Annotated in this window: 57 protein-coding genes, 1 pseudogene and 1 riboswitch (2 of these 59 running past the window's edge); of the genes and pseudogenes, 11 read left to right on the forward strand and 47 right to left on the reverse strand. The window is 50.8% G+C overall.

Translation table 11 applies throughout. The annotated features are described in order from the left end of the window. The 14 genes from B0X71_RS17710 to B0X71_RS17770 all read right to left on the reverse strand — a co-directional run. Positions 1-813, reverse strand: partial view of an MBL fold metallo-hydrolase gene (locus B0X71_RS17710; RefSeq protein WP_232336735.1) — the 5' portion only. It extends 252 nt beyond the left edge of the window; 813 of the gene's 1,065 nt are visible here — the first part of the coding sequence; the start codon lies at positions 811-813; its stop codon lies beyond the left edge, outside the window. 184 nt (positions 814-997) lie between these two features. Then, positions 998-1,747 carry an HD domain-containing protein gene (locus tag B0X71_RS17715; RefSeq protein ID WP_232336736.1) on the reverse strand — a complete coding sequence of 250 codons (750 nt, stop codon included), beginning with the start codon at positions 1,745-1,747 and terminating at the stop codon, positions 998-1,000. A 582-nt stretch (positions 1,748-2,329) separates the two neighbouring features. Further along, positions 2,330-3,319 (reverse strand): ABC transporter substrate-binding protein, encoded by a 990-nt coding sequence (locus B0X71_RS17720; RefSeq protein ID WP_077590668.1) that lies wholly within the window; start codon positions 3,317-3,319, stop codon positions 2,330-2,332. A 140-nt stretch (positions 3,320-3,459) separates the two neighbouring features. Further along, positions 3,460-4,215: an ABC transporter permease gene (locus B0X71_RS17725; RefSeq protein ID WP_077590669.1), complete on the reverse strand. Its 756-nt coding sequence runs from the start codon at positions 4,213-4,215 to the stop codon at positions 3,460-3,462. Then, positions 4,199-4,987 carry an ABC transporter ATP-binding protein gene (locus B0X71_RS17730; protein WP_077590670.1) on the reverse strand — a complete coding sequence of 263 codons (789 nt, stop codon included), beginning with the start codon at positions 4,985-4,987 and terminating at the stop codon, positions 4,199-4,201. The genes B0X71_RS17725 and B0X71_RS17730 overlap by 17 nt, the downstream gene beginning before the upstream one ends. Positions 4,988-5,122: 135 nt before the next feature. After that, entirely contained in the window at positions 5,123-6,043 is a 921-nt protein-coding gene (cysK, locus tag B0X71_RS17735; protein WP_077590671.1) for a cysteine synthase A, read from the reverse strand. Positions 6,044-6,354: 311 nt separating this feature from the next. Continuing rightward, positions 6,355-7,824 (reverse strand): CoA-acylating methylmalonate-semialdehyde dehydrogenase, encoded by a 1,470-nt coding sequence (locus B0X71_RS17740; RefSeq protein ID WP_077590672.1) that lies wholly within the window; start codon positions 7,822-7,824, stop codon positions 6,355-6,357. 131 nt (positions 7,825-7,955) lie between these two features. Beyond that, positions 7,956-9,158, reverse strand: a complete 1,203-nt coding sequence (locus B0X71_RS17745) for an iron-containing alcohol dehydrogenase (protein WP_077590673.1) — start codon at positions 9,156-9,158, stop codon at positions 7,956-7,958. 165 nt (positions 9,159-9,323) lie between these two features. Further along, positions 9,324-10,925, reverse strand: a complete 1,602-nt coding sequence (locus B0X71_RS17750) for a metal ABC transporter solute-binding protein, Zn/Mn family (RefSeq protein ID WP_077590674.1) — start codon at positions 10,923-10,925, stop codon at positions 9,324-9,326. Between the two features lie 556 nt (positions 10,926-11,481). Then, the gene (locus B0X71_RS17755; protein WP_077590675.1) at positions 11,482-12,366 is read right to left on the reverse strand and encodes a serine/threonine-protein kinase; all 885 of its coding nucleotides are present in this window, start codon (positions 12,364-12,366) and stop codon (positions 11,482-11,484) included. A gap of 248 nt (positions 12,367-12,614) precedes the next feature. Then, positions 12,615-13,211: a trimeric intracellular cation channel family protein gene (locus B0X71_RS17760; protein ID WP_077590676.1), complete on the reverse strand. Its 597-nt coding sequence runs from the start codon at positions 13,209-13,211 to the stop codon at positions 12,615-12,617. 222 nt (positions 13,212-13,433) lie between these two features. Beyond that, positions 13,434-14,798 carry a TrkH family potassium uptake protein gene (locus tag B0X71_RS17765; protein ID WP_077590677.1) on the reverse strand — a complete coding sequence of 455 codons (1,365 nt, stop codon included), beginning with the start codon at positions 14,796-14,798 and terminating at the stop codon, positions 13,434-13,436. 41 nt (positions 14,799-14,839) lie between these two features. Beyond that, a complete protein-coding gene (locus B0X71_RS21080) occupies positions 14,840-15,007 on the reverse strand; it encodes a hypothetical protein (RefSeq protein ID WP_156889916.1) in 168 nt (55 codons plus the stop codon). 66 nt (positions 15,008-15,073) lie between these two features. Next, a riboswitch (cyclic di-AMP (ydaO/yuaA leader) is annotated at positions 15,074-15,218 on the reverse strand. A 77-nt stretch (positions 15,219-15,295) separates the two neighbouring features. After that, on the reverse strand, positions 15,296-16,312 hold the full coding sequence (locus B0X71_RS17770; protein WP_077590678.1) for an ion channel: 1,017 nt from the start codon (positions 16,310-16,312) through the stop codon (positions 15,296-15,298). 245 nt (positions 16,313-16,557) lie between these two features. Here B0X71_RS17770 and B0X71_RS17775 point away from each other — a divergent pair, with 245 nt between their 5' ends. After that, a complete protein-coding gene (locus B0X71_RS17775) occupies positions 16,558-17,484 on the forward strand; it encodes an alpha/beta fold hydrolase (protein ID WP_077590679.1) in 927 nt (308 codons plus the stop codon). A gap of 7 nt (positions 17,485-17,491) precedes the next feature. Beyond that, on the forward strand, positions 17,492-18,358 hold the full coding sequence (locus tag B0X71_RS17780) for an SDR family oxidoreductase (RefSeq protein ID WP_077590680.1): 867 nt from the start codon (positions 17,492-17,494) through the stop codon (positions 18,356-18,358). Here B0X71_RS17780 and B0X71_RS17785 read toward each other — a convergent pair. Beyond that, positions 18,336-18,551, reverse strand: coding sequence for a hypothetical protein (locus B0X71_RS17785; protein ID WP_077590681.1), 216 nt, complete (start codon positions 18,549-18,551; stop codon positions 18,336-18,338). The two genes, B0X71_RS17780 and B0X71_RS17785, sit on opposite strands and share 23 nt — an antisense overlap. On the opposite strand from B0X71_RS17785, the gene B0X71_RS17790 reads away from it, so the two are divergent. Then, positions 18,541-19,002: a universal stress protein gene (locus B0X71_RS17790; RefSeq protein WP_077590682.1), complete on the forward strand. Its 462-nt coding sequence runs from the start codon at positions 18,541-18,543 to the stop codon at positions 19,000-19,002. The two genes, B0X71_RS17785 and B0X71_RS17790, sit on opposite strands and share 11 nt — an antisense overlap. A 47-nt stretch (positions 19,003-19,049) precedes the next feature. Here the strand turns inward: B0X71_RS17790 and B0X71_RS17795 are convergent, their stop codons facing one another. From B0X71_RS17795 to B0X71_RS17820, 6 genes are all read right to left on the reverse strand, one after another. Next, the gene (locus B0X71_RS17795; RefSeq protein ID WP_077590683.1) at positions 19,050-19,385 is read right to left on the reverse strand and encodes a hypothetical protein; all 336 of its coding nucleotides are present in this window, start codon (positions 19,383-19,385) and stop codon (positions 19,050-19,052) included. A gap of 299 nt (positions 19,386-19,684) precedes the next feature. Next, positions 19,685-20,410: a Crp/Fnr family transcriptional regulator gene (locus tag B0X71_RS17800; protein ID WP_077590684.1), complete on the reverse strand. Its 726-nt coding sequence runs from the start codon at positions 20,408-20,410 to the stop codon at positions 19,685-19,687. Positions 20,411-20,633: 223 nt separating this feature from the next. Continuing rightward, a complete protein-coding gene (locus B0X71_RS17805) occupies positions 20,634-22,208 on the reverse strand; it encodes a YndJ family protein (protein WP_077590685.1) in 1,575 nt (524 codons plus the stop codon). Further along, complete coding sequence (locus B0X71_RS17810; protein ID WP_077590686.1) at positions 22,177-22,788, reverse strand: DUF4166 domain-containing protein; 612 nt, start codon at positions 22,786-22,788, stop codon at positions 22,177-22,179. The genes B0X71_RS17805 and B0X71_RS17810 overlap by 32 nt, the downstream gene beginning before the upstream one ends. Further along, on the reverse strand, positions 22,785-23,699 hold the full coding sequence (locus B0X71_RS17815; protein ID WP_077590687.1) for a DoxX-like family protein: 915 nt from the start codon (positions 23,697-23,699) through the stop codon (positions 22,785-22,787). Before B0X71_RS17815 ends, B0X71_RS17810 begins: the two co-directional genes overlap by 4 nt. 189 nt (positions 23,700-23,888) lie before the next feature. Continuing rightward, on the reverse strand, positions 23,889-24,323 hold the full coding sequence (locus B0X71_RS17820; protein ID WP_077590688.1) for a universal stress protein: 435 nt from the start codon (positions 24,321-24,323) through the stop codon (positions 23,889-23,891). A 342-nt stretch (positions 24,324-24,665) separates the two neighbouring features. Here B0X71_RS17820 and B0X71_RS17825 point away from each other — a divergent pair, with 342 nt between their 5' ends. Together B0X71_RS17825 and B0X71_RS17830 are read left to right on the forward strand one after the other, a co-directional pair. Beyond that, on the forward strand, positions 24,666-24,899 hold the full coding sequence (locus B0X71_RS17825) for a hypothetical protein (protein ID WP_077590689.1): 234 nt from the start codon (positions 24,666-24,668) through the stop codon (positions 24,897-24,899). A gap of 337 nt (positions 24,900-25,236) precedes the next feature. Then, the gene (locus tag B0X71_RS17830; protein ID WP_077590690.1) at positions 25,237-26,142 is read left to right on the forward strand and encodes a metallophosphoesterase; all 906 of its coding nucleotides are present in this window, start codon (positions 25,237-25,239) and stop codon (positions 26,140-26,142) included. Positions 26,143-26,341: 199 nt separating this feature from the next. Here the strand turns inward: B0X71_RS17830 and B0X71_RS21285 are convergent, their stop codons facing one another. Next, a complete protein-coding gene (locus tag B0X71_RS21285; protein ID WP_198038654.1) occupies positions 26,342-27,187 on the reverse strand; it encodes a hypothetical protein in 846 nt (281 codons plus the stop codon). 442 nt (positions 27,188-27,629) lie between these two features. Here B0X71_RS21285 and B0X71_RS17840 point away from each other — a divergent pair, with 442 nt between their 5' ends. Continuing rightward, positions 27,630-28,160: a DoxX family protein gene (locus B0X71_RS17840; protein WP_077590691.1), complete on the forward strand. Its 531-nt coding sequence runs from the start codon at positions 27,630-27,632 to the stop codon at positions 28,158-28,160. A gap of 93 nt (positions 28,161-28,253) precedes the next feature. Here the strand turns inward: B0X71_RS17840 and B0X71_RS17845 are convergent, their stop codons facing one another. From B0X71_RS17845 to B0X71_RS17860, 4 genes are all read right to left on the reverse strand, one after another. After that, the gene (locus B0X71_RS17845) at positions 28,254-28,772 is read right to left on the reverse strand and encodes a hypothetical protein (protein ID WP_077590692.1); all 519 of its coding nucleotides are present in this window, start codon (positions 28,770-28,772) and stop codon (positions 28,254-28,256) included. Positions 28,773-29,103: 331 nt separating this feature from the next. After that, positions 29,104-29,700: a nitroreductase family protein gene (locus B0X71_RS17850; RefSeq protein ID WP_077590693.1), complete on the reverse strand. Its 597-nt coding sequence runs from the start codon at positions 29,698-29,700 to the stop codon at positions 29,104-29,106. Positions 29,701-29,774: 74 nt separating this feature from the next. Beyond that, positions 29,775-30,725 (reverse strand): ribose-phosphate diphosphokinase, encoded by a 951-nt coding sequence (locus B0X71_RS17855; protein ID WP_077590694.1) that lies wholly within the window; start codon positions 30,723-30,725, stop codon positions 29,775-29,777. Between the two features lie 100 nt (positions 30,726-30,825). Then, a complete protein-coding gene (locus B0X71_RS17860) occupies positions 30,826-31,536 on the reverse strand; it encodes an aspartate/glutamate racemase family protein (RefSeq protein WP_077590695.1) in 711 nt (236 codons plus the stop codon). 277 nt (positions 31,537-31,813) lie between these two features. Between B0X71_RS17860 and B0X71_RS17865 the strand changes: the two genes are divergently transcribed. Genes B0X71_RS17865 through B0X71_RS17870 form a run of 3 tightly spaced genes read left to right on the forward strand, consistent with a single transcriptional unit; the run spans position 31,814 to position 34,889 of the window. Next, positions 31,814-33,445 carry an acetolactate synthase large subunit gene (locus tag B0X71_RS17865; protein ID WP_077590696.1) on the forward strand — a complete coding sequence of 544 codons (1,632 nt, stop codon included), beginning with the start codon at positions 31,814-31,816 and terminating at the stop codon, positions 33,443-33,445. A gap of 11 nt (positions 33,446-33,456) precedes the next feature. Continuing rightward, positions 33,457-33,741, forward strand: a complete 285-nt coding sequence (locus B0X71_RS21700) for a hypothetical protein (RefSeq protein ID WP_332309456.1) — start codon at positions 33,457-33,459, stop codon at positions 33,739-33,741. Further along, positions 33,633-34,889: an aldehyde dehydrogenase family protein gene (locus B0X71_RS17870; protein WP_332309457.1), complete on the forward strand. Its 1,257-nt coding sequence runs from the start codon at positions 33,633-33,635 to the stop codon at positions 34,887-34,889. The genes B0X71_RS21700 and B0X71_RS17870 overlap by 109 nt, the downstream gene beginning before the upstream one ends. A 52-nt stretch (positions 34,890-34,941) precedes the next feature. Here the strand turns inward: B0X71_RS17870 and B0X71_RS17875 are convergent, their stop codons facing one another. The 6 genes and pseudogenes from B0X71_RS17875 to B0X71_RS17890 form a co-directional block, all read right to left on the reverse strand. Beyond that, positions 34,942-35,571, reverse strand: coding sequence for a VOC family protein (locus B0X71_RS17875; RefSeq protein ID WP_077590697.1), 630 nt, complete (start codon positions 35,569-35,571; stop codon positions 34,942-34,944). Between the two features lie 146 nt (positions 35,572-35,717). Next, positions 35,718-35,825: pseudogene (locus B0X71_RS21460) on the reverse strand (ribose-phosphate pyrophosphokinase); the annotation flags it as partial. Between the two features lie 41 nt (positions 35,826-35,866). Next, positions 35,867-36,013 (reverse strand): hypothetical protein, encoded by a 147-nt coding sequence (locus B0X71_RS17880; RefSeq protein ID WP_156889917.1) that lies wholly within the window; start codon positions 36,011-36,013, stop codon positions 35,867-35,869. Between the two features lie 38 nt (positions 36,014-36,051). Continuing rightward, a complete protein-coding gene (locus B0X71_RS21090) occupies positions 36,052-36,219 on the reverse strand; it encodes a hypothetical protein (RefSeq protein ID WP_156889918.1) in 168 nt (55 codons plus the stop codon). Further along, positions 36,206-38,251: a CocE/NonD family hydrolase gene (locus tag B0X71_RS17885; RefSeq protein WP_077590699.1), complete on the reverse strand. Its 2,046-nt coding sequence runs from the start codon at positions 38,249-38,251 to the stop codon at positions 36,206-36,208. The genes B0X71_RS21090 and B0X71_RS17885 overlap by 14 nt, the downstream gene beginning before the upstream one ends. Continuing rightward, on the reverse strand, positions 38,251-39,786 hold the full coding sequence (locus B0X71_RS17890) for a BCCT family transporter (protein WP_077590700.1): 1,536 nt from the start codon (positions 39,784-39,786) through the stop codon (positions 38,251-38,253). Before B0X71_RS17890 ends, B0X71_RS17885 begins: the two co-directional genes overlap by 1 nt. 134 nt (positions 39,787-39,920) lie before the next feature. On the opposite strand from B0X71_RS17890, the gene B0X71_RS17895 reads away from it, so the two are divergent. After that, entirely contained in the window at positions 39,921-40,577 is a 657-nt protein-coding gene (locus B0X71_RS17895; protein ID WP_077590701.1) for a TetR/AcrR family transcriptional regulator, read from the forward strand. Positions 40,578-41,241: 664 nt separating this feature from the next. Here B0X71_RS17895 and B0X71_RS17900 read toward each other — a convergent pair. The 6 genes from B0X71_RS17900 to B0X71_RS17925 form a co-directional block, all read right to left on the reverse strand. Then, positions 41,242-42,192, reverse strand: coding sequence for a ribose-phosphate diphosphokinase (locus tag B0X71_RS17900; protein WP_077590702.1), 951 nt, complete (start codon positions 42,190-42,192; stop codon positions 41,242-41,244). A 38-nt stretch (positions 42,193-42,230) separates the two neighbouring features. Beyond that, a complete protein-coding gene (locus B0X71_RS17905; protein WP_077590703.1) occupies positions 42,231-43,658 on the reverse strand; it encodes a serine hydrolase in 1,428 nt (475 codons plus the stop codon). A 621-nt stretch (positions 43,659-44,279) separates the two neighbouring features. Continuing rightward, entirely contained in the window at positions 44,280-45,293 is a 1,014-nt protein-coding gene (locus B0X71_RS17910; RefSeq protein WP_077590704.1) for an ABC transporter ATP-binding protein, read from the reverse strand. Between the two features lie 11 nt (positions 45,294-45,304). Continuing rightward, entirely contained in the window at positions 45,305-46,318 is a 1,014-nt protein-coding gene (opp3C, locus tag B0X71_RS17915; RefSeq protein ID WP_077591070.1) for an oligopeptide ABC transporter permease, read from the reverse strand. A 56-nt stretch (positions 46,319-46,374) separates the two neighbouring features. After that, entirely contained in the window at positions 46,375-47,307 is a 933-nt protein-coding gene (locus B0X71_RS17920) for an ABC transporter permease (protein ID WP_077590705.1), read from the reverse strand. Positions 47,308-47,426: 119 nt separating this feature from the next. Beyond that, positions 47,427-49,082, reverse strand: a complete 1,656-nt coding sequence (locus B0X71_RS17925; RefSeq protein WP_077590706.1) for a peptide ABC transporter substrate-binding protein — start codon at positions 49,080-49,082, stop codon at positions 47,427-47,429. A 147-nt stretch (positions 49,083-49,229) separates the two neighbouring features. Between B0X71_RS17925 and B0X71_RS17930 the strand changes: the two genes are divergently transcribed. After that, positions 49,230-49,595, forward strand: coding sequence for a DUF3899 domain-containing protein (locus tag B0X71_RS17930; RefSeq protein WP_077590707.1), 366 nt, complete (start codon positions 49,230-49,232; stop codon positions 49,593-49,595). A gap of 72 nt (positions 49,596-49,667) precedes the next feature. Here the strand turns inward: B0X71_RS17930 and B0X71_RS17935 are convergent, their stop codons facing one another. The 9 genes from B0X71_RS17935 to B0X71_RS17975 all read right to left on the reverse strand — a co-directional run. Beyond that, positions 49,668-50,603 carry a dipeptidase gene (locus tag B0X71_RS17935; protein WP_077590708.1) on the reverse strand — a complete coding sequence of 312 codons (936 nt, stop codon included), beginning with the start codon at positions 50,601-50,603 and terminating at the stop codon, positions 49,668-49,670. Positions 50,604-50,615: 12 nt separating this feature from the next. Then, positions 50,616-51,317: a gamma-glutamyl-gamma-aminobutyrate hydrolase family protein gene (locus B0X71_RS17940; protein ID WP_077591071.1), complete on the reverse strand. Its 702-nt coding sequence runs from the start codon at positions 51,315-51,317 to the stop codon at positions 50,616-50,618. 22 nt (positions 51,318-51,339) lie between these two features. Further along, positions 51,340-51,654 carry a hypothetical protein gene (locus tag B0X71_RS17945; protein WP_077590709.1) on the reverse strand — a complete coding sequence of 105 codons (315 nt, stop codon included), beginning with the start codon at positions 51,652-51,654 and terminating at the stop codon, positions 51,340-51,342. Between the two features lie 6 nt (positions 51,655-51,660). Next, a complete protein-coding gene (locus B0X71_RS17950; protein WP_077590710.1) occupies positions 51,661-52,785 on the reverse strand; it encodes an aminotransferase in 1,125 nt (374 codons plus the stop codon). A gap of 27 nt (positions 52,786-52,812) precedes the next feature. Continuing rightward, the gene (locus tag B0X71_RS17955) at positions 52,813-53,799 is read right to left on the reverse strand and encodes an ornithine cyclodeaminase family protein (RefSeq protein ID WP_077590711.1); all 987 of its coding nucleotides are present in this window, start codon (positions 53,797-53,799) and stop codon (positions 52,813-52,815) included. Continuing rightward, positions 53,799-54,776 (reverse strand): threonine ammonia-lyase, encoded by a 978-nt coding sequence (locus B0X71_RS17960; RefSeq protein ID WP_198038655.1) that lies wholly within the window; start codon positions 54,774-54,776, stop codon positions 53,799-53,801. The genes B0X71_RS17955 and B0X71_RS17960 overlap by 1 nt, the downstream gene beginning before the upstream one ends. Positions 54,777-54,791: 15 nt before the next feature. Continuing rightward, entirely contained in the window at positions 54,792-55,958 is a 1,167-nt protein-coding gene (locus B0X71_RS17965; protein ID WP_077590712.1) for a M20 metallopeptidase family protein, read from the reverse strand. 207 nt (positions 55,959-56,165) lie between these two features. Then, positions 56,166-57,209, reverse strand: coding sequence for an aldose epimerase family protein (locus tag B0X71_RS17970; RefSeq protein WP_077591073.1), 1,044 nt, complete (start codon positions 57,207-57,209; stop codon positions 56,166-56,168). Between the two features lie 14 nt (positions 57,210-57,223). After that, on the reverse strand, positions 57,224-57,671 hold the final stretch of the coding sequence (locus B0X71_RS17975) for a Gfo/Idh/MocA family protein (RefSeq protein WP_077590713.1). It continues 566 nt past the right edge of the window; only the last 448 of its 1,014 coding nucleotides appear in the window; its start codon lies beyond the right edge, outside the window; its stop codon occupies positions 57,224-57,226.

The raw sequence follows: 57,671 nt of genomic DNA on the forward strand, positions 1-57,671 counted from the left end.
GGTCTGTACGATGATGGTGCCGTTCACGTCCGTGCCGAATACGTCCGCGCCTGTGTTCTCAGCCGACGCAATCACTTCGGCGTGCGGGTGGCCGTATGGATTGCCCGCACCGGCGCTGTAGATGACGACTTCCGGCGAGACGGCTTTCAGGAACGCCCTACTTGTGGATGTGTTTGAGCCATGGTGGCCGAGCTGGAGCACTTCTGCATCGAGATCCGCTCTGCTGTCAATCATCTCCTGCTCCTGCTGCACGCCGGCGTCTCCTGTGAAGATGAAACCCGTTTCCCCGTATGACAGTTTCAACGCAATCGATTCCGCGTTCGATTCACCCGTGATTTCTTCCGGATAGAGCACATCGATTTCAAGCGGCCCTAACTCGTATTCTTCACCGGCCCGCGGTTCGACGTATGCTGCGTCGGATGCGTCAATCGCTTCCAAGGCATTGATGAATGTGTCGGAAGTGCTGATGTTGCCGGACATCCAGACCTCGCTCACGTCGAACTGCTCAATTACTTCAGCGAGCTGGCCGATATGATCGGCATCAGGATGGGTACCGACCGCAATGTCGATTTGGCTGATGTCCTGCGCTTCCAGGTAATCGATGACGTCTATCGCGTTCCAGTCCCCGGCATCGATCAGCATCGTGTAATCACCGAATTCGAACAGTGTTGCGTCTGCTTGTCCAGCATCAATGTAATGGACCATCAGTTCCGGCGCACCGTCCCCAGCTGTCGTTTGTTCTTCTGTCGTGTTCGTCAATGTGCAGCCAGCGAGCATCAGTGATGCCGTTAACCATAACCCTGTTTTACTCAATGCCTCTACCTTCTTTCTTAAAGGCATTTTACCATATGCTGGGCACCCTGTTTATCGCCATTTCAGCATTGCCCGGTTAGGAAAGCTCTGCTTCAGGATTCAGCCTGGCTGCGCTTCATATATTTAAGCAATTTCTCATCCGTCCAGGCCAGGCGGTATTTTAGCTCTGCAAGGTACGACAAGTTTAGCTCCTCGTCCGGCACTGCCTGCCCCCGAACAATTCCCGGAGCAGGATGATTTCGTTGGGACCGGAATAGATGGCGGCGCTCTCTGCGACTTCATCGGCGAAGCGCAGGAGGCCCGCTTCCTCCAGTTCCTGCCGCTTCTCTTCGGATGGGTCACCCGCATAGCCGATCAGCAAGGCGATATCTTTTTTCTTCAGTTTTTTCTTGCCGGTGAACAGCCCGTACACCGTTTTCGACAGGTCTTTAACGAGTGGCACATCCTTCTTGTGGTTCTTCAGCCTGTTCACAATGCTCATGTAATACCACGACTGATCGCGCTTACCGCGGTTGAAGCGCAGCCACGCATCTCCCCCAATCACTTGCGCGTCCAATTCGATTGACCGGACATTATGCAGCTTGTCCGCCGTGATGAGTGCGAGTTCGTCTGCCGACCGGTTCTTGAGGTCCTCGACCGTATGTCTTTTCCGCTCTTCCCACGGCAGCGTCTTATCCGGTTCCGATGCCGCCTGTACGAGACGCAGCACTTCATCGCCAAATTGTTCGCCCACTTCCGCTTCAGTTGCCGATGTATCTTCAATTGTGTCGTGTAATAGACCGGCAGCAATGACTTCTTCCGAGGCTTTCGCTTCCTTCAATAAAAATGCAACGCAGACCGGATGCGTAATGTAAGGAATGAGCGTCCCTTTCCGGTGATGCCCTTCATGCTTGACGGCGGCAAACTGTAAGGCTTTCTCGATTAATTCACTCATCTAACCGCTCCTTTTTGGTGTCATAATTTTCAGACTCCTATGCCTTTATTCTACCAGTAATCACCTGTTTTTGGTATCCGGGAAACATATGGATTGCTCTTGGTTATCTTGGAAATAAATAAAGAAGAGCAGCAAGACTTTACTGTGATATGGCTGCGACTCTCCTTAATTTATGTATCCCTAATGTTATACTTCACTCACTGGAGTCGGAACAGCGAGAGCAATATGATAACGCATCATCCAAGTTTGCTACCTTTTAGCCCAAATCTGTTATAGTTCAATCAGTTTCTGTTCCACTTTCGCTGTTTTTGCATCCTCTGCCCCAAATTTGTTATCTTTCATCAATTCTGCTTACGTTAAAGTAAAGCGTCCCGTAAAGCAATAAACAGATAAATATTCAATTCCTTAAACTCGACATCCTCATTCTCTACTTTCTGTGGCTAACGTTCTTCATTGATCCCTTGAATCCACGCAAAAAACACCTCCAGTCTGCCGTCTTTACTGCATACGACAGTGGAGGTGTTTCTCTTTTTTTTCATTTCATTTGTTTACTTTATACATACTTGCCGGCTATTGGTTTTATTAATTCAAAAATTGAGTGTCTGCAAGCGTTGCAAAATCCGGCTGTTCTTTCAGGAACTTAAGGTCGAAAGAGGAATCGCCGAACGCCTGGATTTCTTCAGGAGCAAGTGCGGTATCGAAAACCATGTTCTCCCATGCTCCGTCAATCACTGATGGATCCAGCGCTTGGCCAGTGATTTCGTCGATTGCAGTGAGTGCGATTTCTTTCGCTTGTTCCGGATTTTCAGCGATGAAGGCATCCGCTTCCTCATGGGCATCCACAATGCTTTGGACCAGTTCCGGATTTTCTTCGATCAGTTCGCCTGATGTGACCAATACGGAAGACGGCAAAGTCGTACCGAATGAAATTTCGTCCGATGCGATAACGACATTAGCGCCTGTGTTCTGTTCCAGAACGGTCGCCCATGGTTCGGGAGCCACTGCAACGTCGACTTTCCCGCTGGCGAACATCGCTTCGTATTGCGCCGGTTTGCCGGTTTGGTGAATCATGTCGCCGCCGATGCGGTTGGAAGTGATGCCCGCTTCTTTCATGAACGTCTCAAACTGAACATCGTGCGTGCAGCCGACGCGCGGCGTGATGAATGTTTTTCCGGCAATATCTTCGACTGATTCAATGCCGCTGCCGTTTCTGGCCATTACGACCGTTCCGCCTGAGGCGCCGCCTGCGATCATGACGACGTCAGCGCCATTCGTGTAATTATTCATCGCCGGGCCGGGTCCTACTAACCCTCCGTCAATATCACCTGTTTTCAAAGCGGTCATGAAAGATGCCCCGTCAGCGAACGTAACGTATTCGACTTCCGTGCCTTCCGGCAGGTTTTTCTCATATAATTCTTTTTCTTTCGCAACCATTGCCGGTACGTGGTCAAGGTTCGGGAAATAGCCGATTGTGACGGTTGAAGCATCCTCTGTTGCAGCTTCCGGTGATCCGCAGGCCGCAAGAATTCCGGCTGAAGCGGTAAGGGCGATCAATGAAGTGAATTTTTTCATTCTGTCATTCCTCCTGGAGGGTTATAGTTATTTTGACTGCACAGAAGCTTATTCATCGGTACTTCCCACTGAATATTGTGATGATTCTCAGGTGAAACAGCGGGCATTGGCTGCCAGGGCGATTTTATCCTTACTGCCAATCACGCTTCCAGTCCCCAGCGTCTGAGAACCGATTTTTCGATGCGCTGGAAAATCAATTGATCGACCACCGCACCGACGACGCCGATGATGATGATGACGCCGATGACGAGCGACATATTGCCGAAATCGGATGCATACCGGAGCGTGTATCCGAGCCCCGGACCTGCGCTGAGCAATTCCCCGGCCATTAACGCCCGCCAGGCGAACGCCCAGGCAAGGCGTGCACCCGTCACCAGGTAAGGGACGGAGGCGGGGATGATCACTTTTATGAATAAATCGATGCCGTTTGACCCCATCGTCCGGGCTGCCCGGATGTAGAGCGGATTGACGTTTTTGATGCCGGTGCGGACATTCAGCGTCATGACGAATGTTCCGCCGAGAATCACCACAAATATGATGGCCCCCTCGCCCAGCCCGAACCACATGATTGCAAGGGGCAGCCAGACGATGCTCGGCACGCTTTGCAGCGCCAGCACCATGGCCCCGAGTGTGTCATCGGCTGTCTGCGAACGCGCCAGCAAGATGCCGACACCCGTGCCGATCAATAATGCCACCGCAAGGCCGATGATCAGCCGGCGGAAGCTTGCCGCCAAATCGTACACAAGCGTCATATCGGAAAAGCCGGCGACCAATGATTCAAAGACACTGACCGGTGAGGGCAGAATGATTTCTTGCCATAATTCAAGCCGTGAACCGAGTTCCCAGAACGCGATAAGAGCTGCAAAGAAGATGAGGCGTTTAACTATTGGCTTCATAGGCAAGTTCCTCATTGACAACCTTGTCGATTTCAGTCTTCAGCAAGGCCATGATCTTTTCTTCGAGCGCGGTCATCTCCTGCTTATGCGCTTCGCGCGGGCGGGGGATGTCCACCTTGATGTCCGTCAGAACCGTTCCCGGCCGCGTGCCCATGACAACGATGCGATCCGACAGCTTAATCGATTCGGAAATGCTGTGGGTGACAAAGACAATCGTCTTTTTTGTATCAATCCAGATTTTCTCCAATTGACCGTGGAGTCGGCTTCTTGTCTGTTCGTCCAATGCCCCAAACGGCTCGTCCATCAACAGCACCGCCGGGTCCATTGCGAGCGCGCGGGCGATTGATACCCGCTGCTGCATGCCGCCCGATAATTCATGCGGATAATGGTTGGCGTAATTGCTGAGCTGCACCATTGCCAGAAATCCCCGGGCCCTCTCCAGCCCCTCTTTTTTGGACAGTTCTTTCCGCAACGGGAACATGACATTCTCTGTAACGGTCATCCAAGGGAAAAGAGCGGCTTCCTGGAAAACCATCCCTCTGTCCTTGCCGGGTTTCCCGACTTTTTTAGCATCTACAATAATGTCGCCGGAAGTTGCCCCGGTCAAACCGGCAATCATTGAAAGCAATGTGGATTTACCGCATCCCGAGGGTCCCAGAATCGAGACGAATTCACCTTTTTGAATGGATAAGTTGATATCCTTCAGAATGGTATTCGGCTTTTGGTCCTGGTCCAAATAAACTTTATTAATATGCTTTACATCAATAAACATCCTAAAACATACCTTTCCTATCGGAATACAATATATAAAGTATAGTGGACTTCCAATGAATGTCAAGCTCCCTTTTTGTTGGGGTAAATAAAAAAGAAGAGGGAAAGTTTCCCCTCTTCTTTAAGTGATCATTTCCTATTCATCAAACAAATCCATGCTGAGATAGCGTTCGCCGGTATCAGGGGCGATGCACAGAACTTTCTTGCCTGCCCCAATGCGCTTGGCAATCTCGATGGCTGCGTAAATGGTCGCTCCCGCTGACGGGCCGACAAAAATCCCTTCTTCGCGGGCGACTCTTCTGAAAATATCAATGGCATCTTCGTCTTCGATCGCCATGATTTCATCGTAGACCCGGGTATTCAGGATATCCGGGATAAAGCCGGGGCTTGTGCCCACCAGTTTATGCGCTCCGGGTTTCCCGCCCGACAGAACGGGCGAACCTTTTGGCTCCACGACAGCGATATATAAGTCCGGCAAGTGTTCTTTCAAGGTTTCCCCGGTTCCTGTAATCGTTCCGCCGGTTCCTGCGGAAGCGATGAAGGCGTCCAATTCACCATCCATTTGATCGAGGATTTCCAGCGCGGTGGTTGTGCGGTGGATATTAGGATTCGCCTCATTTTCAAATTGCTGGGGGATAAAACTGTTCGGGATCTCTTCTTTTAATTCGAGCGCTTTTTTTATGGCTCCCGGCATTTTTTCATGAGCCGGCGTCAATACCACTTCAGCGCCAAATGCTTTCAACAGGTTAATGCGTTCCTGTGTCGCATTATCCGGAAGCACGAGAATCGAGCGATAGCCTTTGGCGGCCGCCACCATAGCAAGGCCGATCCCGGTATTCCCGCTGGTCGGTTCGATAATCGTAGATTGTTCTTCAATAAGGCCTTGCTCTTCAGCCGCTTTAATCATGTTGAAAGCGGCCCGGTCTTTTACGCTTTTCGACGGATTGAACATCTCAAGTTTGACATAAACATCCGCTGCGCCCTCCGGCACGATTCGATTCAGTTTGACGACCGGCGTGTTGCCGATCAGATCCGTTATGTTATCGACTGGTTTCATAAGGAAAACGACCTTTCTTTGTCTGACTATGCAATATAACTTCTATTGTAGATGGTTGAACAAATCAATTGCAACCTTCGTTCGCGGAGGCTTCGTTCACCATTTTTCACAGCAATCATTTCCCCGGCCGTTTGTTGAACTGTAGCCGCGCTCACTTCAATTCCGATTCGCCGTAAAATTCGTCTTTTAAGAATTCCCCTAAAATAAAAAGCAAAAAAGCTGTCACTGGCTAATTCCTGACCAGTCAGCGACAACGTTAATTTTTCGCCTTTAACCTTAAGAGTCAGAAGCAATTAAGAAGAGGACGCTGCTTAAACCCAACGAGTCGTGATCACTTTTTTGCGGGTATAGTATTCCACACCATCTTCGCCGTTAACGTGCAGATCGCCATAGAACGAATCTTTATAGCCGGAGAACGGGAAGAATGCCATCGGGGCAGGCACTCCGATATTTACTCCAAGCATACCCGCATCAATTGTTTCACGGAACTTCCGTACGCTGCCGCCATCTTTAGTAAAGATACAGGCACCATTCGCAAGTCTCGAAGTATTTGCTAATTCCACACCTTCTTCGAGATCTTTTACCCGGCTGACCGAAAGCACAGGAGCAAAAATTTCATCCTGCCAGATCTTCATTTCGCTCGTTACATTATCAAAAATGGTCGGACCGACAAAGTAGCCCTCTCTTTGTATATCTTCGTCTTTGCGACCATCACGGATCAATTTTGCGCCTTCCTGTTCTCCTGTTTCAATGTATTGCAATGTACGCTCTTTATGCTGTTCGCGGATGACCGGTCCCAAGAAGACATCTTCATCCAAACCATTGCCGATTTTCAGTTCATCTGATTTCTGCACAAGTATCTCCACAAATTCATCTGCAATCGATTCTTCCACAGCTACAACAGAACATGCCATACACCGCTCGCCTGCAGAACCGAATGCTGCTGCAATGATTTGAGTAGCCGCGTTGTCAAGATTGGCGTCATTCAGAACAATCGAGTGGTTTTTAGCTCCGGCAAGCGCCTGGACGCGTTTCAGATTATCTGTCCCTCTTTTATAGACGTACTCGGCTACCGGCTGTGAACCGACGAACGAGATTGCCGGAATTTTCTTGTGATCGAGGATTCCATTCACCACATCTTTCGCGCCGTGGACGATATTGAATACACCTTTCGGAAGTCCTGCTTCCTCAAATAACTCGGCCAGGCGGTTTGCCAGGATCGGTGTTCTTTCGGATGGCTTCAGCACGAATGTATTGCCGGTTGCAATCGCCATCGGGAACATCCAGCAAGGCACCATCATCGGGAAATTGAACGGCGTAATACCGCCGATCACACCAACCGGATAGCGATAGACGCCGGACTCGAGATCCGCCGCGATGGATGGGAGAGATGAGCCCATCATCAGTTTCGGCGCACCGGCGGCGAATTCCACACATTCGATGCCGCGCTGAACTTCACCATGCGCTTCTTTAAAATTTTTGCCGTTTTCGATCGTAATAAGTTCTGCCAGTTCATCCCAATGGTCGACAAGGAGCTGCTGGTACTTGAACAAGATGCGTGCACGCTTTGGCACCGCCACTTCTTTCCAGGTCTTGAAGGCTTCAGCCGCCACTTCCACTGCCCGGTCCAGGTCTTCTTTCGAAGAAAGAGGGACATGGGCGATCACTTCGCCCGTAGCGGGATTGATCACTTCTTCCGTATTGCCGGATGTTGCCTCCACCCATTCTCCGTTGACATAGTTCTTTAACGTCTTCACTTCTTGCGCTTTTGTCTGTGTCACTTCATAACCTCCCAGTAATTTTCAGCTGATTCCATTACAGTACAGGATCCTGGTAATTCATCACTAATATAAGACCGTTGATGCCAAAACTGCCGCTAATCTATTCCTTCATTCGTTAAACTGTCTGCCGTCTATGTTGCACTTGCTTCAGGCGAAAAGTCATAGCTGTAACAGATGTGATAAAGATCTTCGATTTCCTGCTGCGTCGGCACTCTCGGGTTGTTCCCGGGGCTGCCGCTGATCAGCGCATCCGCCGCCATTTTGCTGACAAGCCCGCTGAACTTCTCTCGTTCAATTCCCCACCCTCCCAGGTTCGGGATGTTCAACTTCAGACATAAATTCTTCACGGATGCCACAGCTACAGCGGCTGCCTGTTCGTCAGGATAATTTTGGGCTTCAGGATCAAAGATCTTTCCCAAGTCCGCAAGGCGTCCAAGCGCATGCTCTTTACTGAACTCAAGGACCGCCGGCAGCAGCATCGCATTGGAGAAGCCATGCGGGACATGGAATAACGCTCCGATCGGGCGGGACATACCGTGAACCAATGCCACCGAAGCGTTCGAAAATGCCAGCCCTGCCTGCATGGAACCAAGCGCCAGTTTTTCTCGGGCTTCAAGATTTTCTTTATTCTCATCTTCATACACGGTCAGCAGATTTCCGACGATCAGTTTCATGGCCGATAATGCCATGACATCGGTCATCGGATGGGCGAGCCGGGAGATGTACGCCTCAATTGCGTGACTCAGCGCATCTATGCCTGTGGCTGCAGTGACATGTTTAGGGGCGGAGAGTGCCAGCAGCGGATCGACAATCGCCACTTCCGGTAAGAAAGCCGGCTGCTTGATCATCATCTTGACATCGTTCGACGTATTGGTGATGATTGTGGCATCCGTCGCTTCTGAGCCCGTGCCGGCCGTGGTAGGAATTGCAATATGGGGAATCGGAGCTGAAGAAGCCATCTTCCTGCCTCCCATATAATCGCCGATATACCCGCCGTTTGTCGCAAGTACCGCTGCGGCTTTTGCGGTGTCGATGCAACTTCCTCCTCCGAGGGAAATGATCGTATCGCACTTTTCTTGCCGGAATACCTCCAAAGCTTCAGCAACGAAAACATCCGTAGGTTCCGTTTCCACTCCGAGGTACACCGCGCTTTCGAGGCCTTCTTCCCTAAGCAGCTGTATGCATGCGCTTACATTTCCGAGCTTATCCATCACCTGGTCACTGACAATCAGCACTTTCTTTCCTTTCCGTGCCGCCTCTTTTCCAGCCTCTTCAAACGAGCCTCTGCCATACTTAATCGTCTGAGGGGAACGAAAAACAGAATAACTTTCCACTATACACGCCTCCTTTTTCCACTTTCTCTTTTTTACTTTAATACAAAAAATTTAAAATTGTAAATCTATTTTAGAAAATGGAGTATATAAAAAAGGAGAAAGGCGTTGGCAGCGGAAGTTTCCTCTGCCCTTATTAAGCGTTGAATAAGCTATTTCCTTACTGAATCAATGCCCGATCATTTCCTCCGTGATTTCGCTTCCTTCCAGTTCCGACGGGTAGTACGTCGGCCAATTAGTGACTTCCTCTAATAACGCTTCCCGGTCATCACCCCAGTACAAATGGTAATGGTCGGAATCCGCCGGGAAGATGCTATGGTCGCTGAACTGGACGTATTCCGGCATTCCTTCCGCGCCTTCTTCCAGCTTGAAGATATAGCGGACGCCCCGGTTGCCCGCTTCGTATGTCAGCACTTCATATCCGTCGTAGCCGTAGGTCCCGGAACGCTCTTCCCCGTTTTCAAAAAACGTGAAGGTGTCACCCTCGATGATGATGCGTTCCACATCCGTCCGGTAGCCAATTTCGTAATACTCCTTATAGGCTTCGGCATCCATCTCATCGGACCCCTGGGCTTTATGGGCAAAAACCCGATCCAATGTGCCGTCCAGCAGGTATGGGTACACCGACTGCCAGTCCCCTTCCCAATCGGAAAGCGGCCGGTCCGCGATTTGGGTGTCTTCGAAATAACCTTCATAGATTTTCGTGGTTTCCTCGTCATGGCTATGGCCGTGATCATGGTCATGGCCGCTTTCTTCTTCTATCGCTTCAATGTCTTCTTCCGAAACCGTTGAAGGGACAGCGAGTGCTTTGGTCAATTGCGCCAGGTTCCGCTCCATAACCGCGAAATAGTTCTCACCCGCCGTCAGATCGTCTTCCGTCAGGGTTTCCAGATTGTCCAGGCGCAGCGCTTCCGCCCCGATTTCGTTCCGGACGAGATCCGTCAGTTTGGATGTGATGTTCTGTTCGAAAAACACATAATCCAGTCCGTACGTTTCTGCAGCTTCGACAATCGACTGCAGTTCCTTCTGTGAGGGCTCGTCCATAGAGCTCACACCGGCCACCGCGATTTGTTCAATCCCATAAGCCTTTTCCCAGTAGCCATAAGCGGCATGGGACACGATGATTTTATTGCCCGGCAGGCTTTCGAGCTGCGTGCGGAACTCCCCGTCCAGGTTCTCCAGCTGCCCTTTCAGTTCTTCGAAGTTCTGTTCGAATAGTTCCTGCTGTTCAGGCTGCAATTCGGCCAATAGATCTTTGATGTTCTCCGCTAACCGGATCGAACGGAGCGGATCCAGCCAGACATGAGGATCCTGCGTGCCGTGGTGGTGTGCAGCAGGCTCTTCTTCATCGCTATGTGCATCTTCTTCATGATTATGTACATGTTCCTTCAAGTCGATGCCTTGAGCCGCTTCCAGGATTTCGACGTCCTCTGCTTGCATGGACTCTGAAATTTCGGCTGCGTACGGTTCCAACCCGGCGCCATTGTAAATGAACGCATCCGCTTCGGCAAGCTCGACCATTTCCTGCATCGTCGGTTCATACGTGTGCGAGTCCGATCCCGCCGGCATAATTGATTTGACCGATGCATATTCCCCCGCGATTTGTTCAGCAAAGAATTGCAGCGGATATACTGTCGCATAGATTTTCAGTTCTTCTGCTGCCGCCTGTCCCGCCGTTTCAGTTGCCGCGCTTTCAGTCTCCTGCGTCTGGCAGGCACCCAGCACGACAGCCATAATCCCTATACTTAATACGTTAATCCATTTTTTCATTGTTCTTCCTCCTTCATAACCTTTCGTATCATATCGTAATGATTACGGTTTGTAAATAGTAATTATTACGCTTTATGAATCGTTTGTTCTTCTGTGAGGCGATATGAAGTGAACTGGAGAAAATGATGGAAGTGGCAAATGAGAGGTTGCTGTATTGATTAATCGATTTAAATCGATTTTTTTATTGATTTATTTTATCAATCCCTCTAAAAGTAAGCCGGGAAATTGCAGAGAAATGTCCGTATAGTTAACAGTTAACCAATTGCATTTTTGGATGAGGCGATTAAAAAAGCCAAAGGCATTCGCCTCTGGCTCCTTCATTTTGTTAATTAATTCACAGAATCAGTTAAAGCTGGCGACAGTAGTACCATTAGTTAACTCATCCTTATAGACATGCCAACCAGACGCCCCCCGCCAAGTGATCAACGTATCAAAAAAATCTGTCCGCATATTGCCATCAGTTCGGGATGACAAATTCCAAGCATTCGAAGCATCAACCAAAGCGATGTTTTTTAACAACAGCCGTTGTGCATGCTTATCCAGTGTGGAATGCGGCTTACGGCAAACGGCGCCACTTTTCTGCGGCCGTTTCCCAGGCAGCAGCAAATTCTTTCACCGTTGCATACCTGGCTCGTTTATCGGTTTCCACCGCCCGCATGGCCACTTGGTGGAGCGCCTGTCCCGCTTCCCATTCCGCCAGTGAGCGGTCGCGTCCGCCGCCGATCAGGCAAAATGCCGTCGCGCCCATATTGAACACATTCGTCCTGCCGTCGATTTCAGCGCCCAATTCGAATTCTTCAGGAGACATGAACCGCGAGGAACCCCAAAGCTTCCCCATCGGATTCACGAACGGCTTTTTCCGGTACAGGTCGATATCGCAGATTTTTGTACTGCCGGCTGCAAAATCGTACAAGATACTGCCATCATAGAAATCGACCGCCACAAATCCCTTCTGCTCTGCGTACACGTGGAATTCGAAAATATTTTCCAAGGCGGTCAGGCGCTCGTTGACAGGCAGACGCCTGAACCGGTGGAAGGGCGGCTCTGTCCCTTCTTTCATAAATGCGGATGAAAGCGATCCGCCGGCATACAGGTTTTCGCCATCAAACCAGTCAAACACGAGTGCATATCCTTCCGCTGTGCTGAACTGAGCGGTCAGCTGCACCAGATTCGGATGTGCCAACTCCTCATACAGCGGGACGGAAGCCTTCAGCCTTTCAATGGCATCCGCCGGGTCCCCCGGATAATTGATCGGTTTCACCCCTGCGTATTTGATGAATTTCCTTCCTTGTTCCGACTCAACCCCAAAACTGACGTTGCCCGAGTCTTGTTCCGCAAATACGCAAAACACTTCCCCCGCTTTCTGCAGCCAGCTGAAATCATGCCATTCTTTTAATTGAAAAGAGATGCGATTCATGCGAATTGTATATGGAGCTTTCATAAATGCCCTCCGGATTTCATGTCTGTCAGTCCTGTGTCCCAAGTGCTTGTCGTCACGGGAAATGACTCGGATTCCTCTGCGTTATTGCTTATTCCGCCCATGGATTTACGCCTTGTGCCAACTTTTTGATCCGGCGTCTCACATCGATCACTTTCTCGTAAAAAGTCATTTTCATCGTATGCTTGCCTCACCGGCAATCCATAACAATTTCATGCTGTTTCAGAAGTCAAATCTGCCTTCGCATCCATTTACACCTGCCGGAATGGCAGCCGCCATTTATATAAGGCAGATAAAATCCGCAATGCCGTGATCAGGACGAACAAGATCATAAGGCCTGCGTCGGTGCGGACGATCTCAAGCCCGATTGCAAGGCCCGCCAAGACTGCCCAAGCCGCATATACTTCCGCACGCAGCACGAGCGGCTTGCGGCCGGCGAGCACATCACGGATCATCCCGCCGCCGGAACCGGTCAATACGGCGGCCAGCACGACCGCCGGCAGCGGCATGTCCAGTTCAACCGCGTAAATTGCACCTTGGATGGCGAATGCGGCCAGACCGACTGCATCGAATAAGTTGCCCCAGCGCGTCCAGTGCCGCAGCAAATTATTCGGGAACAGAAATACCACCGTAATGGCGAGCAATGCGACCTGGAACAGCACTTCCTGCTCCCACAGCGCCGACACCGGAACGCCGATCAGCAAATTGCGGACAGCGCCGCCCCCGAACGCCGTCACCACACCCAATATGAATACGCCGAAAACATCGAATTTTTCCTCCATCGCGATGAACGCGCCCGAAATGGCGAACGCCACCGTGCCGATCATGCTGAGCAGTTCCCACGCCATCCGAACGCCTCCCCCGGCCAAAATCCTTCTATAGTATTGATTGTAGCAATACAAGCGGTTGAAATGACACACCTGAACAGCCTTTATTCATCTCCCCTTAGGTTATATATGCACAAAAACAGGCGGCTGGTGTGACTGAATACACCGGCCGGCTGTTTTGATTGTTCCTGTTATCCTTACCGCTTTGACAGCTCCCAACCATTCTGGACACAGCCGAACAACTCAGCCGATAATCACTTTTTCTTTCGGGAAATGGTATTTGTCTCTCGTTACTTTCCCCCGGACGATGAATAGGAAGGAGAAGATGCCGATCCGGCCGACGAACATCAGGAAGATGATGACGTATTTGCCGATCGGACTGAGATCCGCTGTGATGCCCATCGAGAGCCCGGTCGTCCCGAACGCGGAGAATACTTCGAATGCCACCGGCAGCAGCGGAAACGGTTCAGTGACCATGAGAATGACGATCGCCGTCATGCAGAGCATCACGGCTGTCGTGATGACGATGAATGAACGGATCACATCCTCCGTATCCACTTCCCGTCTGAACACTTTGATGCTGGATCGGCCGCGGGCAAAATTATAAATCGCCAGCAGCATGATCGCGAACGTCGTGGTCCGGATCCCCCCGCCCACACTGCTCGGCGAAGCGCCGATGAACATCAGCATGCAAAAGACAATCAGCGTCGGTTCGGTCAACTCGTTTACGTCCATGGTCGCCAGTCCGCCGTTGCGGGTCGTGACGGACTGGAACAGGCTGTAGAATAATTGCTTATGCCAAGCCATATCATCCAGGAACGCATCCTGCTCCAAAATCAGCATCAGTACAGTGCCGACCACAATCAGGCCGAAAAACGTGATGACTGTCAGCTGCGTGAACAAGGAAAAGCTATTGTTCGCCCGATCTGCATCCCACTCACCCTTCAGAAAATCCTGCGTTTCAATCAATACCGGGAAACCGATCGCCCCGAGGATTAACAGAACTATATTGACCGACTGGACAAAATAATCATCCGCAAACGGAATGAGCGACGCCCCGGTGATATCAAATCCGGCATTGGTGGTTGCACTGACGGCAGCAAAAAAACCTTGGAGCCATGCCTCTTGCCACGTATCGAAATAATTCAGGAAGTATGTGCTCAAAATGATTGTGCCGACCAGTTCGATCAGCAGGATGGTTTTCAAAATCCGCACCATCAATCTCACCAGCCCGGATAGCGCCGTGCGGTTCTGATCGATCTGGATCAGCTGCCGTTCCCGTAGACCGATGCGTTTGCCAAGCAAAATCCAGATGAATGTTCCGAGCGTCATGATGCCGATTCCGCCGAATTGCAATACGAATGCCAGCGCAAATGCACCGGCTGCATTAAACGTGTCGACTGTCGAGACAACTGTCAGGCCGGTCACACTGATGGCGCTGACCGCTGTGAACAGCAGATTGGTGAATGACAATTCCACGCCCTCATCATGAAAAAACGGCAAGCCCAATATGATCATGGAAATAATGGTGGCCGCTGCATAGAACACGACAATGAGCTGAACGGCCGAAAGGTAATTTGTTTTCAAAAACTTAGGGAAATTGAACATTTCTGGGTTCTCCTATCATAGATACGGAATTAATCTGCTGTTTACGAGGCGGTGATGGCCATCTTGCGCCTCTGACATTTTTTTCGTTTGATTGCCTGATATCTTTCATGGTGGCTTCTGCGCACCGTCCCGTGCTGCCGGGCCTGCTGTTCGCTGTTCTCTTCTTTCGCTTCTGTGTCTTTGGAACCCTCATCGCCTTCCTTTTCCATTACGGGTCCATTAAAAAAAGACCATGGCAAACAGCATGGTCTTACAGAAAATTTCAGACCTTTCCCTCATTCGTGTTGAAGCCGCTTACGGAGTTAGCTGTCGGATTCGGGATTGAGAGTATCCCGTCTTATCATGGTAAGATTCACCCCAAGACAGAGCAATTCTGTCGATTCTGGTTCCCCCGCTCATATGATTCAGCGAATTAAAGGCAATGGATTCAGTTGTCATATCCCTAAAAATACGCCTGTTCATAAATACTGTCAACAGCATTTTTGCGACTGCCCGCATTAATCAAGCTGCAGTTTCTCAAAGGTTTCCGGGTCGCAGATGATGTACAGGCGCGCATTGACCGGAATCTCTTCATCAAGTCGGCGGATAATACTGAAATCGTTCCGGTCGGCGACCAGATTCGCTCCTTGCCTTGCGAGTGCTTCCTGCGCTTCCCGGTACGTCTTCCAGGACGGAGAAGGCTTGATCTCCCACAGGTTATCGCCGTGGTTCTCACTTAACAGTTGCATGAATAATTGGCTGGAACCGTGATGCAGCAGCGTTTTTGCCATCAAATGCGGAAATGCCTCATTTGACAGAACGAGTTCATCCACGCGGGCATGTTCAAACATCGGAATGTGATTTTCATGGACTATTTCCGCAATGGTATAGATTGACCGCTGCTGATCAACGGAAAACTTCTCAATGGCTGATGCGATCAACAGCGTTTTTCCGTCTGCCAGTACCTCATCCTGATTGTCGGGTGCGAAAATCGAAACCGATTTGGCTTCTTTCACGCTGGCTTGCTGCAGGACAGCCGGTTCCGTCGGATTGCCTTGGATAAAATGGAACCGTTCATGTTCAAAAGGCGTTTCTTTCTGCAGATCAATCAGAACCACATCCACCTGCGTGTGTTTGATGAGCAAAATTTCTTCGACTGTCTTTCGGGCTTTTTGGGACCAGCCGACAATCACGTAATGGTTTTTTCCTTTATAATTCAGTTTCCCTTCCATTCTCCGCCTCCTGAAAATCGAGTACGCATCGACCACTTTACCGATGATAACACCGATCAAACCAATGCCAAAAATGTATAAAAATATGGCAAACAGCATTCCGGGCACCGTCACGGGCGAATAATCGCCGAAGCCGGTTGTCGTGACCGTTGTCATCACCCACCAGAAACCGATGAAGGGATTGAGGAAAATTCGGGGTTCCAGAAAATAGATGATGAACGCGCTGGCCGTATAAAAAGCGGCGGTAAATAGGACAAGCCGGCCTGTATTAATCTGGACGACTTTTTTCATAAGTTCAAACATTTCTTGCCCCCCAACCGCTAAACTGGTGTATTAGCTCCTGTTTTCAGTATGCGAGTCTAGCGGCGTTGCTGCAACCGTTTCCGTTGAATGTCTTTAAAATACCATTATGATATTTCTGCAGCCACCTTCGCACTTCCCGGCCCTTTCCCCCTGAATTCATGCTATTCTTACAGCAGAATTCACAGCGTTACCCCACCCGCCTGGACTTCCTAAACGCGGTGCAATTGAATGGAGGAATCAGTCAAATGAAAATCAATGGCAAAACCATCGCTTATTCCGAACACGGCCAACCGGGGCTTCCGGCGCTTGTATGCCTTCACGGCCTTGCCGGAAACAGCCGGTACAGTTTCGAGGAACTTGCAGCACATCTGAAAGACGACTTCCATCTTTATTTATTCGACAGTCCGGCACATGGCGGAACGGACGCATTGGATAACGCGACCGATTACCGCTTTTCGTCTCTTGCCGACTGGTTCGATGGGGTGTTCACCAAAACCGTGCCGGAGCCGTTTTATCTGTTGGGGCATTCATGGGGCGCGGACGCCGCCCTTCATTACACGGCGCAGCATCCGGAAAAAGTACGCGGACTGATCCTGCTCGACGGCGCGTTCACGTTTCCGCACAATCAGCCGGAAATGACTTATGCTGCTGCAATGGACGGCTGGCGGGATTACATGGACAGCGCTGTCTATCCGGATTGGGATGCGGTGATGAACGAATACCGGACGTATACGAAGCGTTGGAACAAGGACAAAGAGGCTTACGTAAAGTCATTGTTCAAGGAAAGGGATGGCGCCTATATACCAGTCGCGCCGAAATCCGCAGTACTGGCCATCATTGAAGCGTTTTTTGCAGAACCCTTCACAGACGCCTATCCGAAACTCCGGATGCCGGTGCTGTTGCTGCATGCGGAGGAACCGGCGGAACTCAGCGAAGCGAGAGCCCGCGGCACCGGGCAGATGCGGGAGTCGATCCGGGACGTCACCATCCGGCAGGTCGACGGTGCGGGGCATATGCTGATGTGGGATGCGCCGGAACAGACGGCGCGGGAAGTGACGGAATGGATTCGCGGAATCTGCAGAAAAATCCGCAGCTGGACGCCGGATGCAGGTTTCAGTTCCGGTGAACAGGATAAGGTAGTAAAGAACAAACTAATCAGTGGAAAGGACTGATCCTGACATGACGATTGCCATCACAGGCGCCACCGGACAGCTCGGAAGCGCCGTAATCAAGTACCTGCAGGAACAGAACAGCACGGAGAAAATCGTTGCCGTCGTCCGGGATATCGAAAAAGCCCGTGCGCAATTCGAAGGAACGGACGTCGAAGTCCGGTTCGGTGATTACGATGAGCCGGTCACGCTGCCGAACGCTTTTGAGGGCGCGGATAAACTGCTCCTCGTCTCAAGTCCGTCGTATGATGATCCGCTCCGGGTCGTCCAGCATGCCAACGCCGTCAAAGCGGCCCGCGACGCCGGCGTCGGCCATATTTTCTATACAAGCATCGCATTCGCCGATGAATCCAAGCTGTCACTCGCGCCGCTGCATGTCGCGACCGAATTCGCTATCCGGACGACCGGCATTCCGTACACCTTCATCCGGAATTCGCTGTACTCGGATGTGTTCATCAATCCGGACCTCTCAGCGAGTGTCAACAGCGGTGAGATTGTCACCAACACGGGTTCCGGCAAACTGAACACAGTCACCCGCGATGACCTTGCAAAAGGGACAGCCGCCGTACTGGCCGGCGAAGGACACGAAAATAAAACCTATAACTTCGTCTCCTCCACAACCTGGACATTCGATGAACTGGCGGATGTGCTGAGCCGCGTAAGCGGAAAAGACGTGAAGCACCGGAACGTCTCATTCGACGAGCAAATCGCCTATCTGCAGCAAGTTGGCCTTCCGGAAGGCATGGCTGTGTTCAGCGCCTCGATCTATGACAATGTCGCGAATGGGGAAACTGCCCGGACGTCAACCGATCTGAAGCAGTTCATCGGGGAAGAGACCTCCCTTGAAGAAACGGTCAGACAGAACCTGAACGCCTGATTTTTTCAGCAATCTGCAGGAAATCCCGCTGTGCAGCCCGCATGATTCCGGGCGAATCAGCGGGTTTTTCTTTGCCGTGTGACCGCTTCAAAAAAGCAGGGATTTTTCCGGCTGTGCAGGACTTCAGGCCGGCGCCGCCGAAATAACCCGATAACAGTAAATTAATTGAGGAGGAATGGAAGATGGCACTCACGTATGACCGCATCCTGGTGGCAGTCGATGGTTCGGACGAAGCGGAATGGGCATTCAAGAAAGCGATCGGGCTTGCCGAGCGGAATGACGCCTCACTGACTCTGGTCAACATCATTGATACACGCACACTTACCATTATCGGCAACTCCAATCCGGATTATGCTGAGCAGGTGCGCAAGTCGAGTCAGGAACTCCTGGACGGTTACAAAAAACAAGCGGAAGAGGCCGGGCTCCAGCACGTGAATACCGTTGCAGCCATCGGCCTTCCGAAGATCGCCATTTCCCGGGAAGTCGCCAAAAAAGTCGAGCCGGATCTTATTGTGTGCGGCGCCACCGGGATGGGGCCGATCCAGCACTTCCTGCTCGGCAGCGTGTCTGAACATATCGTGCGGACGAGCCGATGTGATGTGCTCGTCGTCCGGACAGAAGAACACGCAGCAGCGAATGCCTGAGTTTAGCGCAATAAAAAACACCGCAGCCGCGGTGTTTTTTCGTTCCTTCAGCCAAACGGCCGGAATCTGTTTGCTTCATACAGCGGCGTCAGAAAATAAAGTTCCTCATGGCATAAGCCGGTCAGCCATTCCATTTCGGCGAACACCTCCGCTGAAATGCGGTACGTGTATTCCCCTCTCGGCATCCTTTGCAGCTGCCGGGAAGCGTGCTCCCATTTCACTTCGTCAATCTCTGCCCACACGTTCTGCACACCTTGTGCAGTATGTACCGCCAGTCGTGCAAATAATGTGATGAACAGCTGCCCTTCTTCTATGTGAGTGTCTTTCACCTTGGTGAACCAATAATTCGGTGCTGCGATAGTTACTGGCTGGTTCTGCCGCATCGTCCATCCCCTTCCCGCTGATCAGCCGGACAGCGATGCTGCCCGGCTCTGCCCGGTGCTGTGGTCCGGACGCACAAAAATCATTGTCGTCATTTAGACGTTTCCTGTTCAAGCCGGTTCCGCTTTTTGCAGGCTATCCGTCTATTATTCATTAGTACGATGAATTTATCAGATAGTTTCAAGAATTTCTGTGAGATCTATCACAAAAACCCGCCCGGAAAATTTCAGCCACAATAAACCCGCCAATCTCTCCGGCTGGAAAAGGCCGGGATTGGCGGGTTGGGAGTGGTCTTCTGGATTTACAGCCGGCACACATTCAGCGGGCAGTCCTCACAATGGCAGATGTCCTTCAGGGCACCCATATCAAGAATCGTGATCGAGCCGTTTTCATAACTGATGACGCCCTCTTTTTTCAGCTGGGTCAGAAGCCGGTTTACCGTTTCGCGCGTCGCACCGATCATATCGGCGATTTCCATATTGGTGAATTTCATGGTGAACTTCACTTTTCCGCCTTCAAAAACCCCGTATGTGTTCGCAATCCGGATCAGCGTGGATGCGAGTGCTCCGTTTTTCCCGAAAAACATAAGATCCCGGAGTTTGGTCTGGGTGAAGCGGTTCATGAAGCTCAGCCAGCGCATGAAATCGATCGCCAGGTCCGCATGCTTCCGGATCTGTTCCTCCAAATCGCTGCGCCGGATGATTCCGACCACACAGCCGGTGACCGTCTCCGCCGTGAACCCCGCCAGGTTCTGATCCCCGCCGTCGAGCTGGCCGATCAGATCACCTGTCTGGAAATGATAGAATGACATGCTCTGCCCTTCATCCGACATTTTCACCAGCCGGGTCATTCCGCTTTTGATGTAATACAGTTTATCGTTTGCTTCACCTTCCCGGAAGAGCGCCTCGCCCCGCTGATATGCGCAGTCCTGCATAATAGCTTCAAGCAGCCGGAAACTCTTCTCGGAAAAAACTTCAGTGTTTCGGGGGGACGTCATCGCTTTTGTAACCGGACATGCAACACTCATGGGGCACTTCCTCTCCTGGATCGTAATATGGGTAATTCTGCTGTGCAAGATACCTTGCTGTTAAGTTTATCTTACCTGAAATCACCCGGTAATCCATTAGGGGAAACCCTTAATCGTACCATAGGTTATCGCTGTATTCAGTGGGATATGTCACAATGGCGGATTTGGCTGCCGCTTCTTCATGGCTTTGACGGCTGTGTGTTTCCAATAACGCAGGAACCAGTTACCGCTGAGGCTGGTTCCCGTTTGTTTTCTCTTTTATAACGTAATCGATATGCAGAAAGTGAAGTCCGAACAATGTCATGTCATGCACGGCCAGCAGGTTTCCCAAACTTCCCTTCATTATGAAACTCTCATGGAGAGGCAGTTTAAACACATACCCGCCCAGCGCCAAATACGTTCCTGCGTCACCGCCTCCCTTGCTTGTTAAGCGTAGCTGTCCGTGTTCAACGGATAATTGCAGAATTCCGTGCATCGACGAAAATGGCAGCGGCAATGCGATGTTCATGAACGTTTCACCGCCCGCCTCGTGCTGCGAATAAATCGCGGTGAATACCGGTTTCCCGCGAATCGTCCGTTTCCAGACTCTTGGCCTGGCCCTCCCATCAGCCTCCTCATCCACCAGCAGGATTTCCCCTGTCATTTCAATCCGGTCCGCTGAAAATGGCAGATTGAGCTGTCCCACCCTTCGGCTTATGAACTGATAGAAGAACGCAAACGGCTTGAACCAGGCTGCCCATTGGACGGACGCGAATAACTGGAACCGTTCCGTATGTTCATAGAAATCGATGATGCTGGCGGGCAGCTCGCGGTTGTCGACGTAATCTTCCATCCGGTCGACCAATCCCCGGTGCGGAGTTCCCGGGGCGTTCAATTTCCCCCGTATCTTGCTGACCGGGAAATGGAAAGGCTCCTGTGTTGTGATAGGCACATGCAACGCCCAGCCGATTACCGTGAACGAACCGAACAGCAAGCAATTCAGCAGTCCATGGACAGCCAGCATTGTCGGAATTGTCACCGTTGCAGTGCCGGAGAAATTGCCGTACGCATACAGAAACGACCATAAAATCGTCAGGCACAAGGTTACAAAGGGAATCCGGATCATCAGCGCCTGTATGAAGGGAAAACGCAGACGGAAGGTATAGAACGTAAGGGCATAGATCGCCAGCACGTAAAGTGAAACCGAGGTGAGTTCGAGTGTATGGGAAAATATTATGCCAAGCGCTACGGTCATCGGTCCCGTCGCGATGAACAGCGCACATAGTTTATAAAGATTCGTCGCCCGGATGCGGCCGAGGAGACCGACTGAAACACAAAGCATAAAAGCTGAGTAATGGAAATGGATGGCTGTCAGCCACATAGTCATCGCACTGAATCCGGTATCAAACTCCCCGACAAAGGCGAAGAACCACAGCCCGCCGACAGCAATATAGACGAGCCCCAGATCAATCATCAATTCGGCCGTGTTTGAAAATCCCCGCTTTAAAAACCGTTCAGCCCCTTTCCAGGCGATCCAGAAAGTGACGATGAGGTAAACAAGCGCACAGACCAGCGCTGCAGGATAAGGCAAGCCGAAGCTTATGAATGCCGCTGCCGCCATCCCGGCAGCGAGAATCATTTTTTCCAGGCGGCGGAGCTCGACGACCAATTGCAGAAGAGCCGGAACAAATATAAGCTGAGCTGCCAGCAAGTAAAAGGAGTGATCCGCCTGTCCGCACACCAGCAAACTTACGAAAAATAACAGGAGCCCGAATGAGACGGGCGGATTAACGACCGCTTTCCGTAAATTCGCCAGCATACATCATGATCCTCCCCAGCAAATCATTGTAGATTGAGACGTGGATCGTATAGACATCCTTCGCTTCGTCGTAGCCTTCCAGTACCGTAACCCGCCCTCTGAGCACGTTCGGTATGGGCAGCTCTTTCTTTCCCACGATCACTTTCTGGGCGCCAGAAGTGATCAACAAACAGCCTTCCGCTGTTACATCGAACTGCAGATCCGAGTAAAAGAACAGGACATCGCCTAAATAATCCTTTACAATTCGCTTGTCGAAATCGACGGTCATTGTGGCATTGAATCGGCGCACCGCTTCCGGAAAGTGAAAGGTTCGCTCCCAGGAAACTTCAGCTTCTCCTTCTTGATTGATCGTGCAGCGGTTACTAATGGAGAACGGGATATTCTCTCCGCTCTCCGGAAACAGGAAATTCATCCTTGATGCGAGCCGGTAAAAAGTAGAAAGCAATTTGCTGCCGCTCTGGATCCAGGCCATGACCCCTTCGGCATGAAACGGCTGATCAAGCGGCAAGGCGTAGCGATGCTGCAGTTTCGGATGCAGCTTCTGAAACTTCTCCGCCAATAAGGTCGAGTAAATGGTCAAGCTGTTTTCCCTCTCTTTCGTTTACAGCTTTTCGCTGTGGGCAACTGATCATGAAGCAGTAACCCGATGATCGATAAAACCCAAAGCGTGATATTCAGTGTAATGACATTAAACGGTGCAATTGCTGCAGAAGGCGCAGCAACCAGTGCGCTTAACGTAAGCAAAGGGAAAACGGCAATCTGCAGCTGCAGAAGATATTTCTGCAGCTTCGGGATGAGCCAGAAGCCGGCAAACACCAGCTCTGCTATGCCGATCCAAAAAATCGCTTCAGCCGCCTGTGCACCGGTTAATGGCGCAAGCTGTGTCAGCATGCTGATCTCCAAAGGATGCCGGGTGATGACTTTCGGAACCAGCCCCTGGTAGAACCAGACAAAGGAAAATAAGAAACAGATGGCATAAAAACTGAAGAACCGCCGGTATTGGGTTTTAGGGCTCTCCCCTGATTCGATCCACCGCTTTAAGACGTCAAAGCTTAAGGCGGTTCCCCATCCCATCAACGGCCGGAATAAGCGATCCGCTACTTTTCCTGCCCAACCGAAGCGGACGTCATAATCATATTGTGTTAAAAAGGTGACGCCTTTTTCATGCGGGATGTATTTCCAGTAGCCTTTGCCTTCTGCAATGGGGGAGATCAATTGATCGGTGCCGAAATGCAGCGCAGACGTTTTTTCCCCGCTCTCTTTCTCGTGGGTGCCTTTGCTTTTCCCCCAGCCCGAAACCCGGACTCCCGGCATCACTTTTGTCGCGTAAGTAAAGGTCTGCACGCTCTCTCCGGGCAGCTTGTCATTATAAATGATAGAAGAAAAACGCAAATCCCATTGTTCATGCAGCTGGGGTTGCTGGGTGTACGACCATACTTTTTCGATTTCTGCCTGGACATCGATTTCCACATAAATTGGTCTTGCCGCCATAATAAACTCACATCGCTTCTGTCTGATTCATATACTTAGATTACCATTTTCCGGATGCAATCGACCAAGAACATTCCATTCAATGGGAAAAATCCGCGAATGGTTGAAACAAAAAGACGGAAACATGAAAAAAGCATGGATAACAGGCATCCATGCCTCTGTACCAACTTATTCAGCTTAAAGTTCACTCTATTTTACGATCAGCACCGGACAATGGGCTTTCTGCGTGACATTATGGCTCGTGCTGCCCAGGAACAGTTCTTTGATATTGCCGAGTCCCCGGCTCCCCACAATGATCAGATCGGTCTCATTGTTTTCAGCATAGCGGATAATCTGCTGCGGCGGATTGCCTTCCAGCATTTTCACTTCTCCGATCAGATCCGGTTCTCCGACCAATTCCCGCGCTTCCGTCAGCATTTCTTCCGCTTTTGCATGGGATTCCTGGCTGACAGTTTCATAACTGGAGATTGCCGGATAATACAAAGTGACTGGCGGGACTGCCGTCACAATATTGATCTTGGATCTCGGTTCTTCACTGGCAAGTTTCACAGCGGCCTCCAATGCTTTTTTACTCCAATCCGACCCGTCATATCCGACCAAAATGTTCTTGAACTGTACTGACATCCCATTCACTCCCTTTGTGTAATTACTATCATTATAAGATATCGTCCCGAGAAAAACTGTTAGAAATATTACAACTATATAAATTAATTAGCTTTAATCCGATTTAGATCTTCCCAAAATGAAATCGAATAGAATCAAAGGCAATCCGGGATTACAGGCCGCAGCAGCTGTTTCGGTTCATCCAATGGATCTGTTTGCCTTACCCGTTATCTGCCGAATTGGAAAACAATTCGTCCATAATCAAGAGCGGGCTGCATCTAGTTTAGCGGGCTTTCATACAGGGAAGGGGGACATTATACAGAAATCAAATCGCAGTGCAATCAAAAGGAGGGATATTCCGACATGGAGACTGAACGGACTGACAATACTGACAACGGGCATGAATGGGCCGGGTGGCTTGGTGTCATCCTGGGCATTATCGGATTGTTTTTTCTGCCAGTGTGGCTGGGAATCGCGGCCGTTATTCTGGGTATAATTGCTTTAAAATCTCCCTATAGAGGACTCGGTTGGACGGCTATCATCATAGGTGTTGTCGACTTGATCCTAGTTTTTGTTATCAGCGGCAGTCTGCAGTAAGACTTGTGGACCTTTTGAGCTTTCATCTAGGTTTGGGGGATCTGCATATCTTAACTCGCGCCACTGGTACTGCTTTGCCTCGCCGTTTATTCAAACGGCTTATTTTTTCAACATTTCCCCTTGCGTTACCGGACCCAATAAATAAGATTCTGCGATTTCCATCTTCTCTCTCCTCTTCCTGATTGCCGCTTGCCCCTCTGTTGAACAAGGAATCCATGCATAGATGCAGGTTCTGCATTCAGTGCGCCACATTTCCGGCGCTTGCAGTTCACTGCTCGCTGGGTAATAGCTAAAGAAAGAACAGGATAGGACAACTATAGATCGAAGGAGGATAACCATGGAGACATTCAAACGCGTAGCGGGAGCAGTAGGTATAGCTCTTGCCATACTGATTATTTATGGATTGATCGAGCCGCAATTGCTTGATGTGGAGGAAGAGGAAGCAGTGATTCCAGGTCTTCCGGAAGAATGGGAAGGTGAAGAAATTGCGGTGTTCGGCGACTTCCAGACCGGGATGTGGCTGGATAACAAGAGCACCATGGAAGAAGCAGTAACAGAAATTATAGAGAGAGATCCCGCTGCTGTACTGATGCTGGGTGATTATATTTATCGTCCCAATGATCAGTCTGACCAAGAGATCGAGCAAGCCCTTGAAGTGTTGCGACCGATAGGAGAAGCAGATATTCCAATCTATGCAGTCCTTGGAAATCATGACTTCGGATTGCAGAATAAAGATGGCGAGCCCGCACTCGACGTCGCAGAGAGAATGCGAACCGCTCTTGAAGCTATCGGAGTGGAAGTCCTGCATAACGAAGCAATTCCCTTCAGCGGAACAGGCCCAGTCTTGCCTGGCGTCGAACCAGGACTATTCATCGCCGGCATTGGATCCGATTGGGCTAATGCCGATGTGCCGGCTGAGGCACTGGCAGAAATCCCGGCCGACGCCCCGCGGATCGTCATGATGCATAACCCGAATTCCTTTGAGGAATTACCGGCAGGTACTGCACCGTTTGCGGTTGCCGGCCATACACACGGAGGACAAGTCCGGCTGGAGAGTGCTCCTCAATGGTCCTGGGTGGCGCTGACTTCCAATGAACCCGTGCATGTCGATGGCTGGATTGATGGCTATGGGGCAGCGGGCAACGAATTATACGTCAACCGGGGAATCGGCATGAGTACAGTGCCTATCCGGATTAATGCCAGGCCCGAGCTAACCCTGTTCACACTTACATCCGGTGAATAATAGAGCAATGGAAGGTTCCGAAGATAACAGGCACTTCAGGAAAGTCTTAATGGGAACACAAATTATTAAAGGCATCACCTGCTCGGTTGGAGCAAGTGATGCCTTTTTTCAAGATATGCACCGGATATACCTGAAGCGGCCAGCTTGAAAAGACACCAGCCGGCTGGCTGGTGTCCCTGTTTATCTTGTTTACGCTCTCTTACAGATCTTCGATTGCGTTCGGATCAATTTCTTCAACAGGTCCTACCGTCTCTTCGAGTTCAGCGAAATCGGCAAAGTCGGCAAACGTCATGTCATACTCGGCCACAATATAATCTTCAAATTCTACAACAGACCAGGCAAGCGGGTCCAGATACGTTGTTACTACATCATCGACCGCGATTGCGCCAAGATCCACATCTTCCTCTGCAACCAAGATGTCTTCAACAGGACCTACCGTCGTTTTCAGTTCCGCAAAGTCAGCGAAATCGGCGATTGCTGTGTCATACTCAGCCACGACATAGTCGTTGAATTCAACGATCGACCAGCCAAGCGGATCCAAGTATGTCGCATCGAGATCCTCAAATGCGACGGCGCCGAGTTCCACGCCTTCTTCAGCGGCTACGATTTCTTCAACAGGTCCTACCGTCTCCTCAAGTTCTGCGAAATCGGCGAAATCAGCAAGTGCCATGTCGTATTCCGCAACAACATAATCCTCAAACTCCACTGCTGTCCAGCCGAGTGGATCAAGGTATTCATCTTCGAGTTCAACTTCATCAATAGCTCCAAAGTCCACTTCCTCTTCAAGCGGCTCTTCTTCCACTACTTCTTCTTCAATCGGTTCTTCTTCGACCACTTCTTCTTCAACCGGTTCTTCTTCTTCTTCTTCAACCGGTTCTTCTTCGACCACTTCTTCTTCAATCGGTTCCTCTTCGACCACTTCTTCTTCAACCGGCTCTTCTTCGACTACTTCTTCTTCAGCCGGTTCTTCTTCTGCACATGCCGCAAGAATTCCCATGGATAATACACTTGATGCTCCTAATTTGATCCATTTAGATTTTGGCAATTAAACCCGCTCCCTCTCGTCAAATTTTTATTGATCTTGAATGATATATTCGCTGTTTACCCAGCATTGTTCCATTTAAACAACTATGAAAAAGCGTTCGAAAAATCATCACAAAACCATGATACAAGCCTAAACACCAGGTGGTAACTGCGTCGGTTACTTTGCTTTTACCGAGGTACACTCTTTGATAAGACTCTTGCTTCTTTAGGTTTCAGCCACTTTGATGGATTCATGCAATCCACCTCTCTATCAGCTTCTTTTTCTTTTGGATTCCCCCACCTACACGTTGGCTTAGAGGCGGGATCTACTCATTAGAAATGATAAAATCGGGAAAAATACGAGATTGTGATTTTTATCACATACCCTTGTTCGTCCCGGGTGTATGCTTAACTTAAGAAAAGAAGAAAAAACAAATTAACCATAGGAAAGGAAGGTTTTAGAAATGTTTGTTCAATTTTTGCGGGAGAACCGGGTTGCTGCTTACTTGCTGTTAATGCTCCGTCTGTATCTCGGCTGGTCTTGGATGATCGCCGGCTGGGGCAAAGTCTCCGGCGGTTTCGATGCCAGCGGTTTCCTTGCCGGAGCTGTCCAGTCTGCCGGCGGTGAACATCCGGCGGTTCAGGGTTGGTGGGCTGAATTCCTGAGCGGTGTTGCCATTCCGAATGTTGCCCTCTTCAATATTCTGGTTCCATGGGGAGAACTTCTCGTCGGGATCGCACTCATCCTTGGCTCTTTCACAACATTCGCCGCTTTGATGGGAATCATCATGAACTTCGCTTTCATGTTCTCCGGCACCACGAGCACCAATCCGATGATGGTGCTGCTGACCATCTTCATCCTAGTGGCAGGCATAAACGCCGGACGCATTGGTCTCGACCGCTGGATCATCCCGGCAATGAAAACACAGTTCAGAAAATGGGAAGACCGCAGACACACAACCGGCACACCGAAACGCCCGGCCTTGCATCACTGATAAACGCCAATCCCCCGGATCTGTGATAGCCGGGGGATTGGCGTTTGTAATTTCCGCTGCCGCTTCAAAAGCGAACGGTTCAAGATGAATCGATCAGTTTTTTCGCCTTCTGACTATCAGGAAAACAGCGGCTATGATTGCGAAGAACACAGCCACAGCGATAAGGAAAATGACACCTTTTGGCCAGGATCCGGCTGTATTCACATCCTCTAAAGCAACATCCTCCAGCACGATTTCTTCTTTATCAGCGTAAAATTCATCGGCTATACCCGTATTCAAGGTAGTCGGCGAACATAGCGGATGCACCCATTCTTCACCTTCTTTATTAAGGTAAAACAGATGCTCGGCATTCAGCTGGCTTTCTCCCCAAGTGAGGTCTTCTTCAACTGCGATAATTTTTTTGTTAACACCCTTGAAGCTTTTTTCAACCTGTATTGTCAGGATCTTTTCATCGCTGCGCTCCCGTATATCATCCACTGTACCTATGATCACTGCATCATATTCCTCGTAAGCAATGTCCGGCGGAGGCGGTTCCTCACACGATAACGCAAAGCTTTGTACAGGCAATGAAAACAGAGCGAGTAACAATATGGCGATCGTTAGTTTTCTCATAGGCCCTCCACTCTTTAAATCTAGTTGTTTTTTCGTTCTGACTGCTTATCCGCTTTATTGATTGGATAGTCGAAAACAGGGAACAGCGTTGAACACCGGGTACTCCCGACTTTTTATTCCATAAATTTTTCTCTTCCTTGTTTTAGTCGGTTATCCATCCAGAAAGTTACATATTCTTTGGAAATAGGGACTGGGTTAGCAGTGTATCCTATAAAAGCATGAAGACCGGTCGATTGCTGAAGCGGGCTGGCAAGCATTGTGAAGTCCCGTCGAACTGATAGACAGCACAACAAAAAGCCAGCAGCCGGATCAATCGGCTGCTGGCTCTCGATTATTTATTCGCGTTAAAATCTTTCTCGTCCGCAAACCATTTCGTGACTTCCTCTACCGGTACGCGCTTTCCTTCCGGCACTTCCTTTTTCGGATAGCCGAGGTAGATGAAACCGAGCACTTCGCCTCTATCGGACAGGCCAAACAAGTCACGCATCTGCGGATCGTACGCAGGTGCCCCGGTCCGCCAGAATGTGCCGAGCCCGAGTTCGTGGGCGGCGAGCAGCATGTTCTGGATCGCTGCGTACACGGCGCCGTGCTCTTCTTTTTCAATCGCTTTCGGGTTATCGCTCGGTTCGACGGCGGCTACGATGACAACCGGCGCACGGTACGGTTTCTGTTTGGTCGCTTCCAGTTTCTTTTGGTTCGTTTCGCTTTCCGGGTCATCCATTTTTCCTGCCTGAATTTTCGCGAGCGTTTCGCCGAGCGGCTTGCGTCCGCTTCCGGTCAGGACGAAAAAGCGCCACGGCTCCGTCCGGTGATGGCTCGGTGCCCAGGTGCCTGCTTCCAGCACTTGTTTAATCACATCTTCCGGCACTGGCTCATCTGTGACCAGCCCGTTGCTTCTCCGGTTTTTAATTGCCTGTGATACATCCATGTTATCCTCTCCTTTGCGTCCTGTTTACTTGAGTTCTCTGTCGATCGCACCTCTTCCTTTAACCACCTGACTGATCAGTCAAACAGCACACTGACTGACTGCTGGTTATGCACCCGGCTGATCGCGTCCGCAAGAAGCGGCGCCACTGAGAGAACAGTGAGCCTTTCAAACTTTTTTTCTTCCGGCAATTCAATGGTATTCGTGACGACAATTTCTTTGATGGCGGATGCTTCGATCCACTCGACTGCCGGTCCCGACAGGACAGGGTGCGTACAGCATGCATAAACCGATTCCGCGCCATGTTCCATCAGAACGGCTGAAGCCAGCGTGACTGTACCGCCGGTGTCGATCAGATCATCGATGATAATTGCGTTTTTCCCTTTTACTTCCCCGACGACATTCACAATTTGCGGCGCGTCCGGCTTCGGCCGGCGCTTATCGACAAAGGCGATCGGCGCATTCAGCCGGCTGGCCAGCCTGCGTGCCCGCACCAGTCCGCTGGTGTTCGGGGCAACAACCACGACGTCCGCTAATTCTTTTTGTCTGAAATGTTCATAAAGAATCGGGATACCGGTCAGCTGATCTACCGGAATATCGAAAAAACCCTGAATTTGCGCTGCATGCAAGTCGACCGAGATGATGCGGTCGACACCCGCTGCTTCCAGTAGATTGGCGATGAGTTTCGCTGTGATCGGCTCCCGCGCCCGGGCTTTCCGGTCCTGCCGGGCATAGCCGTAATACGGAATGACGACATTGATTGTTTTTGCTGAAGCTCTTCTCAACGCATCGATCATAATCAGCAATTCCATGATGTATTCATTGCCGGGCTGCTGGGTGGATTGCACCACATATACTTCACAGCCCCTGACGCTTTCCTGAATATTGATCTGGATCTCTCCGTCACTGAATTTGGTCACTGCACTGCTGCCGACCTCGCAATTTAATACCGCTGCGATTTCAGCAGTCAGTTCAGGCGTTGAATTCAATGCGAACAGCCTGAATTTTTCATTTAATTGAAAGGCCATTGGTTTTCCCTCCAAGATATGGCGTAAGCGAGCGAGTCGGCTGTGTTAATGATGACAAATAATGGGTCTGCCCGTCAAGTTGCCGGAATCCGCAGCTGGGCTACTTTCCAGGCGGCGCGGCGATCATGGCTTCAATGATCTTCTTCACGTGGATCTCCGTCGTATTCAGCAGCGGGACGGGCAGATCGTCGGGTTTCAGAATCATCGGAAATTCGGTACAGCCAAGGATGATGCCTTCTGCGCCTTCCGAGTCGATCAGTTCTTGGGCAATGCGGATGAATTCGGATTTCGTTTCGCTTTTCACAACGCCTTTTTCCAGCTCGGACAAGGTTTTCTCGTGTATGTACTGCTGCTGCGGTTCACTTGGCACTGTGATTTCGATACCGGCATCGCGGAACGGCTTTTTAAAGAAGTCGTTTTCCATTGTGAATTTCGTGCCGAGAAGTGCGACTTTCTTCAATCCCAGTTCCTGTGCCCGGTCCCTTGCCGCTTCCACAATACTAACCAGGGGAATCGCCGTTTTTTCCTGCACGCTGTCGAATACAATATGCGGTGTGTTGGCTGCAAGCACCGCGAATTCCGCCCCGGCTTTATGCAGGGAATTGACCGCTTCTGCCAAGTAATCGGCCAATTTTTCTGTCTCGCCTGCTTCAAGCAATTCAAAAATCCTATACATATTGATGCTGTAGATAAGGAATTCCGGCAGCTCTTCTTTTGAACCGACCGCTTCCTGATAGCCTTGGATGATGTCCTGATAATAATCGACCGTCGATTCCGGTCCGGTGCCTCCAATGATGCCCAGTTTCTGCATGCCCTCTCTCCTTTGCTGTCTGTTTGCCTTCTGCTTCTTTACCACAAATCCGGCCGTGTTAAGCTTTCTTTGCAGCAGCGACTGATTTGGACAGACCGTGAAATATATATAACTGCTCTTTATTATTGTTGTCCTAATAATCTTACTATTTTTCCTTCCATTTTCATACACCGGCTAAAAACTCCCTTCAAAATCTGTTTACGCCTCTTCCAAGAGTGCTATGTATAGAATAAGGTTATTATTTTACTGAAAAATCAGTTACATAAGGAGGCGGATTATGAGAGCAGCAGATCTATTGATCAAATGCCTGGAACAGGAAGGCGTTGAGTACATTTTCGGCGTACCCGGCGAGGAGAATCTGGACGTGATGGACGCCCTGCTGGATTCGGACATCAAGTTCATCGTGACGCGGCATGAAACGAGCGCCGCATTCATGGCCGGTACTTATGGCCGGTTGACCGGAAAGCCCGGCGTCTGTCTCGCGACGCTCGGCCCCGGCGCAACGAACCTGCTGACCGGTGTGGCGAACGCGAACATGGATTTCAATCCGGTCATCGCCATCACCGGCCAGGCCGGACTCAACCGGCAGCATAAGGAATCCCACCAGTACTACAATATGGAAGCGGTGTATGAGCCGGTGACGAAATGGAACACGCAGATCAAATCGCCGGACATTATCCCGGAAGCGGTGCGCAAGGCATTCCATACGGCTACTCGGGAACGGCAGGGCGCGGTGCACCTGGAATTGCCGGAGGATGTGGCCGCGATGGATGTGGAGGCTGAACCGCTGCCGGTCCTCGGCCATTCCGACTCTTCGGCCGAGGATGAAGTGATCGCAAAAGCGGTGAACATGATCGAAGACGCCAGACACCCGCTCATCCTCTCGGGCGACGGCGTGACGCGCGGCGGGGCGGCGCATGCGCTCCGCGGATTCATCGACGTCCTGGACCTGCCGGCGGTGCAGTCGTTCATGGGCAAAGGGACGGTCTCCTGGGAAGATGAACACAGCCTGCTGACGGCGGGCATCGGCGGCAAGGATTACATTACGTGCGGCTTCGCGAAAGCGGATCTCATCATTGCGGTCGGCTTTGATATGGTCGAATACCCGCCGGAGCGCTGGAATCCGGACAAGCGGGCGCAGATCATCCACGTCCATACGGAAGAAGCGGAGACGGATGCCCATTATCCCGTTGCCCTCAACGTCATCGGCAATATCGAATCGAATCTCGAGAAACTGGCGCAGGCGGCGGACCGCGTCACCCGGGATAATAACTGGGTCAACGACGTCCGGCAGGAAGCGCTCGATGAACTGAAGCAGTTCGAAAATGACGCGCATTTCCCGGTGAAGCCGCAGAAAATCATTCATGACTTGCGGTCGGTCCTCGGACCGGAGGATATCGCCATTTCAGACGTCGGTGCGCACAAGATGTGGATGGCGCGCATGTACCATTGCTATGAGCCGAACACCTGCCTCATTTCGAATGGACTCGCTTCGATGGGTGTCGCCGTGCCGGGTGCGATTGCAGCGAAACTGGCCCATCCTGAACGGAATGTCGTTGCGGTCGTCGGCGATGGCGCGTTCGGGATGTCGGGTGCGGAACTCGAGACCGCTGTCCGGCTGAATGTGCCGATCGTGGTTCTCCTGTGGCGCGACGGCGGCTACGGACTGATCGAATGGAAGCAGCTGAATGACTTCGGACGCGCGTCGAACATTAAATTCGGCAATCCCGATTTTATTAAACTGGCGGAGGCTTACGGGTTCGAAGGGCTGCAGGTCACGGATTCCTCGAAGCTGAAAGAGACGCTCGAACAGGCGCTTGCGCTGAATAAACCCGTGCTGATCGACTGCCAGGTGGATTACAATGAAAATGTGAAACTGACCCAGAAGCTTGGGGAAATACTTTGTTAGGAGGAACAGCGATGCGGATCGGATCAATCATTAACGGACAGGAACGCAATGAGGACAACCGGACGATACATGAAGTGAAGAACCCGTTCGACGGATCAACCGTCGCCACGCTCGCGCTGGCGACTGAAGATGATCTGAATGACGCAATCGAGGCGAGCCACACGGCATTCGAGCAGACGATGAAAAAATGCCGGCGCATGAACGGGCGGATATTCTGCGGAAAGCGGCCCATCTGCTCACAGAACGGGAAGACGAATTCCAGCAGGCCATCACGGCGGAATCCGGCAAGCCGGTGAAACAGGCGCGCAAGGAAGTAGAACGCTCGAAACAGCTATTGCTGTATGCGGCGGAAGAAGCCAAAAGTATCCGCGGGGAAGTTGTGCCGATGGATGCTGCGGTCGGCGGCGAGAACCGGCTCGGATTCGTGAAAAAGATCCCGCTCGGTGTCATCGGGGCCATCACGCCGTTCAATTTCCCGCTGAATCTGTCGCTGCATAAGCTCGCGCCGGCGATTGCGGCGGGTAATACCATTGTATTCAAGCCGGCGGAAAAGACACCGGTGACCGGCTATAAACTTGTGAAACTGTTGCATGAAGCCGGCATGCCGAAAAGCGCCTTGCACCTTATCATCGGCACGGGTTCCGAGATCGGCACGCCGCTCGTTGCCCATGACAAAGTGGCGAAGATTTCCTTCACCGGCAGCGTGCCGGTCGGCAAGAGCATCCAGAAAGCGGCCGGCTTCAAAAAAGTCACGCTTGAACTCGGTTCCAATTCGCCGAATATCGTGTTCGATGATGCCAATTGGCAAGAAGCGGCCGAGCGGATTGTGGCCGGCGGATTCGGCTATTCCGGACAGACCTGCATCTCGGCGCAGCGCATTTATGTGCACCGGGCGATTTTCAATGATTTCACCGACGAGCTGGTCCGGCTCGCTGGTGACTTGAAAATTGGCGATCCGGCAGATGAATCGGTCGATATCGGACCGATGATCACAGAAGACGAGGCGAAACGGGCGGAAGAATGGGTGGAAAATGCGATCGGGCAAGGGGCGAACGCCGTCATGAAAGGTGTTCGCACCGGCGCATTGCTCGCTCCTTCCATCCTGACGAACGTAACGAAAGACATGCATATCGTCAAACGCGAGGTATTTGCGCCGATTCTCGCAGTCATTCCGTTTGAAACGGAAGATGAAGCCGTTGAAAGTGCGAATGATTCCATTTATGGCCTGCAGGCAGCTGTCTTCACGAAAAACATCGACCGGGCCTTCCGGGTCGCCGACCGCATTGAAAGCGGTGGCGTGTGGATCAATGATGCCTCGACATACCGCCAGGACAATTACCCGTACGGCGGCGTGAAGGAAAGCGGCATCGGCCGGGAAGGCGTGAAATACGCGACAGACGAAATGCTGGAGTTAAAATTCATCGGCGCGAAGCTCGATGGCTAAGAAATGAAAAAAGATGGATGAAATCCCTGCCGGAACTGCCGGCAGGGATTTCTTATGTCAGGAGGATGGTATACGGCAACCCAGGGAATGACAGGCGCCCGATCTGCTCTTCTATCCCGGTTTCGATTTTAAGGATAATCGAATGAATTTCACTTGGAATGCCGGCAGGAAACCACGGACGGCCTTCTTTTGTTACAACCAACACGCCGTTACCGTCTCCCAAAAAAGCGAACATTTCGGATTCAGCGGAGTAGCTAGTCGGGATGTGCTTCGTCACTTCTTCAATGAAATCGGGGACGTTACGGACCGGCAGCCCGATTTCAAGCAATCCAGGTCTTCCCGGATGCCGCATCACTTCGATCAGGTTTCCTGCAGGATCCCGGTAATATACTTGCTTTCTCTTCCATTGTCCTGACATGAACTCCTCTTCTCCGTTCTTGCCTTGCAGGCGGGAAATGGACTCATCCAGCAATTGTACAGTTCTCCGGTACTTTTCTTCAGTCAGACCAAATGCAAAATGATAAAAGGCGTGTCCGCCTGCAAGCGTGAACGTCATTGCAGTGTCGCCTGCCAACAGCGTAAAATGGGTTTTCCCTTCCTCAATGACCGGAAACAGGCTGCGGTAAAAAGCTTTCAATTCACTCAACCGGTCTGTCTCCAAATAGATATGCCTGATCTTCATTTACTGACCTCCCTGCAGGAACGACCACGCTCGTTCCTGCCGCTTTTTCTATTTCACTCATTTTATCGTATTCGGCTCACGCCGGATAGAACGACAGAAAAGCCCCCGTTTTTTTAGGAACGGGGACTTTTACGGTACTTTTCCAGTTATTCAAACAATGGGCTGACCGGTTTCTGATTATGGACGCGGTCGATGGCATCTGCAAGCAGCGGAGCAACAGACAAAGTTGTGATTTTATCGATCTGCTTGTCTTCGCCTTTTCTTCTTAAATCAATTATTTGAAAATTTCGATGAATTATTTTTTCGTTTCCGGTTCCACGATTCCCTTTTCCAGCTCCGATAAGGTTTTTCCGTGTAAGTAATGCTGCTTCACTTGGTCTGGCATCACGACGTCGATTCCCGCTGCCTGAAGTAGCTCTTTAAAAAAGTCATTCTCCATCATAAATTTTGTGCCGAGCAATGCGACTTTTTGAGCTCGAGCTACTGTGCTTCGTCATGCGCCGCTTCCACGCTGCTGATAAGCGGAATGGCCGCTATAACGATATGCGGTGTATTCGTAGCGAGCACAGCGAATTCCGCTCCCGCTCGGCGCAGTAAAAAGAAGCCAAGCAATTTGCTTGGCTTCCCTATGATCTTAAAGATAATCACGTTCAACCTCGAAAGTTCGGAAATCATCATGGACTTCTTCTTCGCCTTCAAAAGCCTTTAAGTGACTGGTTATATAGAAATTCTTTTCATCAGACTTCATCGTACTGATGGATTCAATCCGAGTCTGCCAGTCACCTCTTCCGAGCGTCAGTGTCCATTCACACCGGATTGAAGCTGAAAGCGGATCTCCTTCTGTAATTTTGTAAATATTCCGGTTCGTACTTCCATATTCCACTCCGTTGGAAGGAAGCCGACGGGCGCCTTCGTCGGAATAGTCGTCCAGAATCCATTCTCCAGTAACCGTATTATGGTGAATTTCCCTGAGCCGTCCTGCTTCCCTTAAAACCTCCCGATCCAAAACTTCTGCTGTTTCCGCCTGTTTAAACGGCGTGACTGCTGCCATCTTATCCGGTTCCGTGTAAAGAGGCAAGAGCAGACGGGACTCGGCGCATTTCACAAGGTCAATCGATGCCTCTTCCGGAGATGGCCACATATGCGGCCAGTACGTGGGCGCAATGGAAACCTGTAGCTTGTGGCCCTTTGGAAGCCGATAGGCGATAGCGTCAAGTTCGATCTCCACCTCAAATTCCTCATTAACCGGCACATCTTCAGGATGCTCGTGACTCTTGCGGTGAGTTAAGTTAAGCTGCCCCCATGTAATCAGTTTGGATGTTCCTTCAGGCGCCAGGTCACTTAGCCGGACCGCAAGCTGCGCACGTTTTTTGTCACTGATCAATTTCAGTTGAATGGTTGGAAATCCATAGATAGATATATCCTGCTGCAACTCGGGTCCTGCAAAAGTGGTGGAAAGAGCATTTTCAATATTCTGGTCAGAAGGCATGTCTCCTTCCTGACCGAATGGACAGAAGACGCCTGCATACAAGCCATGTTGCTGATTCTCCTTGAGGCGTTCTATCCCTTCTGTAGGAGTGTTTTCCAAGATGTTTTCCCCAAAATAATATATTTCGTTCTGCACATTCGGCGATGGCCACTTCTCTTCAGCCATCCATTTTCCTGGCCGATAATCGTAATGAGTTTGCGGCGGCACCGCTTCCTGCATCCAGAATCGGACTTCCGGTTCTTCCATGATCCCTGTCTCTTCTTCCTTGAGCCATTGATCCCACCATCGGAGGCATTCCTGTAAAAAGCCAATTTGCGGACCAGGTACGGCCATTTCCGGGTATTCATGCGCCCAAGGGCCGATCAGCCCTTTTTTCGGTCCCTGCAGATTCTCCAGGAGACGGAAAATCGCATTCGTGTAGCCGTCAGCCCATCCGCCGACCGCGTAAACCGGAACTCGGACTGCACTGTAATCTTCGCAGACGGACCCGTGTTTCCAGTAATCATCTCTACGCTGATGGCGCATCCATTCCTCTATGAACGGCGGTGTCTCCCGAAGCCGGTGGAGCCAGTTTTCCCGCCAGCTGTCCCCCACGTGTTCAGGGTCCGCCGGCCGGGCATTATATACGTGCATTGTCGATGCCCACCACAGCATATCGGAAGCGAGCAGGCTGCCTCCCTTGTAATGCACATCGTCCGCATAGCGGTCATCTGTCGAACAAAGTGTGATGATCGCTTTGAGTGAAGGGTGCTGGCGCGCAGCTACCTGCAGTCCGTTGAACCCACCCCATGATTTCCCGATCATGCCGACTGAACCTATCGACCATGGCTGTTTTGAAATCCAGTCTAGCACTTCGAGCGCATCATCCTGCTCCTGCTTTAAATACTCGTCATAGAGAATACCTTCTGAGTCCCCGCTTCCTCTCAGATCAACACGGATACTGGCGTAGCCGTGTCCCGCAAAGTATGGGTGCCGGAGGGAGTCGCGCAATGCCGTGAATTCGTTTTTCCGGTATGGTATATATTCCAGGATAGCCGGTACCGGTGTCTCCAGAGTGTTCTCAGGGAGCCAAATTTTAGCTGACAGTCTCGTCCCGTCAGACATCGGAATCCATACATGATCCGTCACTTCTACTTCGTAAGGAAAATCTTTTCGTACTGTACGCGTACTCTCACGAACATTAAAAACCATTACTCATTCTCCTTTCTGACCAGTACATCTGTGACTGGTGCCGGGTAGTCCTCTTTTAGCCATTTCAGTAACGAAACCGTCAATAATACATAAATGACAATGACCGGGACTGACACGATAACGGAGGACGTCTGAATGACGTTCAGCCCGCCGATCAACAGCAATGAAATTGCAAGTGCGGCCAATATTGCTCCCCATAAGAGACGATGCCAGCGTGCCGGTTCCTGATCACCCTCAAGTTCTTTTGTGGCGATGGCAGATAAAATATATGTCGCTGAGTCAAGCGAAGTCGCCAGGAAGATAAAACCGAGGACGACAAAGAACGGCAAGACGATCGCATCAAAAGGAAGGGTTTGCAGGATTGCCACAATTGCGGCCGGTCCCCCGGAAGCATTGAGAATATCCGTGACATTCAGTTCTCCTGTCAGCTGCAGGTTCATCGTATATCCGCCGAAGATTGTGAAATATAGCCAGCTGCCGACCGAGCCCCACAAGAGAACATGGGTGATCAATTCACGGATCGTTCTTCCTCTTGAAATTCGGGCAACGAAAAGTCCCATAAATGGCGCCGTCGCGGCGAACCATGCCCAGTAGAAGACCGTCCAAGCCTGTGGAAAACCTCCTTGATTGATTGGGTCTGTGTAGAAACTCATCATTGCAAAGTTTTGAATCATCAGTCCGAAACTGTTTGTGAAATACGTAAGGATAAATAAAGTGGGACCAGCGATCAAGACAAACGCCGCGAGTGCAAGCGCGAGATAAATGTTGAAATCGCTCAATCGGCGGATACCCTTGTAAAGTCCCATATAAGCACTGGCACTGTAAATGACCACCCAAATGACAATGATGACGATACTTAATGTCATCGACTGCCCGACTCCGAAAATCTCCCCGATGACTGCAGACACCATCGGCACACCGAGTCCAAGAGATGTTCCGAGTCCGCCGACCAGACTCCAAATGACGAGAATATCAATGACTTGGCCAAGGAAGCCATCCGCATGTTTACCTAGGATTCCGCGGCAAGCCGTACTGATTTTCAATGAATGGTTTTTCTTGACAAAAAATGAGTAGGCGATTGTCACAGTCGGCAATGCGTAAAGACACCACGCTGAAATTCCCCAGTGGAAAAGACCATAAGTGACAGCCCATTCGGCTGCGGTATTACTATTGGCTTCAATCCCGAAGGGCGGGCCCATATAGTAGTAAATCGGTTCCATCATTGACCAGAACATGATGCTTGTTCCCATTCCTGCACAGAAGAGCATCGCTCCCCAGCTGAAAGTTGAAAACTCCGGCGCTTTCTCACCCAATTTCACCTTTCCATATCTGCTGAAGATAAGCCAGACTAATAATATAAATAAACCGATTGTGAGAAATTGAAAAGCCCAGTCCAAGTTATAAGTGATTCCTGTCAACATATCGCTCAAAAAAGGTCCTGCTGATTCCTGAAAAATTACAAGTGCGAGCGTTGCGATTACGATGACCACGAGTGAAAGCCAGAATACCAACGGATCAACTTTTGCCTTTTCCATCGTTCTTCCCCCTTTTAATCATGATTAATTTTTAATCATGATTATTTTTTCTTCATTTTATCGTATCATTAGGGAAGTGAAGCTTCAACTTTTTTTGAAAATGTGGTTTGATAAGGAAGGTGGTGACTGTTCTAATGGAAAAAAAGGAAATTAAAAAAAGAAGAATGTGGAACTTTTTTATAGATGCAACAGAAGAATTGATCAGAGAAGAAGGTATGCAGAAGGTGACGATCCGCAAGGTTGCTGACCGAGCAGGATATAACAGCGCTACTATTTACAGCTATTTTAATGAATTGTCACATCTCTTGTTTTTTGCTTCTTTAAGGTTGTATAAGCCCTATTTGGCTACTGTTACTTCAGCTATGGATAATTTGGAAGATCCTTTGGAGAAGTATTATGTCGCATGGGAGTATTTTTGTGAGTATTCATTCAAACAGCCTGAAGTTTTTAAAGCGATTTTTTTGATGGACCTTGGCGAGCATCCGCAGGCACTCCTCCAGCATTATTACGAGATGTATCCGGCTGACTTGATAACGGTTCCTCAAGATCTTCAAGCCATTCTCATGGACCGTAATTTGTTTAACAGAGGCCGGTACTCGGTCATCCCACTCGTCAAAGCGGGACTGCTGAAAAGCGAAGCCGCGGAAGAACTGAATGAGTTGACTAACTTAGTATGGCTTGGTATGTTTACTAATTTTCTGAATAATCGCGGGTATTATTCCATTGAAGAAGCGCATCGACAGACGATGAAATATGTAAAAGAAGTCACAGAGAATGCATTAAAGAAATAATTTTTATCAGAAACAAATTTCTTGAATCAGCAAAAACAGCCCGGCGAATCGTTTTCGCTGGCTGTTCTCAAATCTATAATCTTATTCTGTATCAACTTTGAAGTAAATGCCGTCTTTAACCTCACTTGTTCCCACGAAACTTATATAGATTTTCTATGCAGATAACTCATTAATTATCACAAAAGCGCTTCTTGCGTATTCTTTACCACTTCTTCGATCATCGCAACGATGTATGTCATGTTCTTGGAATTCTTCGCCACTTCCCGTTTGGTCCTCTGCACATTCCTCCGATGACGCACATAACAGCCATACACATAATCAAAACCCTTGAAGAAAAGCCGCCGGACCTACATCAATTTGACGCTCGGCATATGCGACTGTGCAATATCAACGAAAAATGTCTCCTCTACCATACTTACCTAGAACCATTTGGATTTGATATTGATTTTCGGCCCTATATGAATTTTATAACCGGACGTCCCAGCTCTCCCCAGTACTGCCCGCCACAATTCAGTTGAACTCAAGTCCGCGCACCCCTTTTTCTCTGTTTGATTCTGTCTGCATTGTTGTCATAACAATATTAATATTTATCAGCCGATTTTATACAGTAGAAACCAAAAAACCCATTTTTTCAAATGAGTTTTTGGCAAATAAGATTTAATTATTACTCGAACAATGGGCTGACCGGTTTCTGATTATGGACGCGGTCGATGGCATCTGCAAGCAGCGGAGCAACAGACAAGGTTGTGATTTTATCAATCTGCTTTTCCTTTGGCAGTTCAATTGTATTGGTGATGACGAGTTCCTTGATCGCCGATCCCTCGATTCGCCCGATTGCCGGACCGGACAGCACCGGATGGGTACAGCAGGCATAGACCGTTTTGGCCCCTTTTCCGACTAAGGCATTCGCAGCCAATGTGATGGTTCCTGCCGTATCGATCAAATCATCGATGATGATGGCATTTTTCCCTTCAATTTCCCCGACAATGTTCATGACTTGCGCTTCATTCGGCTTCGGCCGGCGCTTGTCGATGAAAGCGATCGGCGCATTGAGCCGGCTTGCAAGCTTCCGTGCTCTGACCAGCCCGCCGCTGTCAGGTGCGACAACGATGATGTCTTCGAGTTCTTTTTTCTTGAAGTAATCAAATAAGATCGGAATGCCGATCAGCTGATCCACCGGGATGTCAAAGAAGCCTTGAATCTGGGCGGCATGCAGGTCCATCGTGATGATCCGGTCCGCTCCCGCTGTTTCCAGGAGATTGGCCACGAGTTTTGCGGTGATCGGTTCCCGGGAACGCGCTTTCCGGTCCTGTCGGGCATAGCCGTAATAAGGGATGACAACGTTAATGACTTTCGCCGACGCCCGTTTCAGTGCATCGATCATGATCAGGAGTTCCATGATATGTTCATTTCCAGGCTGGGATGTGGACTGAACAACATAGACTTCGCAGCCCCGCACACTTTCCTGAATATTAATTTGAATTTCGCCGTCGCTGAATCTGGATACAGAGGTTTTGCCGATTTCGCAATTCAGCAGCTCTGCGATCTCCGCAGTCAGTTTCTCATTGGAATTTAACGTAAACAGTCTGAACTTTTCATGCAATTGAAATGCCACTCGCCGTACCTCCAAAGTTGTGTAATGTCTCCAATAATCTATCTTACAGTTTTCCGCTCCATTTTTCCATGACAATCCTGTGTTATCTTCGGAAGCACCCGCACGCCTTTGAACAGAGCCGTTATGTCCCCCCGGTCATCCGTCAGAAACTTCAGCCGATCCCCGCCCGGCGTCACAAATCCATGCTCGTCATATGGCCGGAGGGGATAACTTTCCTGCCCGGCTTGCACCCGGAGTGTTCCTTCCTGCAGCGTCACTTCCGCCCGCTGCCCTTCAGCTGATTCATAGCGGCCGGCATACATTTCGAGCCGCTCCGATTCCAGCACGTCTTCTGGTGGCGGCCCGGCATCCGGCAAACCGAGCAGCCGGCGCAGCGTCCGCATCGCGATATCCCCGGCCGGCGCATCTGCGATATTCATGAGGACGACGAGCGTCATGCCGGCTTCGGGTGCGATCTTCATATGAGAAGACACCCCTTTAATGCTGCCGCCATGGCCGAACAGCCGAAATTCCGGTTCCGGATCGATCTGCAGGCCGTAGCCGTATGCCGCGCCGGTCGGCAGCCATACATGGGGAGCCGTCATCCGGCGCATCCCTGCTTCTGATATGATCCGTTCACTTCCCGCCAAACCGCTGCGCCGGAACAGTTCAGCATACTTCACAAGATCCGCAGCGGAGGCTTTCAAAGACCCATTCGAATAAATCCGCCCGACATCCCACCATGCCGGCGAATGAAACACCTCCCGTTTCTTTCGGTATGCATACAATTCCGTCACATCCGTCATTGTCTGTAACTCTTCTGTGCGGAATACAGACCGATCCATGCCTAGCGGATTCAAAATACGTTCCTGCACATATGCTATGTAGGGTTTGCCGCCTGCCCGCTCGATGATTTCCTGCAGCAGTGCATAGCCTTCATTCGAATAATTGAACAGTTCCCCCGGCGGTGCGAGCAGCCGGAATTCTGTATCGGCCACTACGTCCATCACATCTTCCACCGTTTCAACCGTCAACACCTTTTCAAGCGGCGCCGGATTGTCGAATAGCTCGGCGCCGTCCGGGTCCTCGATGATACTCACCGCCCGCGCCCGGTGCACCGCCTCCATTCCGGGCAAGCCGCTCGTGTGCGTCAATAAATGGTGGATCGTGATGGCGGTGTCGTGTGCCTGGTCAGGCAGTCGAAACTCAGGCAGCCATTTCACAACCGGATCTTCAACAGCCAATTTGTTCTCGTCGACAAGCTGCATGATGGCGAGCGCCGTCAGTGATTTCGTGATGGAAGCCACGCCGAACACCGTATCCGGCGTCACAGGCAGCCGCTGCTCGACATTCCGGAAGCCTGCGTATTTCTCGAAAATCCGTTCACCGTTTTGCATAGCAATTAAAGCCATCCCGGGGACGTTTTCCTTGTTGCACCAAGCCTCCAGCTCGGCATCCAGTTCATTATTTTCCTTCCCTCTGCACATACGTCATCCTCCTTTTTTTGACTCAATTATGTATCAGCTTATTGTGACTGGTCTTTGGCTTGAAGTGAACTCGGCCAGCTATACACGGATCCAATCTATTTTGAAAGCAAAATCACAACCAGAATGCCAGTAAATTTTTCCTGGTTAAGCCTTTTCGTGGCGCATGCTGGCTTAACACGCACTTAACTGATTTTAACACGCACTCCGCTTCCTTTAATCTTCATTCAATGGATTTTAAAACACACTCACCGATTTTTATTATTCACTCAAACCGCCTTATCACGCATTCCATCCCAAAAAATTAAAGCCACACACCGGATATCAATAAATCACCAGCACGTCAAGAAGAATCCAGCAACGCCTATGGATCTACCTCCTTAACATGCACTCAAGTAATTTTAAAATGCACTCAACTCCCTTTAATCTTCATTCAACTTATTTTAAACTGCACTCACCGATTTTTATCCTTCACTCAAGCCTCCTTATTACGCATTCACTTCCCAAAAAGTCAAAATCATACACCAAAAGTCAATAAGCTATCAGCACACCAACAATGCACCAGCGACACAGATCCCCCCCAACAAAAAAACACCCACCCGTTCCCGGATGGATGTCTTCTCATCAACTGATTTTACCGGCGATCGTCAGCTCTGCCGGTGTTTTTGCGTCCTGCAGCCAGCAGGCGACCTTGTGCGAATCCGATTTCACGACGCGCTCCGGTGTGAAATGCCGGCATACTTTCATGGCATGCGGACAGCGGGCGGCGAACGGACAGCCGGCACCGAGATGAGCCAGGTTCGGCGGCGAGCCGGGAATCGGGATGAGGGTGTCCCCCCGGCCGACTTCGAGGTTCGGCATCGATTTCAGCAGACCGAGCGTGTACGGATGCTGCGGACTGTAGAAGATTTCATCGACCGTCCCCTGTTCGACGATTTCACCGGCATACATGACGGCTACTTTGTCCGCCATATTCGCCACAACGCCAAGGTCATGGGTAATGAGGATGATGGCGGTGCCGGTTTTCTGCTGCAGGTCCTGCATAAGTTCGAGGATCTGCGCCTGGATTGTCACGTCGAGAGCGGTCGTCGGTTCATCCGCGATCAGCACTTTCGGTTTGCAGACGAGCGCCATCGCGATGACGACGCGCTGCCGCATGCCGCCGGAGAATTGGTGCGGATACATATCCATCCGGCGTTCCGCTTCCGGAATGCCGACAAGCTTCAGCATTTCCACGGCTTTTGCCCGGGCGTCTTTTTTCGAGATGCTTTCGTGTTCGCGCAAGCCTTCCATGATTTGCTGGCCGACTTTCATCGTCGGATTCAGTGAAGTCATCGGATCCTGAAACACCATGGAGATTTCCGAGCCGCGGATGCGCTGCATGTCGCGTTCCGGCGCTTTTACCAAATCACGGCCCGCGTACAGGATCTCACCTTGTGGAATGCGTGTATTGCGCTTTGGCAAAAGCCCCATGATGCTTTTCGCTGTCACGGATTTTCCGGAGCCCGATTCCCCGACGATCGCCAATGTCTCGCCTTCATTCAACGTAAATTCTACGCCGCGGACGGTCTTCACTTCTTTTTTATCTCGGACGAATGAAACATGCAGATCATTCACGGACAGGATCGGTTCTGACATATACATCCCTCCTATTTTCTCATTTTCGGATCAAGCGCATCGCGGAGCCCGTCACCGAGCAGGTTGAAGCTGATCATGATGGCGCTGATGATGATCGCCGGAATCCACAGTTTGTACGAAAAGAACCGCATCGCCTGATAGCCGTCTTCGATCAGCACGCCGAGCGACGCAAGCGGCGCCTGCAGGCCAAGGCCGATGAAGCTCAGGAATGCCTCGAAAAAGATGGCGGACGGAATTGTGAACATGACAGTGACGATGATCGGTCCCATCGTATTCGGCAATAGATGCTTGAAGATCAGTCGCCGGTTCGAAGCACCGAGCGTGCGGGATGCCAGAACGAATTCCTGGCCGCGCAGCTGGAGGATCTGCCCCCGGACGATCCGCGCCATGCCGACCCAGCCGGTGATGACCATTGCAAGGATGATCGATGTAATGCCCGGTTCAAGAATCAGGATGAACATGATGATGACGATCAGGTTCGGGATGCCGACGAGAATTTCGATGACCCGTTGCATCATCGAATCGATGCGTCCGCCATAAAAAGCGGATAAGCCGCCGTACAGAATTCCGATGATGAGATCAAGCCCTGCTGCGACAACAGCGATGAACAAAGAGATTTGCGTTCCTTTCCAGACACGCGTCCACAAGTCCCGTCCGAATTCGTCTGTTCCAAACCAGTAATTCGTCGTGATGCTCCGTTCCGCATATTGATCAACGCCGTTGACATCGGTTCCGTTGAAGCCGAGCCACTCAAGTCCCGCGACTTTCGGCGGGAGATTCGTATGCGTAATGTTCTGCGCATCATAGGTAAAGCCGTTCATCGACGGGCCGATGATGGCCATTACGGAAATAATGATCAATGCAATAGCTGAAAGGACTGCTCCCTTATTTTTCAAGAGCCGCTGGAAGGCCTCCTGACCGAACGAGACGGATGGCGCCGTGATTTCGTCCGCCTTATTTGCATCGAACGGATCGCTTACGAATAAATCGTCGGTGATTTCAGTCGGAACAGCTTCAAGCGGCAGCCGGTCTGCCTGTTCAGGTACCGGACCGAGCGGATCAGGATGAAGTGCTGCTTTTTTCACGCTTTCCCCTCCTTGCCGAGTGTGATGCGCGGATCCAGAATGCCGTACAGAATATCCACGATAAAGACGACGACAATGAACAGCGCGCTGTAAAACAGCGTAATGCCCATGACAACGGAATAATCGAGCACGAGAATCGATAATGTAAACTGCTCTCCGAGTCCCGGCACGCCGAAAATTTTCTCGATGACGAGTGTGCCGGTCATGATGCTGACTGCGAGCGGCCCGATGATGGTCACGACCGGAATCAATGCGTTGCGGACAATGTGTTTCCAGACGATCCGCGATTCCCTGACTCCTTTTGCCCGGGCCGTCACGACATAATCCTGGCCGAGCACTTCAAGCATCTCACTTCGGATGAAGCGGGCGATCGTCGCAATGACGGCAACCGACAGCGCGAAGGACGGCAGGATGGTCGACAGGTAATTTTCCCATAATGCCGGCGGGAGAAGTGCCCATTTGACGCCTACGTAATATTGAAGAAGTGCTGCGAACACGAAGGATGGAATCGACATGCCAATGACAGCAAGCGTAACGGAACCATAATCAAGGATGGAATTGTGCCGCATCGCCGAGATAATGCCAAGCACCAGACCGATAAGCGAACCGAAGATGAGTGCCTGGAACCCGATGAGCGCCGACGGACCGATCCGTTCGCTGATCATGCTGAAGACGCTGCGCCCTTCGTACTGGAACGACATGCCGAGGTCGCCTTGGATGAGATTGCCTAAATAGCGGAGGTACTGCATGGCAAGCGGCTGATCGAGTCCATACTTCGCATTCAGTATGGCGAGCTGCTGCTCCGTCAGCTTTTCGGGATTGGAATACGGCGTCCCCGGAAGAAACTTGATCAGGAAGAATGTGACGGTAACCACGATAAAGAGTGTGATCAGCATATACATCAACCGCTGCAGAAGGTAGCCTTTCATCTGAACACCTCGTTTTCAAATTGGGGTGGAACTTATAAAAGGGCAGGATGCACCAGAAGGCACACCTACCCTTAAGTTCTTATAATACGGGTCATGCTTGGTCTGTCTGTACCGGATGATTATTCTTCAATGTATGCTGATTTATACGAGAATTCCGCACCGCTTGGATGCGACACAAGATTTTTAACTTTGCCGCGCTGCAGGATCGCTTCTCCGCTCTGATACAGCGGTGCAATGGCTGCATCCTCTTCAAGGAGAATCCGCTCAAGTTCAAGCAGCATTTCATAGCGCTTGCTCTTGTCTGTTTCCACCCGCGCGTCTGCAACGAGCTGATCCAGCTTAGGATTATGATAATCCATGCGGTTCGCAGAGCCGTCTTTCAGCCACATATCGAGGTATGTCATCGGGTCGCTGTAGTCAGGGCCCCAGCTCGACAGGGAAAGATCGTATTCAATCGCTTTTTCGATTTCAAGACGCTGTGCGAACGGAACGGCTTTGATATCGAGGGTGAAGCCCGGCAGGTTTTCCTGAAGCTGTGCCTGCAAATACTCTGCCGTTTTCTTCGCAGATTCGTCATCAGCGATGTTGATCGAAACGTTCACGGAATCCTGGCCGATCTCTTCCAGTCCTTTCGCAAACAATTCCTGCGCTTCCTCGGCAGTACCTTTGTTGAAGTCCCCGTTCAATTCCCGGAAATCCTTGCCTTCCGGCGATTCATAGAAACCGCCAGGCACAGCACCATAGAGTGGAGTCGATCCGTCTTTCAGGATGACATCCGTCAGCCCTTGGCGGTCGATTGCCAGGTTCACCGCTTTCCGGATGTTTTCATTTCCAAGAGCCGGATGGTTATGGTTGAAGCGCAGGAAAATGATTCCTGACTGCTGGCTGATTGTGAATTCTTCGCTGTCCTTATACTGATCCACGTAAGAAGCCGAAAGTGCTACACGGTCAATATCGCCTGCTTCGTAGAGATTGGCTGCTGTTGTCGAATCTTTCACGACGTGAACATTCACTTCATCCAGCTGGACTGCTTCCGCATCCCAGTAATCTTCGTTTTTCGCAAATGTCCAGCCCTGTTCCTGCTGCCAGTCCGTCAGGATGAACGGCCCGTTGGACAGGACGTTCTCAGCTTCGAGCGCATACTGATCGCCCTGCTCTTCCACAAACGCCTGGTTCTGCGGAAGGAACGTCGGGAATGTCAGCAATGTTTCAAACAGACCATTCGGTGCTTCGAGTGTCACTTCCAGTGTTTTGTCATCAATTGCTTTTACACCAAGCGTATCCGCTTCAGCTTCTTCATTAAGAATCGCTTCCGCATTTTTCACACCGGCCGTCACGAACATGAAGCTGTAAGGCGCCGCTGTTTCGAACACTCGTTTCCAGGCGTACTCGAAGTCATGTGCTGTGACAGGATCACCGTTGCTCCAGACTGTGTCTTTCAATGTAAAGGTATGTACAATTCCATCGTCGCTCACTTTATGTTCTTCAGCAACGGCGAGTGCCGGCAAATTGTTATCATCCTGGCGGTAGAGACCTTCATTATTGTTATTCAATGCATCAAACGCAATGCCATCATGTGCCTGTGTGGAATCGAGTGTCGGAATATCCCCGCCCACGCTCAGATTCAGCACTTGCGCAGCTGTTTCCTCGCTTTTTTCGCCGGAATCGGTGGTTGCAGGTGCCGGTTCAGCGGTATCGCTGAAGTTACAGCCTGCCAGCGCCGCCGCAAATGTCACATTCAATGCAACGAGAGGCAATAATTTTTTCTGTCTCATGAACTTCCCCCTAGTATGTATAATTATGAAGTGTTTGTGCTGATATCAGTTTACTGTATCCACCTTTTATAGGCAATACTAAATTTTCAAAAATTTTGATTTGTGGTACAATTTAATCAAGTCCGATGACGGGAGTGAAGCACTAACATGAAGCCGGTTATGTTTTGGATATTGTCTCTGCCGCTGCTCTTCGGTTTCGGCCGGCTGCTCGCTGATCCGTTCGGTTTTATGCAATGGCTTGATCTTCTTTTTGCCTCGGGTCTGCTCCTGCTTATGGCCGGCGGAGCGCTTGCTGTATTGAATGGCGGCTTTTTTAGCGCATTTACCCGCAGCTGGCAGACGTTCTTTTCGGCTCTCAATAAACGGGAGCATATTATACGTGAAGCTGAAGGACGGAGCGGCCGGTCTGCACCTGGCTTTCAACGCAGGACTTTCTCCCCTGTCCTTCTTATTGGCGCAGGATTCGCTTATTGCCTGGTGAGCTTCATTCTGTCATTTCTGCTGGTCTATTGATAAAAAACCCGCCTGTCCGAAAAACAGGCGGGTATCTTCTATGCATACTGAGGAATATATTTACATATAAAATCAGTCAAAGTTTCGGCTGATATAGTTTAGGAAATTCTGAGACGCAAACCCTTTTACATCCTCTTCCGAATACCGTTTCTGTAATTCATTGATCAGATTCGGGTATTTTGACGCGTCTTCAAGATCGTTGACGAATGTGCCGATGCCGTCAAAATCCGACCCGAAGCCGATCTGTTTCCTGCCGCCGAGGCTGCACAAATGGTCGATGTGGCGGATCAGGTCATCGATTGTGGCATTGCCGTCTTTTTTGACGAACGGCGGACAGAACACCACGTGAATGACACCGCCTTTATTGAACAGCGCTTTTGCCTGCTCATCATACAGGTTGCGCGGGTGATCGCATATCGCCCGGGCGTTCGAATGGCTCGCAAAAGGATAATCTGCAAGCTCCGCCACATCCCAGAACGCTTTCTCACTCAGGTGCGATACATCCGTCAGCATGCGGTTGGCATTCAGAAACCCGACGACTTCCTTTCCGAAGAGCGTCAGTCCGCCGCCCCGAGGTTCACCGGCTCCGTCCGCTGCCAGATTGGCGTTATTCCATGTCAGGCCGACAGACCGTACGCCGAGCTGGTGCAGGATACTCAGTTTGTGGAGATCATTGCCGATCGCATCCACGCCTTCAAGCGTCAACATGGCTCCGACTTCCCCGTCTTTCAATTGCGCGTAGTCGCTCCATTCCCTGATGTGCTTCATCTCCGGATTTTTCCCCAGCACTTCCGTGTAGAAATAATGCACCTGATCGAGCGCCGCCTGGAACTTCTCTTCCGCTTTCATGTTCGGTTCAATAAAGATGGCGAAACACTGGACGAGCACGCCGCCAGCCTCGAGGCGAACGAGATTCGCCTGAAGTTCTCCGGCATCGCGGTAGGCCAGTCGCCCTTTGCCGTCATATAGTTTTAGCAATGCATCGCAGTGCAGATCAATAATATTCATCCTTTTCCCCTCCTATTCGCAGCTTGCCACGAATTTTTTGAATATCCGCCGGGAGACTTCTTCCCCGGCCGCCGCCAGCGGTTCCGGATGCCATTGCACGCCGAGCACGAATTTATGTGACGTGCTTTCAATCGCTTCAATGATGCCATCGGACGCTGTGCCTGTCACTTTCAGTGGTTCCGGCACATTCCGGACGGCCTGATGATGATATGTATTCACTTTGAAACGCTCTGTGCCGGCTATACTTGCAAGCAGGCTGCCGGGTACTGCGTCCACAAAATGCGCGAGATGGGCCCGCACCGCATTCTGCTGGTGCTGCAGCAACTTCCCGTCGATCTGGGAATAGATGTCCTGGTACATATCCCCGCCGACTGTGATATTCATGATCTGGATGCCCCTGCAGATGGCGAGGATCGGCTTATCCGCCGCGAGCATCTTTTCAACGATCAGCATCTCAAAGCTGTCCCGCCCGGGTGAAATCATGCCGAGCCCCTGCAGCGGCTCCTCTCCGAACAGCGTTGGGTCGATGTCGCCGCCGCCGGTCACAAGCAAGCCGTCAATCCGGTCAGCCAGCTTTGCAACATCCGCATCCGTGCCGATCGGCAGGATGACCGGAATGCCGCCCGCCTGAATAATTGCCTGGATGTAGTCATTCGATAACGTGTGCTTATAATCCATTTCGACATGTGATGTAATTCCGATGATGGGTTTCATTGCAATCAATTCACTCGCTTTCTTACATAATGCCATTTTCAGGCATACTATCAGTATACGCAATCTTCAGGCAAAAAGAAGCCGGATAATTGAAGGTGCGGGTACTGACTCCATGAAGTAAGAATAAAACCAGATGGCGATTAAAACTCCATGAGTGCATGTTAAGCGCCGACGAATGCATGTTAAGATCCAGCGAATGTGCTTTAAAAATGGCTGAGTGCATTTTAAAACCCAGCGAGTGTGCTTTAAAAATGGCTGAATGGTCTTTAATATTCAGCTCCCGAATGAACACGAAAAATGAGAGCAGCACCGGATCCTTCGCCCGCTCTACTCTCATTCATTTTCAGTCCACTGTCTTCAAGTACTCAGAGAATTTCGTCAGTCCCTGTTTCAGCACATCGGTCGAGCAGGCATAGCCGATCCGCACTGTGCCTTCGAGATCGAAACAGCTGCCCGGCGCGAGGAACGTGCCATTGGCTTTAAACAGCCCGATGCAGAACCTATCCGATGGCATATCCGCCTCGTATTTCAGAATCGCCGTCGTGCCGGCCTGCGGCTTAAAATAAGAGATTTTGTCTTCCTTGGCGACCCAGTCATCGAGAATCTGCAGATTGTCGCGGACGATTTTCAAATTGCGCTCCATCAGCCGGTCGTAGTTCTCGAGCGCCCGGACGGCAAGCAGGTCATCGATACCGCTATTGGAAATCGTTGTGTAATCGCGGCGCACAATGCACCGCTCGATCAGTTCTTCCGGTCCGGCAATCCAGCCGAGGCGAAGCCCCGCGAGCGACAATGATTTCGACATGCTTCCCGTGCTGATGCCTTTCTCGTAAAGATCCGCCATGGCCGGCACGTTCGCATCCGGATCCTGCCACAGGCCCCGGTACACTTCATCACACAGCACGTACACATCATGCTTGCGGGCGATCGCCACAATCCGTTCCAGGTAATCCGCATCCATGACGGAACCGGAGGGATTATTCGGATTATTGATGATGACCAGTTTCGTCTTATCATTGACCAGTGAAGCCAGTTCTTCCAAATCCGGCAGGTAGTTGTTCTCCGGGGTGAGCCGGAGCCGTTTTACGTCCGCCCCGAATGATTCCGGCACGGAATGCAGCTGCTGGTACGTCGGGTCGACGCATACGACTTCATCACCGGGCTCGATCAGCGTATACAGCACAAGGAAATTTGCACCGATCGCGCCGTTCATCGATAAGATGTTGTCCGGCGTCATGGTCTTATACAAATTGGCGACATTCTTCTTGAACCCGGGCGATCCCGTAATGTGACCATACGTCAATTTTGTATCCGCAATGGAGCGGAAAAACTCATCATAATCCTCTCCACCGAGCGTTACCAGTTCTTCGATGCTCAGCGAATCGACACATGTTTCAGCAAGGTTATAAACAGCTTCCTGCTCGTATTCATTCATCCATTCTTCGATTGCAAACGGTTTAATGTTCATTGTACGACTCCTTCATTCATAGCCTTTTCAAATCAGGTTCACGGTTAAATTCCCGCCCCGCTCTTTCAGCACGGCCACCACTTTTTTAGCCGTGGTGATGTCCTGGACCGATAAGCCGGTCGAATCGAACACCGTGATGTCACTCTCTGACATTCTGCCTGGTTTATTGCCCAGTATGACTTGCCCGATCTCGGTCAGATCGCTTTCAGCAAGAATCCCTTCCCGCACCGCATGCTGCACTTCGCCCCGCTCTATGCATTGTGCACTGCTGTCGGTGAACGCTTTCGCGCGCCGGAACAGCGCTTCATCGAGTTCCTGTTTTCCCGGCATGTCCGCGCCGATGCAGGCAATATGCGTACCCGGCCGAATCCAGTCGCTTTGGATGAGCGCTTCCTTGCTCGATGTTGCGGTAATGACGATGTCAGCCTGGGAAACGCAATTTTCCAAGTCACTGCACGCCGTATAAGTGATTCCGACTCTTGTCTGCATTTCCTGAATATAAGCTGTCACTTTTTCGCTGCTCCGGCCCCAGACAAACGCTTCTTCCAGTTCGAATACCCGCGACAGCGCTTCGAGTTCCCAGCGGGCGATGACACCGGTTCCGACAATCGCCACTTTTTTGGCGGAAGGATTCGCCAAATATTTCGCTGAAACAGCACCCGCAGCACCGGTACGCATATCGGTAATCAGGCTGCCATCCATAATTGCGATCGGGGTACTGTTTTTTGCGTCCATGATCAAGATAGTGGCCAGTCCGTTCGGAATCCCGTAGTCCCGCTGATTGTTTGCATAGCCGCTGGCAATTTTCACGCAGATAATGTCATCCGCTGTGTCGTAACCGGTTTTGATATCAACTTCCCCGTGGTGTTTTTCCACTTCAAACGACAGCACCGGCGGCAGCATCACTTTCTGCTGTGAAAAGAGGCGGTAAGCTTCTTCCACTGAGGCAATGACATCATCCATTTTGAGCACTTCGGCAATCTGTTCCCGGGTGAATAGCAGTGTTTCCTTCATCACTGACCGCTCCCTTCGAATCGATTATGGAATTCCGCCACACGCGCGAGGTCGATATTGCCGCCGGTGGCGATCGTCAGCACTTTTTTGCCGGCCACATCGGGAATGAGCCCTTGCTGCAACGCGGCAATCCCGACGACTGCGGAACCTTCGAGCATATAATGATGCTGTTTGGCCATCCAGTACACCGCTTTGGCGACATCATCTTCTTCCACTAGGATAAAATCATCGACGATGCCTTGCGCCAGGTCGAAATTGCCTTGGGTGATGCCGCCGTGCAACCCTTCCGCATAGGAAGACTTGTATTCGACATCCACCAGTTTTCCGGCTTTGAAGGAATAGTACCAAGGCGGTGACGCGTGCGTCTGGATACCGATCACTTTGATCGCCGGATTCACCGCCTTAGCAGCAAGTGCGACGCCGCACAGTAATCCCCCGCCGCCTGCGGGTACGAGGATGATGTCCGTATCCGGCTCTTCAAGCAAGGCTTCGAGTCCGGCTGTCCCTTGCCCGGCCACAACCAAATCATCTTCGAATGCATTGACGAATACCCGCCCTGTTTCCTCCGCCAGTTCCAGCGCATGCGCTTCCGCTTCGTCGTACAGATCGCCATGGATGATCAACTCGCCGCCATAGCGCTTGATGCCTTCAAGTTTCGTCTGCGGCGTGGTCGCCGGCACAATGATTTGTGCCGAAATCCCCTGCAGGCTGGATGCGTAGGCGACTGCCTGCGCATGATTCCCGGCAGACGCGGTAATCACACCCCGCTTCTGCTCTTCCGCTGTCAATGAATCGATTTTATTGAGCGCGCCCCGCATTTTGAATGATCCGGTCTTTTGCAGCGCCTCCATTTTGATGTAGACATCAGCCCCAACATCGGCCGACAGCATGTCCGAGTAGAGGAGCGGCGTAGCATTCACCCGCCCTTTCAGTCGTTTGGCTGCAATTAGCACATCCTGAAACGTTGCAGTAAGCATTTTAATTTCCTCCAATCAGATTGAAGTCAGCGGATAATCTTCGATGATGCCGATGAACAGGCGGATCGCCGAAGCGAACACCTCTTCATCCAGATCGAATTTGGCGTGATGGTGCGGATAGCGGCTCCGTTCGCCTTTCATGCCGACAAAGATGAAGGCCCCCGGCTTTTCCTGCAGGTAAAAAGCGAAATCTTCCGCCCCCATGATCATGTCCACCGGCGCAAACGCATCTTCGCCCAATTGTTTTCTGATGACCGTTTCAGCGAACCGGCTTTCATTTTCATCATTGACGAGCGGCGGTGTGCCGGTGATAAATTCCACATGGCTTTCAGCTTGGAATGTGTCACATATTCCTTTCGATTGCCGGGCGATCCGCTCCTGCAAAAAGGCTCGGGTCTCCGGTGTCATGGCACGGAACGTGCCGTATAGGTCCGCTTTCGACGGGATGATGTTATAGGTCGTCCCGCCTTCAATTTTCCCGACTGAAATGACTGCCGGCTCCATCGGATTCACTTGCCGGCTGACAATGGCCTGGAACGACTGCACAAGATGCGTGGCGATGTAGATTGGATCCGTCGTCTCGTGCGGCGCCGAACCATGCCCGCCGCTCCCGTCGACTGTCACCCGGAAATCATCGGATGATGCCATCATCGGACCGGGTATCAGTCCGAGCTTGCCTTTCTCCATTCCCTGCCACAAGTGAATGCCGAAAATTGCATCCACGTCGTCGAGCACACCGGCCGATACAAGCGCTTCCGCCCCGCTCGGCGTAATTTCCTCTGCTGACTGGAAGATGAATTTTACATTCGGGCGGATGGATTCCCGGTTCGCCGCTGCCCATTTCACAACAGCCAGCAGGATGGCGGTATGGCCATCGTGCCCGCATGCATGGGAAACACCCGGTACTTGGGAGCGGTAATCGCCTTTCTCCCCTTCTTCTTCCACCGGCAATGCGTCGATATCCGCCCGCAATGCGATCGTTTTCGAGCCGTCTGTGCCCGGCAGATAAGCAACAAGACTCGGATAAGGAGCTTCCCGCAATTCGAGAGCCAAATCGGTAATGATCGTTTTGATGTAGCGATGCGTTTCGTGCTCCATTCCCGACAATTCGGGATTTCGGTGCAGATGGCGCCGATGGCCGATACTCCAATCCGCCAATGACTGCAATGCCTCTTTATTCATATGTACCCTCCTGCGTTATCCGAGCGGCCGCAGCTCCTCCCATGTATCAGAAGCGCTTCAGTTGCATCCGGTCTCTGTCCATTTCTGTCTAACACTATACAGGATGGAATAATCTGAATCCAAGTATTTTTCCGCTCTTACTTATATTTATTCATGGACGCTGAATGACTGCAATAAAAAACCGCCGGTTCTCCCGGCGGTTTATCATTAATTTGCTGTAAATGAATATTTTGTGCTCGTTCTGTAGGTCTCGCCAGCCTTCAGCACAGCGCCCGGGAAATGGGGATGGTGGATGAAATCCGGTGCCGCTTGTGTTTCCAGGCACATCCCCAAATAATTTCGGGCCTGGACACCTCTTATCTTATGATCTCCCGCCAATTTATTGCCGGTGTACAGCACGACGCACGGTTCATCGGTCTCCACTTCGAGAACACGGCCGCTCTCCGGATCTGTCAGCCTGATTTCCTGCCGGCCGTCGTTCAATAAGAAAGGATGGTCATATCCGTGATGCACGAGCGCGTTCTGGGGGTCAGCGGAAGCTGTCCCGTCTGCAATAGCACGTCCTGCCCGGAAATCGAATGCGGTCCCTTCCGTTTCCCGGATCCGGCCCGTCGGCAGAAACTCTTCGTTCAGTTCCAGAAACCGGCCACTGCTCATGATAAGTTCATGTTTGAGCACATCCCGTTTCAGGTTTCCGCTGAGATTGAAATAGGAATGATTCGTGACATTCAGTAATGTATCCTGATCCGACACGCCTTCATACCGGATGACCAATTCGCTGTCAGCAGTCACCGTGTAAATGATTTTCATGCTGATATTACCAGGGTAACCTTGGTCACCGTCCGGACTTTCATACGAAAAGATAACGGAAGCATGGCTGTCATTTTCCTGCACTTCGGCATTCCACAGCACATGACTGAAGCCGTCCGGCCCGCCGTGCAGGTGATTGGTACGTTCATTCTGCGCCAGCTGATACACACGGTCATTCAACTCAAATGATCCGCCGGCGATTCTTCCTGCAAACCGGCCGACCGCTGCGCCGAAATAAGGGGAATGCCGGTCGTACTCTTCTATTGAATCAAAGCCCAATACAACATTCTCCAATACGCCTTCCCGGTCGGGTGCGATGATTTCCGTAATAATGCAGCCATAATTGATGCAGGACAGTTGAAACCCGCCCGGAACATGGAATGTATAGCGGCTGACAGGCTTTCCATCCTTAAAGCCGAATGCATCCTGCTTCACTTTCAGTTTCGCTGTTGTTTTCATTTTACTTCAGCACCATCCGATCTCAGGCTGATCCGTTTGCCGGTCGCCATCGACGTGAAGCAGGCGTCAAGAACCCGCATATTGGCCACTGCCGATTCTCCTGAATACACCGGTGCCGCATCATTCAGAATCGCTGCAGAAAAATGCTCCACTTCCAGCTGATAGATGCTGCCGGCAATCTTCTCTTCCCGGCTCGTATTTCCCGTGGTGACAATCACCGGGCCAATACCGCCGTTCTGGTCGGGCCGGAATGCATACGGCACTTTAATCGTGCCTTCTGTGCCGATGACTTCGTACTCATTCCGGTTTGCCGTATCAAAACTGCAGTCAAAGATTGCAGGGATGCCGTTTTCAAGTTCCAGAAAGACATAAGCGGATGTATCGACGCCGGTCACCTCGTCTATTTCTGCTCTCGCCTGCACTTCAGCAGGTTCTGACTCCAAC

The organism is Planococcus lenghuensis (assembly GCF_001999905.1).
GTDB lineage: Bacteria > Bacillota > Bacilli > Bacillales_A > Planococcaceae > Indiicoccus > Indiicoccus lenghuensis.

Excerpts from the sequence above, each read along its gene's own strand:
- B0X71_RS17765 (WP_077590677.1), bottom strand. The coding sequence starts at position 14,798 with ATGTTCAATTTCCCTAAGTTTTTGAAAACAAATTACCTTTCGGCCGTT.
- B0X71_RS17750 (WP_077590674.1), bottom strand. The coding sequence starts at position 10,925 with ATGAAAAAATGGATTAACGTATTAAGTATAGGGATTATGGCTGTCGTG.
- B0X71_RS17805 (WP_077590685.1), bottom strand. The coding sequence starts at position 22,208 with ATGCTGGCGAATTTACGGAAAGCGGTCGTTAATCCGCCCGTCTCATTC.
- B0X71_RS17865 (WP_077590696.1), top strand. The coding sequence starts at position 31,814 with ATGAGAGCAGCAGATCTATTGATCAAATGCCTGGAACAGGAAGGCGTT.
- B0X71_RS17775 (WP_077590679.1), top strand. The coding sequence starts at position 16,558 with ATGAAAATCAATGGCAAAACCATCGCTTATTCCGAACACGGCCAACCG.
- B0X71_RS17770 (WP_077590678.1), bottom strand. The coding sequence starts at position 16,312 with ATGTTTGAACTTATGAAAAAAGTCGTCCAGATTAATACAGGCCGGCTT.
- B0X71_RS17955 (WP_077590711.1), bottom strand. The coding sequence starts at position 53,799 with ATGAAGGAAACACTGCTATTCACCCGGGAACAGATTGCCGAAGTGCTC.
- B0X71_RS17800 (WP_077590684.1), bottom strand. The coding sequence starts at position 20,410 with ATGAGTGTTGCATGTCCGGTTACAAAAGCGATGACGTCCCCCCGAAAC.
- B0X71_RS21700 (WP_332309456.1), top strand. The coding sequence starts at position 33,457 with ATGCGGATCGGATCAATCATTAACGGACAGGAACGCAATGAGGACAAC.
- B0X71_RS17780 (WP_077590680.1), top strand. The coding sequence starts at position 17,492 with ATGACGATTGCCATCACAGGCGCCACCGGACAGCTCGGAAGCGCCGTA.
- B0X71_RS17950 (WP_077590710.1), bottom strand. The coding sequence starts at position 52,785 with ATGAACATTAAACCGTTTGCAATCGAAGAATGGATGAATGAATACGAG.
- B0X71_RS17925 (WP_077590706.1), bottom strand. The coding sequence starts at position 49,082 with ATGAGACAGAAAAAATTATTGCCTCTCGTTGCATTGAATGTGACATTT.
- B0X71_RS17825 (WP_077590689.1), top strand. The coding sequence starts at position 24,666 with ATGGAGACTGAACGGACTGACAATACTGACAACGGGCATGAATGGGCC.
- B0X71_RS17890 (WP_077590700.1), bottom strand. The coding sequence starts at position 39,786 with ATGGAAAAGGCAAAAGTTGATCCGTTGGTATTCTGGCTTTCACTCGTG.
- B0X71_RS21080 (WP_156889916.1), bottom strand. The coding sequence starts at position 15,007 with ATGGAAAAGGAAGGCGATGAGGGTTCCAAAGACACAGAAGCGAAAGAA.
- B0X71_RS17860 (WP_077590695.1), bottom strand. The coding sequence starts at position 31,536 with ATGCAGAAACTGGGCATCATTGGAGGCACCGGACCGGAATCGACGGTC.
- B0X71_RS17945 (WP_077590709.1), bottom strand. The coding sequence starts at position 51,654 with ATGAGAGTAGAGCGGGCGAAGGATCCGGTGCTGCTCTCATTTTTCGTG.
- B0X71_RS17720 (WP_077590668.1), bottom strand. The coding sequence starts at position 3,319 with ATGAAAAAATTCACTTCATTGATCGCCCTTACCGCTTCAGCCGGAATT.
- B0X71_RS17930 (WP_077590707.1), top strand. The coding sequence starts at position 49,230 with ATGAAGCCGGTTATGTTTTGGATATTGTCTCTGCCGCTGCTCTTCGGT.
- B0X71_RS17965 (WP_077590712.1), bottom strand. The coding sequence starts at position 55,958 with ATGAATAAAGAGGCATTGCAGTCATTGGCGGATTGGAGTATCGGCCAT.
- B0X71_RS17905 (WP_077590703.1), bottom strand. The coding sequence starts at position 43,658 with ATGTGCAGAGGGAAGGAAAATAATGAACTGGATGCCGAGCTGGAGGCT.
- B0X71_RS17830 (WP_077590690.1), top strand. The coding sequence starts at position 25,237 with ATGGAGACATTCAAACGCGTAGCGGGAGCAGTAGGTATAGCTCTTGCC.
- B0X71_RS17855 (WP_077590694.1), bottom strand. The coding sequence starts at position 30,725 with ATGGCCTTTCAATTAAATGAAAAATTCAGGCTGTTCGCATTGAATTCA.
- B0X71_RS17895 (WP_077590701.1), top strand. The coding sequence starts at position 39,921 with ATGGAAAAAAAGGAAATTAAAAAAAGAAGAATGTGGAACTTTTTTATA.
- B0X71_RS17725 (WP_077590669.1), bottom strand. The coding sequence starts at position 4,215 with ATGAAGCCAATAGTTAAACGCCTCATCTTCTTTGCAGCTCTTATCGCG.
- B0X71_RS17845 (WP_077590692.1), bottom strand. The coding sequence starts at position 28,772 with ATGAGAAAACTAACGATCGCCATATTGTTACTCGCTCTGTTTTCATTG.
- B0X71_RS17920 (WP_077590705.1), bottom strand. The coding sequence starts at position 47,307 with ATGAAAGGCTACCTTCTGCAGCGGTTGATGTATATGCTGATCACACTC.
- B0X71_RS17840 (WP_077590691.1), top strand. The coding sequence starts at position 27,630 with ATGTTTGTTCAATTTTTGCGGGAGAACCGGGTTGCTGCTTACTTGCTG.
- B0X71_RS17935 (WP_077590708.1), bottom strand. The coding sequence starts at position 50,603 with ATGAATATTATTGATCTGCACTGCGATGCATTGCTAAAACTATATGAC.
- B0X71_RS17850 (WP_077590693.1), bottom strand. The coding sequence starts at position 29,700 with ATGGATGTATCACAGGCAATTAAAAACCGGAGAAGCAACGGGCTGGTC.
- B0X71_RS17960 (WP_198038655.1), bottom strand. The coding sequence starts at position 54,776 with ATGCTTACTGCAACGTTTCAGGATGTGCTAATTGCAGCCAAACGACTG.
- B0X71_RS17815 (WP_077590687.1), bottom strand. The coding sequence starts at position 23,699 with ATGGCGGCAAGACCAATTTATGTGGAAATCGATGTCCAGGCAGAAATC.
- B0X71_RS17875 (WP_077590697.1), bottom strand. The coding sequence starts at position 35,571 with ATGAAGATCAGGCATATCTATTTGGAGACAGACCGGTTGAGTGAATTG.
- B0X71_RS17730 (WP_077590670.1), bottom strand. The coding sequence starts at position 4,987 with ATGTTTATTGATGTAAAGCATATTAATAAAGTTTATTTGGACCAGGAC.
- B0X71_RS17755 (WP_077590675.1), bottom strand. The coding sequence starts at position 12,366 with ATGAAAGCTCCATATACAATTCGCATGAATCGCATCTCTTTTCAATTA.
- cysK (WP_077590671.1), bottom strand. The coding sequence starts at position 6,043 with ATGAAACCAGTCGATAACATAACGGATCTGATCGGCAACACGCCGGTC.
- B0X71_RS17790 (WP_077590682.1), top strand. The coding sequence starts at position 18,541 with ATGGCACTCACGTATGACCGCATCCTGGTGGCAGTCGATGGTTCGGAC.
- B0X71_RS17795 (WP_077590683.1), bottom strand. The coding sequence starts at position 19,385 with ATGCGGCAGAACCAGCCAGTAACTATCGCAGCACCGAATTATTGGTTC.
- B0X71_RS17880 (WP_156889917.1), bottom strand. The coding sequence starts at position 36,013 with ATGATGGAGAATGACTTTTTTAAAGAGCTACTTCAGGCAGCGGGAATC.
- B0X71_RS17940 (WP_077591071.1), bottom strand. The coding sequence starts at position 51,317 with ATGAAACCCATCATCGGAATTACATCACATGTCGAAATGGATTATAAG.
- B0X71_RS17885 (WP_077590699.1), bottom strand. The coding sequence starts at position 38,251 with ATGGTTTTTAATGTTCGTGAGAGTACGCGTACAGTACGAAAAGATTTT.
- B0X71_RS17870 (WP_332309457.1), top strand. The coding sequence starts at position 33,633 with ATGCCGGCGCATGAACGGGCGGATATTCTGCGGAAAGCGGCCCATCTG.
- B0X71_RS17910 (WP_077590704.1), bottom strand. The coding sequence starts at position 45,293 with ATGTCAGAACCGATCCTGTCCGTGAATGATCTGCATGTTTCATTCGTC.
- B0X71_RS17760 (WP_077590676.1), bottom strand. The coding sequence starts at position 13,211 with ATGGCGTGGGAACTGCTCAGCATGATCGGCACGGTGGCGTTCGCCATT.
- B0X71_RS17715 (WP_232336736.1), bottom strand. The coding sequence starts at position 1,747 with ATGAGTGAATTAATCGAGAAAGCCTTACAGTTTGCCGCCGTCAAGCAT.
- B0X71_RS17820 (WP_077590688.1), bottom strand. The coding sequence starts at position 24,323 with ATGTCAGTACAGTTCAAGAACATTTTGGTCGGATATGACGGGTCGGAT.